This is a genomic window from Serratia sp. DD3, assembly GCF_000496755.2.
In genome coordinates this window covers 1-57,671 of the sequence record NZ_AYKS02000015.1, presented here as the reverse complement: position 1 = coordinate 57,671, position 57,671 = coordinate 1, and the positions used below count along the sequence as shown (strand labels likewise).

At 48.1% G+C, this 57,671-nt stretch carries 51 protein-coding genes, 1 tRNA gene and 3 pseudogenes (1 of these 55 running past the window's edge); 28 read left to right on the top strand and 27 right to left on the bottom strand.

The window, feature by feature from the left end; all coding sequences use genetic code 11:
• From acnB to pdhR, 5 genes are all read right to left on the bottom strand, one after another.
• Positions 1–1,532, bottom strand: the 5' portion of a protein-coding gene (gene acnB / locus IO95_RS01775; protein WP_023489794.1) for a bifunctional aconitate hydratase 2/2-methylisocitrate dehydratase. The gene continues 1,066 nt to the left of window position 1, outside the view; 1,532 of the gene's 2,598 nt are visible here — the first part of the coding sequence; it begins with the start codon at positions 1,530–1,532; its stop codon lies off the left edge, out of view.
• A 290-nt stretch (positions 1,533–1,822) separates the two neighbouring features.
• Positions 1,823–3,247 carry a dihydrolipoyl dehydrogenase gene (gene lpdA / locus IO95_RS01770; protein WP_023489793.1) on the bottom strand — a complete coding sequence of 475 codons (1,425 nt, stop codon included), beginning with the start codon at positions 3,245–3,247 and terminating at the stop codon, positions 1,823–1,825.
• Between the two features lie 298 nt (positions 3,248–3,545).
• On the bottom strand, positions 3,546–5,141 hold the full coding sequence (gene aceF / locus IO95_RS01765; protein ID WP_023489792.1) for a pyruvate dehydrogenase complex dihydrolipoyllysine-residue acetyltransferase: 1,596 nt from the start codon (positions 5,139–5,141) through the stop codon (positions 3,546–3,548).
• A 13-nt stretch (positions 5,142–5,154) separates the two neighbouring features.
• On the bottom strand, positions 5,155–7,818 hold the full coding sequence (gene aceE, locus IO95_RS01760) for a pyruvate dehydrogenase (acetyl-transferring), homodimeric type (RefSeq protein ID WP_023489791.1): 2,664 nt from the start codon (positions 7,816–7,818) through the stop codon (positions 5,155–5,157).
• 173 nt (positions 7,819–7,991) lie between these two features.
• Positions 7,992–8,756, bottom strand: a complete 765-nt coding sequence (gene pdhR / locus IO95_RS01755; protein WP_037383573.1) for a pyruvate dehydrogenase complex transcriptional repressor PdhR — start codon at positions 8,754–8,756, stop codon at positions 7,992–7,994.
• A gap of 584 nt (positions 8,757–9,340) precedes the next feature.
• Here pdhR and IO95_RS01750 point away from each other — a divergent pair.
• Positions 9,341–10,702: an amino acid permease gene (locus IO95_RS01750; protein WP_023489789.1), complete on the top strand. Its 1,362-nt coding sequence runs from the start codon at positions 9,341–9,343 to the stop codon at positions 10,700–10,702.
• 127 nt (positions 10,703–10,829) lie between these two features.
• Here the strand turns inward: IO95_RS01750 and IO95_RS01745 are convergent, their stop codons facing one another.
• From IO95_RS01745 to fumA, 3 genes are all read right to left on the bottom strand, one after another.
• Positions 10,830–11,789: a diguanylate cyclase domain-containing protein gene (locus IO95_RS01745; RefSeq protein WP_023489788.1), complete on the bottom strand. Its 960-nt coding sequence runs from the start codon at positions 11,787–11,789 to the stop codon at positions 10,830–10,832.
• Positions 11,776–16,356: a CHASE domain-containing protein gene (locus IO95_RS01740; protein ID WP_081878498.1), complete on the bottom strand. Its 4,581-nt coding sequence runs from the start codon at positions 16,354–16,356 to the stop codon at positions 11,776–11,778. Before IO95_RS01740 ends, IO95_RS01745 begins: the two co-directional genes overlap by 14 nt.
• A gap of 211 nt (positions 16,357–16,567) precedes the next feature.
• Positions 16,568–18,214 carry a class I fumarate hydratase FumA gene (gene fumA, locus IO95_RS01735; protein WP_023489060.1) on the bottom strand — a complete coding sequence of 549 codons (1,647 nt, stop codon included), beginning with the start codon at positions 18,212–18,214 and terminating at the stop codon, positions 16,568–16,570.
• A gap of 265 nt (positions 18,215–18,479) precedes the next feature.
• Here fumA and IO95_RS01730 point away from each other — a divergent pair, with 265 nt between their 5' ends.
• The 6 genes from IO95_RS01730 (at position 18,480) to ruvX (ending at position 22,728) form a co-directional block, all read left to right on the top strand.
• Positions 18,480–18,980 (top strand): SprT family zinc-dependent metalloprotease, encoded by a 501-nt coding sequence (locus IO95_RS01730; protein WP_037383534.1) that lies wholly within the window; start codon positions 18,480–18,482, stop codon positions 18,978–18,980.
• Positions 18,981–19,131: 151 nt separating this feature from the next.
• Entirely contained in the window at positions 19,132–19,830 is a 699-nt protein-coding gene (gene endA, locus IO95_RS01725) for a deoxyribonuclease I (RefSeq protein ID WP_023489062.1), read from the top strand.
• 98 nt (positions 19,831–19,928) lie between these two features.
• Positions 19,929–20,660, top strand: a complete 732-nt coding sequence (gene rsmE, locus IO95_RS01720) for a 16S rRNA (uracil(1498)-N(3))-methyltransferase (RefSeq protein ID WP_023489063.1) — start codon at positions 19,929–19,931, stop codon at positions 20,658–20,660.
• 33 nt (positions 20,661–20,693) lie between these two features.
• A complete protein-coding gene (gshB, locus tag IO95_RS01715; RefSeq protein ID WP_023489064.1) occupies positions 20,694–21,644 on the top strand; it encodes a glutathione synthase in 951 nt (316 codons plus the stop codon).
• 101 nt (positions 21,645–21,745) lie between these two features.
• A complete protein-coding gene (locus tag IO95_RS01710; protein WP_023489065.1) occupies positions 21,746–22,309 on the top strand; it encodes a YqgE/AlgH family protein in 564 nt (187 codons plus the stop codon).
• Positions 22,309–22,728, top strand: coding sequence for a Holliday junction resolvase RuvX (ruvX, locus tag IO95_RS01705; RefSeq protein WP_023489066.1), 420 nt, complete (start codon positions 22,309–22,311; stop codon positions 22,726–22,728). Before IO95_RS01710 ends, ruvX begins: the two co-directional genes overlap by 1 nt.
• Here ruvX and IO95_RS01700 read toward each other — a convergent pair.
• Positions 22,694–23,731, bottom strand: a complete 1,038-nt coding sequence (locus IO95_RS01700) for a type IV pilus twitching motility protein PilT (RefSeq protein WP_023489067.1) — start codon at positions 23,729–23,731, stop codon at positions 22,694–22,696. The two genes, ruvX and IO95_RS01700, sit on opposite strands and share 35 nt — an antisense overlap.
• A gap of 20 nt (positions 23,732–23,751) precedes the next feature.
• On the opposite strand from IO95_RS01700, the gene IO95_RS01695 reads away from it, so the two are divergent.
• The 6 genes from IO95_RS01695 (at position 23,752) to hemW (ending at position 28,042) form a co-directional block, all read left to right on the top strand.
• Positions 23,752–24,447 (top strand): YggS family pyridoxal phosphate-dependent enzyme, encoded by a 696-nt coding sequence (locus tag IO95_RS01695; protein ID WP_023489068.1) that lies wholly within the window; start codon positions 23,752–23,754, stop codon positions 24,445–24,447.
• A gap of 28 nt (positions 24,448–24,475) precedes the next feature.
• A complete protein-coding gene (proC, locus tag IO95_RS01690) occupies positions 24,476–25,297 on the top strand; it encodes a pyrroline-5-carboxylate reductase (RefSeq protein WP_023489069.1) in 822 nt (273 codons plus the stop codon).
• A gap of 81 nt (positions 25,298–25,378) precedes the next feature.
• Positions 25,379–25,933, top strand: a complete 555-nt coding sequence (locus IO95_RS01685) for a YggT family protein (RefSeq protein WP_023489070.1) — start codon at positions 25,379–25,381, stop codon at positions 25,931–25,933.
• Entirely contained in the window at positions 25,930–26,229 is a 300-nt protein-coding gene (gene yggU, locus IO95_RS01680; RefSeq protein WP_037383530.1) for a DUF167 family protein YggU, read from the top strand. The genes IO95_RS01685 and yggU overlap by 4 nt, the downstream gene beginning before the upstream one ends.
• 54 nt (positions 26,230–26,283) lie before the next feature.
• On the top strand, positions 26,284–26,880 hold the full coding sequence (gene rdgB, locus IO95_RS01675) for an RdgB/HAM1 family non-canonical purine NTP pyrophosphatase (RefSeq protein ID WP_023489072.1): 597 nt from the start codon (positions 26,284–26,286) through the stop codon (positions 26,878–26,880).
• Positions 26,881–26,905: 25 nt separating this feature from the next.
• Positions 26,906–28,042 (top strand): radical SAM family heme chaperone HemW, encoded by a 1,137-nt coding sequence (gene hemW, locus IO95_RS01670; RefSeq protein WP_037383563.1) that lies wholly within the window; start codon positions 26,906–26,908, stop codon positions 28,040–28,042.
• A gap of 36 nt (positions 28,043–28,078) precedes the next feature.
• Here the strand turns inward: hemW and IO95_RS01665 are convergent, their stop codons facing one another.
• From IO95_RS01665 to trmB, 3 genes are all read right to left on the bottom strand, one after another.
• Positions 28,079–28,795: a DUF2884 domain-containing protein gene (locus IO95_RS01665; protein WP_023489074.1), complete on the bottom strand. Its 717-nt coding sequence runs from the start codon at positions 28,793–28,795 to the stop codon at positions 28,079–28,081.
• A gap of 77 nt (positions 28,796–28,872) precedes the next feature.
• On the bottom strand, positions 28,873–29,199 hold the full coding sequence (locus IO95_RS01660; RefSeq protein WP_023489075.1) for a YggL family protein: 327 nt from the start codon (positions 29,197–29,199) through the stop codon (positions 28,873–28,875).
• Positions 29,199–29,918, bottom strand: coding sequence for a tRNA (guanosine(46)-N7)-methyltransferase TrmB (gene trmB, locus IO95_RS01655; protein WP_023489076.1), 720 nt, complete (start codon positions 29,916–29,918; stop codon positions 29,199–29,201). Before trmB ends, IO95_RS01660 begins: the two co-directional genes overlap by 1 nt.
• Before the next feature lie 175 nt (positions 29,919–30,093).
• On the opposite strand from trmB, the gene mutY reads away from it, so the two are divergent.
• The 4 genes from mutY to IO95_RS01635 all read left to right on the top strand — a co-directional run bounded on the left by mutY (position 30,094) and on the right by IO95_RS01635 (position 32,884).
• Positions 30,094–31,149 carry an A/G-specific adenine glycosylase gene (gene mutY, locus IO95_RS01650; protein ID WP_023489077.1) on the top strand — a complete coding sequence of 352 codons (1,056 nt, stop codon included), beginning with the start codon at positions 30,094–30,096 and terminating at the stop codon, positions 31,147–31,149.
• A 43-nt stretch (positions 31,150–31,192) separates the two neighbouring features.
• Entirely contained in the window at positions 31,193–31,465 is a 273-nt protein-coding gene (locus IO95_RS01645; protein WP_023489078.1) for an oxidative damage protection protein, read from the top strand.
• A 144-nt stretch (positions 31,466–31,609) separates the two neighbouring features.
• The gene (gene mltC, locus IO95_RS01640; protein ID WP_023489079.1) at positions 31,610–32,680 is read left to right on the top strand and encodes a membrane-bound lytic murein transglycosylase MltC; all 1,071 of its coding nucleotides are present in this window, start codon (positions 31,610–31,612) and stop codon (positions 32,678–32,680) included.
• Between the two features lie 128 nt (positions 32,681–32,808).
• Positions 32,809–32,884: transfer RNA gene (locus tag IO95_RS01635), tRNA-Phe, on the top strand.
• 242 nt (positions 32,885–33,126) lie between these two features.
• Here IO95_RS01635 and IO95_RS01630 read toward each other — a convergent pair.
• Positions 33,127–33,669: pseudogene (locus IO95_RS01630) on the bottom strand (site-specific integrase); the annotation flags it as partial.
• A gap of 193 nt (positions 33,670–33,862) precedes the next feature.
• Here IO95_RS01630 and IO95_RS01625 point away from each other — a divergent pair.
• Positions 33,863–34,267 carry an IS110 family transposase gene (locus tag IO95_RS01625; protein WP_023492879.1) on the top strand — a complete coding sequence of 135 codons (405 nt, stop codon included), beginning with the start codon at positions 33,863–33,865 and terminating at the stop codon, positions 34,265–34,267.
• 1,102 nt (positions 34,268–35,369) lie between these two features.
• Positions 35,370–36,146, top strand: coding sequence for a helix-turn-helix domain-containing protein (locus IO95_RS01620; RefSeq protein WP_037383523.1), 777 nt, complete (start codon positions 35,370–35,372; stop codon positions 36,144–36,146).
• Here the strand turns inward: IO95_RS01620 and IO95_RS01615 are convergent.
• The 5 genes from IO95_RS01615 to IO95_RS26285 form a co-directional block, all read right to left on the bottom strand.
• Entirely contained in the window at positions 36,132–37,406 is a 1,275-nt protein-coding gene (locus IO95_RS01615) for a sensor histidine kinase KdpD (protein ID WP_037383520.1), read from the bottom strand. The two genes, IO95_RS01620 and IO95_RS01615, sit on opposite strands and share 15 nt — an antisense overlap.
• A complete protein-coding gene (locus IO95_RS01610; protein WP_037383517.1) occupies positions 37,403–37,864 on the bottom strand; it encodes an oxidoreductase in 462 nt (153 codons plus the stop codon). The genes IO95_RS01615 and IO95_RS01610 overlap by 4 nt, the downstream gene beginning before the upstream one ends.
• A 4-nt stretch (positions 37,865–37,868) precedes the next feature.
• Complete coding sequence (locus IO95_RS01605) at positions 37,869–38,309, bottom strand: GNAT family N-acetyltransferase (protein WP_037383514.1); 441 nt, start codon at positions 38,307–38,309, stop codon at positions 37,869–37,871.
• Between the two features lie 181 nt (positions 38,310–38,490).
• Complete coding sequence (locus IO95_RS01600) at positions 38,491–39,921, bottom strand: TraI domain-containing protein (RefSeq protein WP_023489702.1); 1,431 nt, start codon at positions 39,919–39,921, stop codon at positions 38,491–38,493.
• A gap of 155 nt (positions 39,922–40,076) precedes the next feature.
• Positions 40,077–40,211, bottom strand: a complete 135-nt coding sequence (locus tag IO95_RS26285; RefSeq protein WP_255351345.1) for a hypothetical protein — start codon at positions 40,209–40,211, stop codon at positions 40,077–40,079.
• A 35-nt stretch (positions 40,212–40,246) separates the two neighbouring features.
• Between IO95_RS26285 and IO95_RS24630 the strand changes: the two genes are divergently transcribed.
• Positions 40,247–41,359: a fimbrial protein gene (locus IO95_RS24630; RefSeq protein WP_023489703.1), complete on the top strand. Its 1,113-nt coding sequence runs from the start codon at positions 40,247–40,249 to the stop codon at positions 41,357–41,359.
• A 447-nt stretch (positions 41,360–41,806) separates the two neighbouring features.
• Here IO95_RS24630 and IO95_RS01590 read toward each other — a convergent pair whose 3' ends face one another.
• Positions 41,807–42,715 carry a LysR family transcriptional regulator gene (locus IO95_RS01590; RefSeq protein WP_023489704.1) on the bottom strand — a complete coding sequence of 303 codons (909 nt, stop codon included), beginning with the start codon at positions 42,713–42,715 and terminating at the stop codon, positions 41,807–41,809.
• 125 nt (positions 42,716–42,840) lie between these two features.
• On the opposite strand from IO95_RS01590, the gene IO95_RS01585 reads away from it, so the two are divergent.
• Together IO95_RS01585 and IO95_RS01580 are read left to right on the top strand one after the other, a co-directional pair.
• Positions 42,841–43,311 carry a nuclear transport factor 2 family protein gene (locus tag IO95_RS01585; protein ID WP_023489705.1) on the top strand — a complete coding sequence of 157 codons (471 nt, stop codon included), beginning with the start codon at positions 42,841–42,843 and terminating at the stop codon, positions 43,309–43,311.
• Positions 43,312–43,539: 228 nt separating this feature from the next.
• Complete coding sequence (locus tag IO95_RS01580) at positions 43,540–44,400, top strand: alpha/beta fold hydrolase (RefSeq protein ID WP_023489706.1); 861 nt, start codon at positions 43,540–43,542, stop codon at positions 44,398–44,400.
• On the opposite strand, the gene IO95_RS01575 is transcribed toward IO95_RS01580, so the two are convergent.
• From IO95_RS01575 to IO95_RS23775, 8 genes and pseudogenes are all read right to left on the bottom strand, one after another.
• Positions 44,344–44,823, bottom strand: a complete 480-nt coding sequence (locus tag IO95_RS01575; protein ID WP_023489707.1) for a DUF2913 family protein — start codon at positions 44,821–44,823, stop codon at positions 44,344–44,346. The genes IO95_RS01580 and IO95_RS01575 overlap by 57 nt on opposite strands.
• A gap of 128 nt (positions 44,824–44,951) precedes the next feature.
• Positions 44,952–45,695: an IS21-like element helper ATPase IstB gene (istB, locus tag IO95_RS01570; protein ID WP_023489708.1), complete on the bottom strand. Its 744-nt coding sequence runs from the start codon at positions 45,693–45,695 to the stop codon at positions 44,952–44,954.
• A 14-nt stretch (positions 45,696–45,709) separates the two neighbouring features.
• Complete coding sequence (gene istA / locus IO95_RS01565) at positions 45,710–47,242, bottom strand: IS21 family transposase (RefSeq protein ID WP_023489709.1); 1,533 nt, start codon at positions 47,240–47,242, stop codon at positions 45,710–45,712.
• 163 nt (positions 47,243–47,405) lie between these two features.
• Complete coding sequence (locus IO95_RS01560; RefSeq protein WP_023489710.1) at positions 47,406–47,690, bottom strand: hypothetical protein; 285 nt, start codon at positions 47,688–47,690, stop codon at positions 47,406–47,408.
• Entirely contained in the window at positions 47,680–49,035 is a 1,356-nt protein-coding gene (dnaB-PI, locus tag IO95_RS01555; protein ID WP_023489711.1) for an SPI-7-type island replicative DNA helicase, read from the bottom strand. Before dnaB-PI ends, IO95_RS01560 begins: the two co-directional genes overlap by 11 nt.
• Positions 49,028–49,387, bottom strand: coding sequence for a hypothetical protein (locus tag IO95_RS01550; protein WP_023489712.1), 360 nt, complete (start codon positions 49,385–49,387; stop codon positions 49,028–49,030). Before IO95_RS01550 ends, dnaB-PI begins: the two co-directional genes overlap by 8 nt.
• A complete protein-coding gene (locus IO95_RS01545) occupies positions 49,384–50,250 on the bottom strand; it encodes a ParA family protein (protein ID WP_037383509.1) in 867 nt (288 codons plus the stop codon). Before IO95_RS01545 ends, IO95_RS01550 begins: the two co-directional genes overlap by 4 nt.
• A 320-nt stretch (positions 50,251–50,570) precedes the next feature.
• Positions 50,571–50,796, bottom strand: a pseudogene (locus IO95_RS23775) (transposase); the annotation flags it as partial.
• 367 nt (positions 50,797–51,163) lie between these two features.
• Here IO95_RS23775 and xyeA point away from each other — a divergent pair.
• The 6 genes and pseudogenes from xyeA to IO95_RS24955 form a co-directional block, all read left to right on the top strand.
• Positions 51,164–51,325, top strand: a complete 162-nt coding sequence (gene xyeA / locus IO95_RS23770; RefSeq protein ID WP_023489715.1) for a XyeA family cyclophane-containing RiPP triceptide — start codon at positions 51,164–51,166, stop codon at positions 51,323–51,325.
• Positions 51,326–51,415: 90 nt separating this feature from the next.
• The gene (xyeB, locus tag IO95_RS01535; RefSeq protein ID WP_037383507.1) at positions 51,416–52,600 is read left to right on the top strand and encodes a cyclophane-forming radical SAM/SPASM peptide maturase XyeB; all 1,185 of its coding nucleotides are present in this window, start codon (positions 51,416–51,418) and stop codon (positions 52,598–52,600) included.
• A 171-nt stretch (positions 52,601–52,771) separates the two neighbouring features.
• Positions 52,772–54,085 (top strand): HlyD family secretion protein, encoded by a 1,314-nt coding sequence (locus tag IO95_RS01530; RefSeq protein ID WP_051791068.1) that lies wholly within the window; start codon positions 52,772–52,774, stop codon positions 54,083–54,085.
• Entirely contained in the window at positions 54,057–56,186 is a 2,130-nt protein-coding gene (locus tag IO95_RS01525; RefSeq protein ID WP_037383504.1) for a peptidase domain-containing ABC transporter, read from the top strand. The genes IO95_RS01530 and IO95_RS01525 overlap by 29 nt, the downstream gene beginning before the upstream one ends.
• Positions 56,167–57,093, top strand: a complete 927-nt coding sequence (locus IO95_RS01520; protein WP_037383501.1) for a pepsin/retropepsin-like aspartic protease family protein — start codon at positions 56,167–56,169, stop codon at positions 57,091–57,093. Before IO95_RS01525 ends, IO95_RS01520 begins: the two co-directional genes overlap by 20 nt.
• 433 nt (positions 57,094–57,526) lie before the next feature.
• Positions 57,527–57,671: pseudogene (locus IO95_RS24955) on the top strand (IS4 family transposase); the annotation flags it as partial.

Sequence of the window (57,671 nt, the reverse complement as noted above, 5' to 3'; positions counted from 1 at the left end):
CCCGCAGGGAAAGAGATCCCGATAGGGAAACGGGTATGTGAATCACCACCGGTTCCTACGGTGTCTGGCAACAGCATCCGGTTCAACCACGAGTGAATAATACCGTCACCAGGACGCAAGGCAACGCCACCCCGGTTCATGATAAAATCAGGCAGGGTGTGATGAGTGACCACATCCACTGGCTTAGGGTAAGCCGCAGTATGGCAGAATGACTGCATCACCAGATCAGCAGAGAAACCCAGACAAGCCAGGTCTTTCAGCTCATCGCGCGTCATTGGGCCGGTGGTATCCTGTGAGCCCACTGAAGCCATCTTGGGCTCACAATATTCACCTGGGCGAACACCAGCGACACCACAAGCACGACCAACCATTTTCTGTGCCAGTGAAAAACCTTTATTGCTAGCGGCAACCGGTTTAGCAACATTGAAGACGTCGCTGTGTGGCAACCCAAGGGCTTCACGCGCTTTACTGGTCAAGCCACGGCCAATAATCAGTGGAATACGCCCACCAGCACGCACTTCATCCAGCAACACATCGGTCTTCAATTCAAACTTGGCCAACACTTCGCCTGTTTGGTGGTTCCGTACTTCACCCTGGTATGGGAAGATATCGATAACATCCCCCATATTCAGGTTAGAAACATCGACTTCGACGGGTAATGCACCTGCATCTTCCATGGTATTAAAGAAGATAGGGGCAATTTTCCCACCCAGTACCACACCGCCAGCACGCTTGTTCGGCACATAAGGGATATCGTCCCCCATAAACCACAGCACCGAGTTGGTGGCAGATTTACGAGAAGAACCGGTACCCACCACATCGCCCACATAGGCTAATGGAAAACCTTTTTTGCTCAGTTGTTCAATCTGTTTGATCGGGCCAACGCTGCCAGGCTGATCTGGCGTGATACCTTCACGTTCGTTCTTCAGCATCGCCAAGGCGTGCAGTGGGATATCGGGACGTGACCAGGCATCTGGTGCTGGTGAGAGATCATCGGTATTGGTTTCACCGGTGACCTTAAATACAGTGACGGTAATTTTTTCTGCCAGCTTAGGGCGTGAAAGATACCATTCGGCATCCGCCCAAGATTGCATGACCTGCTTGGCAAAGGCGTTACCGGCCTTGGCTTTTTCTTCCACATCGTAGAAGTTATCAAACATCAGCAGGGTATGAGAAAGTGCCTTGGCGGCAATCGGTGCCAACTTTTCGTTATCCAATGCATCAATCAGCGGATGAATATTATAACCGCCTTGCATAGTACCCAATAACTCGATGGCTTTTTCTGGCGTAATCAGAGGAGAAGTGGTTTCACCTTTCGCGATAGCAGCCAAAAAACCGGCTTTAACATAGGCGGCTTCATCAACGCCTGGTGGTACGCGGTTAATCAGCAGGTCTAACAAAAATTCGTCTTCACCTGTTGGCGGATTTTTTAATAACTCGACCAATGCAGCCATTTGTATCGCATCTAACGGCTTAGGGACAATACCCTCTGCAGCACGCTCGGCTACGTGCTTACGGTATTCTTTTAGCACGACGTTCTCCTCGCTCACATTGTTATTGATTATGATTGTTCCTGACAGGCACTGTTATTGGGTGGCAAGGTACAGCACCTCGTTTGACTCAGCCAGCATAGCAGGCTTTAAAACCGTTGTTAATTCCTTCACATAAAAGCAACATCAAATCTTTGCTGAATCGTTGCCGATGGTGTAATCGTCTGGCAAGCCGTTGACGCTGGCAACGCCTCAGCTTAACTCATAAAAAGCGGCACATAAAAAAACGGCTCCTATATAGGAGCCGCTGATTAACCGCAAGAGCGCAAAAATTACTTCTTCTTGGCTTTCGGGTTAGGCAAGTCAGTGATACTGCCTTCGTAGATTTCTGCTGCCAAGCCGACAGATTCATGCAAAGTCGGGTGCGCATGGATAGTCAATGCCAGATCTTCTGCATCGCAACCCATTTCGATAGCCAAACCAATCTCACCCAGCAATTCACCGCCGTTAGTGCCGACAATCGCGCCCCCGATGATACGGTGGGATTCTTTGTCAAAAATCAGTTTGGTCATACCATCAGCACAATCAGAAGCGATAGCACGGCCAGAAGCTGCCCATGGGAAGGTCGACACTTCGTAGCTAACGCCTTTTTCCTTGGCTTCTTTTTCGGTCATACCCACCCATGCCACTTCGGGTTCGGTATAAGCAATGGATGGGATCACTTTCGGATCGAAGTAGTGCTTCATGCCAGCGATAACTTCGGCAGCGACATGGCCTTCATGGACACCTTTGTGTGCCAGCATCGGCTGACCCACAATGTCACCAATGGCGAAAATATGCGGCACATTGGTACGCAGTTGCTTGTCAACATGGATAAAGCCACGATCGTCAACTTCCACGCCTGCTTTGCCAGCATCAAGCAGCTTACCATTAGGTACACGGCCAATAGCAACCAACACGGCGTCATAACGCTGTGGTTCAGCAGGTGCTTTCTTGCCTTCCATGCTCACATAGATGCCATCTTCTCTGGCTTCTACGGCGGTAACCTTGGTCTCTAACATCAGGTTAAACTGCTTGCTGATCCGCTTGGTAAAGACCTTCACAACGTCTTTGTCAGCAGCAGGGATCACCTGATCAAACATTTCAACCACATCAATATTTGAACCCAGTGCATGGTATACCGTACCCATCTCCAGGCCGATAATACCGCCCCCCATCACCAGCAAACGCTCAGGAACGCTTCTCAGCTCCAAGGCATCGGTTGAATCCCAGATGCGTGGATCTTCATGGGGAATAAATGGCAGTTGGATTGGGCGGGAACCTGCAGCAATAATGGCATTGTCGAAGTTAATGGTGGTTGCACCATTCTCCCCTTCCACCAGCAGAGTGTTGGAGCCAGTAAACTTGCCATGACCATTGACCACTTTCACTTTACGGCCTTTAGCCATACCCGCCAGGCCACCGGTCAGTTGGGTGATCACTTTTTCTTTCCAGATACGCACTTTATCGATGTCGGTTTTCGGCGAGCCGAAAACAATGCCGTGCTCAGCCAGCGCTTTGGCTTCTTCGATCACTTTGGCAACGTGCAGCAATGCTTTAGAAGGGATACAGCCCACGTTCAAACAAACCCCACCCAGTGTCGGGTAACGCTCAACCAGAACGGTTTCAAGACCTAAATCAGCGCAACGGAAAGCAGCAGAATAACCTGCCGGGCCCGCCCCAATTACCACGACCTGAGTTTTAATTTCAGTACTCATCATGACCTCTTAATTGTTTGTCCGCCGGGTCAGACGTTTATTTATCCCCTGCGTCTTTCAAGTTGCTGCATTGTTAGCGTTACTTGTGCTTTAAAGACGTCCTTGACTAACCCGCTTCTACTGCCTGACATCAAATAAATCGAATTATTTTGTGTATAAGCAGTTTACAGAATTGTTAATAAGCTGCAAAGCGTGTTCGAGTGACCCGTGTCGCAACAATTCTGTCGAGTCATGTAAAACTCGTCAGAACCGCAACTGAATTGCAAAAGGGGCAGCATCTCTACCGCCCCTTGATTCATTACATCACCAGACGGCGAATATCAGACAGCATATTATTGATAATAGTGATAAAGCGTGCGCCATCAGCTCCGTCGATCACACGGTGGTCGAAGGAGAGAGACATCGGCATCATCAAGCGTGGCATGAACTCTTTACCATTCCACACCGGCTCCATAGACGACTTGGAAACCCCCAGAATAGCCACTTCCGGCGCATTAACAATCGGCGCAAAGTGGGTCGTCCCAATACCACCCAAACTGGAGATGGTAAAACACCCGCCCTGCATTTCACCGGCCGTCAGCTTACCGTCACGCGCTTTTTTGGAGATAGCCATCAACTCGCGGGAAAGCTCCACAATGCCTTTCTTATTCACGTCCTTGAACACCGGCACTACCAGACCATTTGGCGTATCCACTGCCACACCAATATTGATGTATTTTTTCAGTGTCAACTTTTGGCCATCTTCAGACAGAGAACTGTTGAAACGTGGCATCTGTTCCAAGGCGGCAGCAACTGCTTTCATGATAAACACCACTGGCGTGAACTTCACATCCAGTTTACGCTTTTCTGCTTCACTGTTCTGCTGCTTACGGAACGCTTCCAGGTCAGTGATATCCGTTTTGTCGAAGTGAGTTACATGGGGGATCATCACCCAGTTGCGGCTCAGGTTGGCACCAGAAATTTTCTGGATACGGCCCATTTCAACTTCTTCGATCTCACCAAACTTGCTGAAGTCCACCTTCGGCCATGGCAGCATACCAGGCAGACCACCACCAGCCGCAGCCGGCGCAGCTTCCGCACGTTTAACCGCGTCTTTCACGTAAGCCTGAACGTCTTCGCGCAGAATACGGCCTTTACGCCCGGTACCTTTCACTTTCGCCAGGTTAACACCAAACTCACGCGCCAAGCGGCGGATGACTGGGGTAGCATGAACGTAAGCCTCGTTCTCAGTGAACTCACCACGGTTGGTATCAGCAACTGGTGCCGGTTGTGCAGCCGGAGCCACAGCAGCCGGTGCGCTGGCAACAGGTGCAGGTGCGGCAACCGCTACGGCCGGAGCCGGAGCCGCCGCATCAGCCACGGCAAAGACCATAATCAGGGAACCGGTCTTCACTTTATCGCCAGTATTGATTTTGATCTCTTTAACCGTACCAGCGAATGGCGCGGGAACTTCCATCGAGGCTTTATCGCCCTCGACAGTGATTAGTGACTGCTCGGCGGCAACCACATCCCCTACCTTCACCAGAATTTCGGTGACTTCCACTTCATCAGAGCCAATATCGGGCACCGCAACGTCTTGGTCAGCACTTACCGCAGCAGCAACCACCGCTGGTTTTTCCGCGCTGTTGGCGACTGGTGCAGTTGTTTCAGCCCCAGCGGCCCCGGCAGCGTCAAAGATCATGATCAATTTGCCCGTGGTGGTTTTATCACCCACAGCAATTTTGATCTCTTTCACCACACCAGCTTGTGGCGAGGGAACTTCCATAGAAGCCTTGTCACCTTCCACCGTGATCAGCGATTGTTCTACTTCAACTTTATCGCCAACCTTCACCAGAATTTCGGTGATTTCAACTTCGTCTGCACCGATGTCCGGCACTTTAATTTCGATAGACATTGTTCTTTACCTCTTATGCCAAACGTGGGTTGACTTTATCTGCATCGATATTGAATTTGGCGATAGCTTCCGCAACCACTTTCTTATCGATTTCACCACGTTTAGCCAATTCGCCCAGGGCCGCGACCACGACATAACCAGCGTCGACTTCGAAGTGGTGACGCAGGTTCTCACGGCTATCAGAACGACCGTAACCATCAGTACCCAGTACACAGTAATCCGTTGCCGGGATGAAGTTACGGATCTGCTCTGCAAACAGCTTCATGTAGTCGGTCGCCGCGACTGCTGGTGCATCACTCATCACCTGAGCAACGTAAGGCACATGTGGCGCGTCGGTTGGATGCAGCATATTCCAACGCTCACAATCCTGACCTTCACGCGCCAGTTCGGTGAACGAAGTCACACTGAATACATCTGAACCGATACCATAGTCTTTCGCCAGGATCTGAGCTGCCTCACGAACATGACGCAAGATGGCACCTGAACCCAGCAATTGTACTTTGCCTTTGCTACCTTCCAAGGTTTCCAGTTTATAGATCCCTTTACGAATGCCTTCTTCAGCGCCCTTAGGCATGGCTGGCATATGGTAGTTTTCGTTCAGTGTGGTCAGGTAGTAGTAGACGTTTTCTTGCGCGTCACCATACATCCGCACCAGACCATCATGCATGATTACGGCTACTTCGTACGCATAAGCCGGGTCATAGGAGATACAGTTAGGGATCGTCAGCGATTGAATATGGCTGTGACCATCTTCGTGCTGCAGACCTTCGCCATTGAGCGTAGTACGGCCTGAGGTTCCGCCAATCAGGAAACCACGAGCTTGTTGGTCGCCAGCAGCCCAACACAGATCACCGATACGTTGGAAACCGAACATCGAATAGTAGATATAGAACGGGATCATCGGCAGATCGTTGGTACTGTAGGAGGTGGCAGCAGCCAACCATGAAGAAGCAGCCCCCAGTTCGTTGATCCCTTCCTGCAGAATCTGCCCTTTCTCGTCTTCTTTGTAGTACGCCACCTGCTCACGATCTTGCGGCGTGTACTGCTGACCGTTCGGGCTGTAGATACCAATTTGACGGAACAAGCCTTCCATACCAAAGGTACGCGCTTCATCAGCGATAATTGGCACCAGACGATCTTTGATCGACTTGTTCTTCAACATCACGTTCAAAGCACGAACAAAGGCGATGGTGGTAGAAATTTCTTTATTCTGCTCTTCCAACAATGGGGCAAACTCTTCCAGTGCTGGCATTTCCAGTTTCTCGGTAAACGCTGGCAGGCGAGTAGGAACATAGCCTTCCAGTGCCTGACGACGTTGGTGTAGATATTGGGATTCTGCAGAATCTTTGTCGAAAGTGACGTACGGCAGTTTTTCGATGTCAGCATCGGCAACTGGCACATTGAAACGATCACGGAAATGGCGAACGCCTTCCATGTTCATTTTCTTCACCTGGTGGGCAATATTTTTGCCTTCTGCGGTTTCACCCATGCCGTAACCTTTAATGGTATGGGCCAGGATAACTGTCGCTTTACCTTTGGTCTCTTGCGCTTTTTTCAGTGCCGCATAGACTTTCTTCGGATCGTGACCACCGCGGTTCAGTGCCCAGAGCTCATCGTCGCTCATGTCTTTCACCAAGGCAGCAGTTTCCGGGTAACGACCAAAGAAGTGCTCACGCACATAAGCGCCGTCTTTGGATTTGAAGGTCTGATAGTCGCCGTCCAGGGTTTCACCCATCAATTGGACCAGTTTGCCGCTGGTGTCTTTGCGCAGCAACTCATCCCAGCGATCACCCCAGATGACCTTCAATACTTGCCAGCCAGCACCCGCGAAGATACCTTCCAGCTCATTAATAATCTTGCCATTACCGGTAACTGGGCCATCGAGGCGCTGCAAGTTACAGTTGATGACAAACACCAGGTTATCCAGCTTTTCACGGGTAGCGATAGTGATCGCCCCTTTGGATTCTGGCTCATCCATTTCGCCATCACCCAGGAAAGCGTAAACGGTTTGTCCTGAGGTGTCCTTCAGACCACGATGTTCCAGATACTTGAGGAACTTAGCCTGATAGATAGCGCTGATCGGGCCTAACCCCATAGAGACTGTTGGGAACTGCCAGAATTCCGGCATCAGTTTAGGGTGCGGGTAAGAAGAGAGCCCTTTACCATGAACTTCCTGACGGAAATTGTTCATTTGATCTTCGGTCAAGCGGCCTTCCAGGAAGGCACGAGCATAAACGCCAGGGGAGATATGACCTTGGAAGTAAACCAGATCACCACCATCTTTGGCATTACGGGCACGGAAAAAGTGATTAAAGCAGACTTCATAGAAGGTAGCTGAGGATTGGAAAGAAGCCATATGGCCGCCCAGATCCAGATCTTTCTGCGAAGCACGCAGTACCGTCATGACCGCATTCCAACGGATCGCGGAACGAATACGACGTTCCAGATCCTGGTCCCCGGGGTAAGCAGGTTCATCTTCTACCGCAATGGTATTGATATACTTACTAGCGCCAGCGCCCGCAGCAATGCTAACACCACCTTTGCGGGCCTCCCCCAAGAGTTGATCAATCAGAAACTGAGCTCGCTCAACACCTTCTTCACGGATGACCGATTCGATCGCCTGTAACCAGTCGCGAGTTTCGATCGGATCCACGTCATTGTTTAAACGTTCTGACATGGTGGTATTCCTTATCTGTCTAATGGTTTTGTTTATTCCCATCGTTTCTCAAGCGGCAGTGTTATTGGCTACAACTCGAATCAACTTGGGTATCGGTTTCTACTTTAAATGCTAAATTCAGCACTTCGAGCTTTATCTCCACAGGCTGGTGTCCACTGCAGAGAACCACTCTATTAATCCTTGCGTTGCTGGAGACGCCGCAGCGATCGCTCGCGTCGGGTGCGTTCTCTGTCGAGATCCAGCAAAATTTCCTCAATAAACGCCAAATGACGATGCGAGGCTTCACGGGCCTTTTCAGGTTCGCGAGCCATTATCGCCTCAAAAATTCTGGCGCGATGACTACTCACTGTTGCCAACATCTCATGGCGCGAGTAAAGCAATTCAAAGTTCTGATGGACGTTTTGTTGCAACATTGGCCCCATACAACGCAGCAGATGGAGTAACACCACGTTATGAGCCGCTTCGGTTACCGCAACCTGATACTGCATCACCGCCTCGGCTTCCGCGTTGGGATCGCCGCTGTTCTGAGCTTGCTCAATAACATCATGACAATCGCGGATACGCGCCAGATCCTCATCGGTGCCACGTAGTGCGGCATAATAGGCGGCGATGCCCTCAAGGGCATGACGGGTTTCAAGCAGATCGAATTGTGATTCGGGATGGTCAGCAAGCAGTTCAGCCAACGGATCGCTGAAGCTCTGCCACAAATTGGTTTGTACAAAGGTGCCACCACCCTGACGACGCAGCAGCAGCCCCTTGGCTTCAAGGCGCTGAATAGCTTCTCTCAACGAAGGACGAGAAACATCAAATTGCTTTGCCAGCTCCCGCTCCGGGGGTAGCTTTTCGCCCGGACGCAGTGTCCCCTCAAGGATCAGATACTCGAGCCGTTGCTCGATAACATCTGACAATTTAGGTTGGCGGATTTTGCTGTATGTCATGGATGCTTTCTTCTCAGCGAAGGGCGCGGAGTCAATTGGTAATACCAATTCCAAAAACGTGCCGACAAAGTAACAAATCATTCACCTATTGTCCATATGGAATTTGATCGAAATCATTTAAGCCGCCATTTTTAACTTGTCAGACCACAAAAATGCGCAATCCATTAACGCCGCATTGGTAATACCATTTACACGGCCAGTGACGAGTTTAACTTTTATGAAACTTATGGTTAGCATGAATATCAAGCTGTTATGACAGCATAATGGCAGCAGGGAGAGTTGGCATACTGACTGCCTAGCGTTGAAAGAAAGAAGCATAGAACACTGAACACGCCCCTATTCCCTCTCAATATGAATAAACTTGAGTATAAAACAGGTGCAAACTTTCGTGCTTACCACTATTCTGTGCCGCATGGTAGTAGAGGGATAGATTTCCGATATCAAAAAATGTAAATAAAAAAATACACAAATTGTAATTTAAAATTTACAGCATTGGCATTCTGCAACATCGGTGTTCTGCAACAACATCTGCAACATTCATGTTCTGCAATATTCGTGTTCTGCAACAACAGAGGATTCTTTTAATGAGTGGTCAACAACACGACCAGCTGAAACGCGGCCTGAAAAACCGCCATATTCAGCTTATTGCGTTAGGCGGGGCAATCGGTACCGGTTTGTTTCTGGGTATCGCCCAAACCATAAAAATGGCTGGCCCATCAGTCATTCTGGGTTATGCCATTGGCGGTTTTATTGCGTTCCTGATCATGCGTCAATTAGGTGAAATGGTCGTTGAAGAGCCGGTCGCTGGTTCTTTTAGTCACTTTGCGTATAAATACTGGGGGGGGTTCGCAGGTTTCTCCTCTGGCTGGAATTATTGGGTGTTATATGTGCTGGTTGCCATGGCGGAACTGACGGCTGTGGGTATCTATGTACAATACTGGTGGCCAGAGATCCCAACCTGGGTTTCGGCCGCCGTGTTCTTTCTGGTCATCAATGCCATCAACCTGTCCAATGTGAAGGTCTATGGAGAGATGGAATTCTGGTTTGCCATCATCAAAGTGGTCGCCATTATCGGTATGATCGCCTTTGGCTCTTATTTGTTGCTCAGCGGCCAGGGTGGACCAGAAGCCACAGTGACCAATCTTTGGGCTCAAGGGGGATTTTTCCCGAACGGTGTTATGGGATTAGTGATGGCTATCGCGGTGATCATGTTCTCATTCGGTGGGTTGGAACTGGTGGGGATTACCGCAGCTGAAGCTGATAACCCGGAAAAAAGCATTCCCAAAGCCACTAACCAGGTCATTTACCGTATCCTGATTTTTTATATCGGCTCCCTGACCATTCTGCTGTCACTCTATCCGTGGGGTAAAGTGGTTGAAGGTGGTAGCCCATTTGTCCTGATCTTCCATGCATTAAACAGCAATATGGTGGCAACGGTACTCAATATCGTGGTACTCACTGCCGCACTATCGGTCTATAACAGTTGTGTTTACTGCAACAGCCGCATGTTGTACGGTCTGGCGAAACAAGGTAATGGCCCGAAAGCCCTAATGAAGGTCGATGGCCGTGGCGTGCCAGTGATTGCCATTGGTTTCTCTGCCGTGGCAACCGGGTTCTGTGTATTGATCAACTACCTGATTCCTGGCCGTGCCTTTGAGCTATTGATGGCACTGGTGGTCTCTGCGCTGGTGATCAACTGGGCGATGATCAGCCTGGCACACCTGAAATTCCGTGCCGCTAAAATGCGTGAAGGGGTACAACCGAAGTTCAAGGCGTTCTGGTATCCGTTCAGTAACTATCTGTGCCTGGCATTTCTGGCGGGTATTCTGGTGATTATGTACCTAACACCTGGCATTCGGATTTCCGTTCTGTTAATTCCAGTGTGGGTTGCCATTCTCGGTATCGGCTATGCGATTAAACAAAAAACTCAACAATCAGTAAACTGATTCATCGGCCAGCCCCCCCTGCGGTTTGAGTAAGACACATTAATCAAATCACAGAGGGGCTGGCTATAGCGCTTTAAGCCTTTCTGAATAATGCAATTACCAACAAATCAATTAACCGATTAACCGATTAACCGATAGAGCCTAACAGCGCCCCGCAAACCTGGTTCTTGCCATTTTTCTTCGCCTTATATAATTGTTCTGCTGCCTGGTGCAAAAAATCATCAAGGCTCCCTGAGCTCTGGGCTCCTCGGCAACAGACGCCCAGACTAGCGCTGACAAACGGCGATACAAACGAATCACTATGATGGATCTCAAGAGCAATAATTTGTGCTCTTATCTTCTCGGCTATCGCCATCGCATGATTAAATTCGGTATTAGGCAGTAAACAGGCAAAGTTTTCATCACCATAACGTGCAACAACATCTCTTGGCCGCGTAACAACCAACTGCGTTGACTTCGCAATACGCCGCAGACTAATGTTTCCCTCCTGGTGCCCATACAATTCGTTATATTTTTTAAAAAAATCAACATCAATAAGAATCAAGCTCAGCGGTGCCTGGCTATCAAACTGCCACTCCTGATGTAATCGCTCATCAAAGTAACGGCGATTATGAACCTCGGTGACCTCATCAAAATAAAGTAATTGTCGCAATAAGTTCGCTTGTGCCCGCAATAACAACTGGGTATGAACCCTGGCTTTAACTGTATTTCTATTGATCGGCTTACTGACAAAATCAGCTGCCCCTTCTTGGAAACAACGCGTTTCAGTTTCTTCATTACTATGGGAGGTAACAAAAATAATCGGAATATCTTTGGTTTCAGGCATCGCCTTCAATTGTGCACACACCTCATAGCCACTGATATCAGGCATTTCAATATCCAGCAAAATCAAATCTGGCTGCTGCTTTAAACAGACCTCCAGAGCCTGCTTACCATTCGTCGCCATATAAACTTGATGATCGGCGGAAAACACTTGATATAGCATCTGAATATTGATCGGGTGATCATCCACAATCAGCAGCTTCGCCGTTCCCTGTTGTGGAAAAAACAGTGTTGAATCCAACTCAGGTAGATTACTTATTGGCATTATGGCTCTCTCCCTGAATAGAAAGCGCACTTAACAATGCCTGGCTTACTTCAATCGCCAGAGTAAAATCTAACTGATTGATTGCATCACTTAATGGGCGCAACTGTTCACCAAAATGATGACCAAAGTTCGTTTGCAATTTACGCATCACCTCTAATGCCGCCATATCTGAATTTTGCAGCAAGGCTATCAAAGCATTCAACTCAGAAAGAATAGGATGCGTGTCTGTCTCTTCTTTTGACGCTGCCTGATGTACATCATCAGGTGATAACTGACTTAGCTGTACCAATGCCATCTGTATTGATTGTGCTTCATTTTTTACCTCATCAAACAACCTAGCCATCCCTTCTGATGGCAGTGTTGGTGAGTTCTTCAACAATTGCTCGCCATCACTGGCCATCTGCGATAAGTAAGGTGCCCCCAATTGCGCCGCCAACCCTTTAAGGGTGTGCAACAACCGCGATAAAGCGGGCCAATCCTGCTGAACCACAAATTTATCCAACTGCTGCGGGAAATCAGCCAATTCGGAGGAAAACAACAACAACATATTCTGATAAAGTTCAATGTCGCCACCTAATCGATCAATGGCAGAGGTAAAATCAATACCTGCGGCAGCCGCTACATTTTTCCATTCCTGTCCTAATGGTGAACTAGGGTAATTTTCACTGGCAACCAGCACCAATTCAGGGCGTTTACTGTACTTGCGAATCACCCGGATCAAATTATTCAGCTCAAAGGGCTTGCCGATATGATCGTTCATCCCTGCGGCTAAACAAGCATCACGGTCAGAAGTCATCGCATTGGCCGTCATGGCGATAATCGGTAAATCAGCCAACCCTAAAGTGCCACGAATATAGCGCGCAGCCGTTAAACCATCCATGACCGGCATTTGTAAATCCATCAGCACCACATCAAATAAAGCCGAGTTATCCTGAAGTATATCAATGGCTTCTAGCCCTTGATTAGCAATCTGAACAATAGCTCCTTCATCCTCCAATAACTCTCGTGCGATTTGCTGATTATTTAAATTATCTTCAACCACCAACAACCTGATGCCCTCTAATCGATGAGAGGATGTCTGCTGCACCATCTTTGAATTGTCTGACTGATTATTATGACTTAACACGTCAGTAACTGAATCCAGCAACATCGAGGCAGTAATCGGTTTAATCAGATAACCGTCAATCAATGTTTGATCTTCTTCACTGCGTGCTAACAACATTTCGCGACCATGAGCAGTAATCATCACAATCATTGGCGAGTTACCTTTCGACATCAGTTCACGCACGGCTTTACTGGTCTGCCAACCATCTAAGCCAGGCATTTTCCAGTCAATAAATAATGCACCGTAAGTCATTCCTTGCTCACGCTGTGTATTAATCAATTGCAAAGCGTCATTGCCGCTGGTTGCCACATCAACTGTCCAGTTGAGTGACTCCCCCATCCGTTTAATCAGATTACAAGAGGTCAAATTATCATCAATAACCAACACGCGTAGCTGATGCAGGACATTGACTTTATTTGCCAAGGACTCTGAAATTTGCGGCCCTGAAAGCGGCTGAGAAGGTATTGGCAGAGTCACCGTGAAATGGAACAGGCTACCAAACCCGAGCTGGCTTTCCAGCTGTAATGTTCCCCCCATCAAGCTGACAAAACGCTGGCTGATGACCAACCCTAGCCCAGTACCACCAAATCGGCGGGTGATGGAAGCTTCTGCTTGAGTAAATGCGCTGAATATTCTCTCTTGGTGCTCAGGAGCAATTCCAATTCCGGTATCACGGACCCCAAACTGCAACGTCACATAATGACTCTCTTTCTTCACCACCTTGATAAACAGAACCACTTCACCTTTCTCAGTAAATTTCAGCGCATTACTGCCAAGATTGGTTAATACTTGCTGCAACCGCATGCTATCCCCTTCAACAAAAGTGGGTAGTTGCGGATCAATATCAAATAAAACTTCGACACTTTTAACTTTCAAATTACCGGATAAAATAACCGACAGATCCCTCAGCATTTCATGAATATTAAATGGAATACATTCCAATACCATCTTGCCTGATTCAACTTTTGAAAAGTCTAGAATGTCATTAAGCAGATGCAGTAGTGAGCGTGCCGCTGCTTCAATTTTGACCGCATAATCTGCCTGTTTGGTATTTAACCCGGTTTTTCTCAGTAGTGTCATCATGCCAAGAATAGCGTTCATTGGGGTGCGCAGTTCATGGCTCATGGTCGCTAAGAATGCAGATTTGGCGCTATTGGCCTCTTCTGCTGCCTGCCTGGCTGCACGCAGTATATTTTCATTCTCACGTTGCTGAGTAATATCGCGATTGATACCCATCATCAACACAGGGTGCCCATTCTCATCCCGCTCCACGGTACCGGTGGATTGAATAAAGCGTACTTGATTATCAATAACCACCCTAAAGTCTTGGCGGTAAACATCTTCACCTTCTAATGCTTGGTTTAAAGCAGATGCGACATCCTGACGATCTTCAGGGTGCAATAAATCAAACCAATAATCCTGTGAAATAGGGCCATGGCGTAATTCAAGCGGTAATGCATAGATATCATTCATCCGCTCATCAAAAGAGAGCGTACCTTCAGGAATATTCCAGGACCAAACACCCAACTCAGCAACATCTGCCGCCCTGACTAATTGATTACGCGCGATAATCAAACTGGCTTGTTGATTTTTGCTGGCGGTAATATCCGTCTGAATAGAGACATAGCGGTCAATTTCACCCGCGCTATTTTTAAAAGGCGCAATAGTGGTATCGACCCAATAGAGTTCGCCGCTCTTCGATTTATTGCAAATAACCCCCCGCCAGGGAATTCCACTCGAGATATCACTCCACATGGATAACCAGAATTCGAGCGAATGCGCATGAGACTCCAGCATCCGGTAATTGTTGCCAATCAACTCTTCGCGCTTATAGCCACTGATGCTACAGAAGGCATCATTAACATCAATAATCTGCCCATTACAGTCTGCAGAAGAGACGATACCATATAAATTAAGTGTACTGAGCAAGGCATTGTTTTCTCGCAAAGCAGCTTCCAAACGGAAGTAAGTGGCTTTACGTTCACTGATATCCGATTCAATTGCCATAAAACCGATGGCTTCATTCTTATCGTTGTAACGCGGCTGGATCTCCAGCTCAATCCAGTACTCCTTACCCGATTTGGAACAATTGATGATTTCTCCTTTAAACGACTCTCCGGCATATAAAGCGTTTCCCATTTGCGCCAAAACTTTTTTATCACTGTTCGCACACTGTAATAATGCTCCTGGTGATTTACCGAGCACTTCACTTTTACTGTACCCCGTAATGCGCTCAAACCCCTCATTAACCCAAACAATCAAGCGGTTTATATCAGTAATAACCACTGCGTTAGAGGTGTTTTTAGCCACCAAGGCCAGCCGTTCAAGATCAGCCGTCATATTATAAGCCAAGCGTTCGGCACGATAGCGACCATTAATTTGCTGGCGGAGAAACAGTGCCAACACGCCACTTAACAAACAGCCGAGTAAAAATAACAACCAAGAGGCATAACGTTCGGTCGTATCTTCATAGTTTGCAAACCGACTGACTCTTAGTGTCATATCGCGGCCAGGAAGATGCAATATGCTGGTGTCAACAAACTCGCCGTCAGCCTCAAACTGATCTTTTTTTGCTTCTTTAGTGATAAAATCAGACTCTTTATTGGCGGATGCATCAAAAATCAAATTCTGTGTGGATATATTATTTATACTATCAAACAGTTCTATATTGACTCTTCTATTAACAAACTCAGGAATATCATTTAATAGATCTGATATCACGATTGGTGAATAGACTAACCCTACCAGTGATTCCTGCCGCTGTTCAGGAGTAGTCGGCATACTCCCTGTGGCGTAAACCGGAACATATAATAGTACCCCTGGGATTTTACGGCTCTCTTGAACCAGACTAACGGCACCCGTTAATGTCGCATTCCCCGTATTAATAGCCGATAATGCAGCCGCCCGTCTCACCGCTTCCGAGCCAATATCTAACCCCTCAGCACCTTTATTACCTTTGGCTGGCTCGAGAAATTTGATGATATACAGATCATTGTAATTTTTATCATTCAGCTGACGAAGAGTAAATTCAGGTGCCCCATCCGCCCTAACGGCTTTTATAAATTCATCGAGATTATTACGCTCAACCCGTTGAATAAAACCAAACCCTCTTACACCAGGAAAGTCCACTGGCAAGTCACGTGAAGCCACATAAGCGCGGAACTGCGCTCGAGTTAAATGATTATTAGTCGCATAAACTCCGCGCGCACCATTCAAACCATTTACCGTTTGTAGGAAACGACGAACCAGTTCCCCGGAGACCCTTTCTACATCATTTTTAAACTCAATTTTGGCATGATCTTCTATTTCACGGTAGATCTGCCAAGTGCCAACTGCAGACAAAGCCACCCCAACGATAAATAACATCAATGGCAGTAGATTAATTTTTATTAACCGATTTTTGGCGAAAGAGAACTTACCTCTGGCTGTGCGGGTAGCCTCTTCTGGCTGTGGCCTCGTCATGCGACATCACTTTTCAGTCATCAATAATGAATTAAGCATAGTTGTAATACCCTATGATTCAAGGCGTTTAATCATCGAGTGGGTTAACAAACTCTGGACTCCAGAAATATCGGCTACGGCGGAATTAGGCTACTGTGGCACAGAAAGAAAGAGGCCCAGCAATGGGCCTCTCGATGGTAGTCAGGCTACAACTTGAATCAACCGGGCTGGGTTACTTCACACAAGCTGTACATTGTGATGACAGAACCTGCTGGAAGAAATCGTTGCCTTTATCATCCACCAAAATAAAGGCTGGGAAATCTTCCACTTCAATTTTCCAGAGCGCTTCCATACCCAACTCAGGATATTCCACACACTCCAGGCTCTTGATACTCTGCTGTGCCAAAACGGCTGCCGGGCCACCGATACTCCCCAAGTAGAACCCACCATGCTTGTGACAAGCATCAGTCACCTGCTGGCTGCGATTCCCCTTGGCCAGCATAATCATACTGCCCCCATGAGACTGCAACTGATCGACATAAGAATCCATACGCCCAGCGGTTGTTGGCCCCAAAGAACCCGAAGGATAACCTGCTGGTGTTTTGGCCGGGCCTGCATAATAGATCGGGTGGTCTTTTATGTATTGTGGCAAGTCTTCACCACGATCTAGCCGCTCTTTCAACTTGGCGTGAACAATATCTCGCCCAACAATAATAGTTCCACTCAAAGAAAGACGAGTTGAGACCGGGTATTGTGACAACTGCTTGAGGATCTCAGCCATTGGGCGGTTAAGATCCACTTTGATGGCCTCACCTTCCCCCGCCTGACGCAGTTCTTGCGGAATAAACCGGCCTGGATTATGTTCCAGTTTTTCCAGCCAGATACCTTCACGGTTGATCTTGGCTTTGATATTACGATCGGCTGAACAGGAAACCCCCATCCCGACAGGGCAAGAAGCCCCATGACGTGGTAAACGCACCACACGAACATCATGGGCGAAATATTTACCCCCAAACTGCGCCCCGATGCCCAGTTTCTGAGCTTCTTTCAGCAGTTCTTCTTCCAGAACCACATCGCGGAACGCCTGACCGTGCTCATTACCTTCTGTTGGCAAGCCATCATAATATTTCGTTGAAGCCAGCTTGACGGTTTTCAGTGTCGCTTCGGCAGAAGTACCACCGATAACAAAAGCCACATGGTACGGTGGGCACGCCGATGTCCCCAGAGTACGCATTTTATCCACCAGATAATCTTTCAACTTGCCTGGTGACAACAACGCTTTAGTTTCTTGGTACAAATACGTTTTATTGGCTGAACCGCCACCTTTGGCAATACACAGGAATTTATACTCTTCCCCATCCACACTATAGAGATCAATCTGCGCCGGCAGATTGCAACCGGTATTGACCTCTTTATACATATCCAGTGCGGCATTTTGCGAATAACGCAGATTATCGGTAATAAACGTGTTGTATACCCCACGTGACAAGGCTTCTTCGTCGCCACCACCGGTCCAAACACGCTGCCCCTTCTTACCTACAATAATTGCGGTGCCGGTATCCTGGCAGGTAGGCAAAATGCCCTTGGCTGCAATTTCGGAATTGCGCAAAAATTGCAAGGCAACATACTTATCATTCTCGCTGGCTTCTGGGTCATGCAGAATATCAGCAACTTGTTGTTGATGACCGGTACGCAGCATAAATGAGGCATCGTGAAAAGCCTGCTGAGCAACCAGCGTCAAAGCTTGCGGATCAACCTTAAGCACCTCCTGACCAGCAAACTGATCGATGGAAACATAATCGCGGCTTAATAGGTAATATTCCGTATCGTCTGCCTTTAGTGGGAACGGGTCTTGGTAATAAAACGGTTTATTCGACATTGATCTCTCACTTGCAACATCAGCTGCGTTAAATTCACACGTGCTCTGCATGCTCAGAGCGCGCTGCGTCAAAAACTCTCTATACCTTACGTATTTTCAGGCCATCAGTCGTTGCGCTAAATCGCAAAATAGCCGCGATTAACTCAGTAGCTTAGCAATAACGGTGTGTTTTATCCTACCTGATGAAATCTCCATTACTACGGTATATCATCTCCGTTCATATCCCCTTTTGCCAGCCATTGCCTCATTACTTAAGCTAACATCAATGAACCGAATAAGAGTCCCCATTGCACTACAACAAGCGGTGATGCGCTGCCTACGGGATAAATTACAATTGGCGCAGCAGCATTTAGCCGTTGAATTTCCTGAACCGAAAGTCATTTACCAGCAACGGGGCACCAGCGCGGGTACCGCCTGGTTACAAAGCTGGGAAATCCGCCTCAACCCGGTGTTATTGCTGGAAAACCAACAGCCGTTTATTGATGAGGTCGTCCCCCATGAGTTGGCCCATTTGCTGGTGTTCCGCCATTTTGGCCGCGTTGCACCCCATGGTCGAGAATGGCGCTGGATGATGGAGCAAGTGCTACTGGTTTCCGCCCGCCGCACCCACCGATTTGAAGTCAGCTCGGTACAGAGCAAAACCTTTCCTTATCGCTGCGCTTGCCAGCAGCATCAGTTGACGCTGCGCCGCCATAACCGAGTGATGCGTAGCGAGAGCGAGTACCGTTGCCGCCAATGTGGTGAAAAACTGTTATTTTCAGGCTGACAACCAGTAAGCGTGTACAAATTCACCCGCAAACGCATATAAGTTTCTACTCACATCCCGCCGTTTGATTCACGACGGGTATATCACCATTTGCTACTGCCGATAACTTCGACTACCCTGCCTACTTTGCCATTTCAAACAGTTTTGGAATATGCCTCGCAAAATTTTATTTATAGTGGCCTTAGCCCTCTCCAGCAGCGCCTTGGCACAAGGTATTAATAACTTCACCCAAGCCAAAGCCGCCGCAGCTAAAATCAATCAAGATGCCCCAGGTAGCTTCTACTGTGGCTGTCAGATCCATTGGCAGGGAAAACAGGGTATTCCTGACCTCACCAGTTGCGGTTATCAGGTGCGTAAAAATACTCAGCGTGCTGAGCGCATTGAATGGGAACATGTGGTCCCGGCCTGGCAGTTTGGCCACCAATTGCAATGCTGGCAAAACGGTGGCCGCAAGAACTGCGATAAAGACCCCGTTTATCGCCAAATGGAAACTGACCTGCATAACCTGCAACCCGCCATCGGCGAAGTGAATGGTGACCGCAATAATTTTATGTTCAGCCAATGGAATGGTGGGGAAGGTCAATACGGCCAATGCCCAATGAAAGTCGATTTCAAAAATAAACAGGCAGAGCCGCCAGCCCGTGCGCGCGGTGCCATTGCCCGTACTTACTTCTATATGCGTGACCGTTATCACCTGCAACTTTCACGGCAGCAAACCCAACTGTTTGACGCTTGGGACCGTCAGTACCCCGTCAGCCTCTGGGAATGCCAAAGAGAAGCGCGTATCGCCCTCGTACAAGGCAATAATAACCCGTATATTCAACAGGCTTGTCAGCAACGAAAAGACTGACCTACTATTGCTGACCTACTATAGTACTTTAATGCGTAAATACGTTCGCGCTGCCTGAAAACAGCGCACTTTCATCAAGCCAGGATCTGAGAACCATTATGCGTATACCTCGCATTTACCATCCTGCCCCATTGAGCGCTAATAGCGAAATCGCTCTGAGCGAGGATGCGACTAATCATGTTGGCCGAGTACTTCGCATGAGCACTGGGCAAAAATTGCAGTTGTTCGACGGCAGCAACCAGATATTTGATGCCGAAATCACCCGGGCCGATAAAAAGAATCTGCTGGTTCAGGTTCACGGCGCGCAGTGGGAAGACCGTGAATCACCGCTCAATCTGCACCTTGGCCAGGTTATCTCCCGTGGGGATAAAATGGAGTTCACCATCCAAAAGTCTATTGAGCTAGGCGTTAACCTCATCACCCCGCTGTTTTCCGAGCGTTGTGGTGTTACGCTTGCTGGTGAACGCTTGGCCAAAAAACGCCAACAGTGGCAAAAAATTGCCATCGCCGCCTGCGAGCAATGTGGTCGCAACCGCATTCCAGAAATCCGTGACGCCATGTCACTATCAGACTGGTGCGCAGAACAAGATGATAGCCTCAAACTGAATCTGCACCCTCGCGCGAGCCAAAGCATCAATACACTACCATTACCGGTGAAGCATGTGCGGTTACTGATTGGGCCAGAAGGGGGATTATCCAGCGATGAAATTGCCATGACTGCAGGTTATGGATTTACTGATATTCTGTTAGGGCCGCGGGTTTTACGTACCGAAACCACCGCCCTCACCGCAATTACCGCCTTGCAGGTACGTTTCGGCGACCTGGGCTAATAGCCTGTGATAACAGGTTTGTAAGGAGAAGAGATGATCAAGCTCGGCATCGTGATGGACCCTATTGCATCCATCAATATCAAAAAAGACACCAGTTTTGCCATGCTACTTGAAGCACAACGCCGTGGTTGGCAAATTCACTATATGGAGATGGGTGACCTCTATCTGCATGCCGGTGAGGGCAGAGCCCGCACTCGACAACTGACGGTAAAACAAGACCAGGAGAACTGGTTCAATTTTGGCACTGAGCAAGACCTGCCACTGCATGAGCTGGATGTGATCCTGATGCGTAAGGATCCGCCATTTGACACCGAATTCATTTATGCCACCTATATTCTAGAACGTGCAGAAGTGAAAGGAACCCTGGTGGTCAACAAACCGCAGAGCCTGCGTGACTGTAACGAAAAACTGTTTACCGCCTGGTTCCCAGAACTGACACCAGACACCCTGGTCAGCCGCAGTGCAGCCCGTATTCGTGAGTTCCACCAGCAGCATGGCGATATTATCCTCAAGCCGCTTGATGGTATGGGGGGAGCTTCCATCTTCCGTATTAAGCAGGATGATCCGAACCTGTCGGTAATTATCGAAACCCTGACCGAACACGGTAGCCGTTTCTGTATGGCACAGAACTTCCTGCCAGCGATTAAGGACGGGGATAAACGTATTCTGGTGGTAGATGGTGAACCCGTGCCTTATTGCCTGGCACGTATCCCGGCACAGGGGGAAACCCGTGGTAACCTGGCAGCAGGTGGCCGGGGTGAGGCTCGCCCGCTAAGTGCCAGTGATTGGGAAATTGCCCGTGCAGTGGCCCCAACCCTCAAAGAGAAAGGATTGATTTTTGTTGGATTGGATGTGATCGGCGACCGCCTCACTGAGATCAACGTCACCAGCCCAACTTGCGCTCGCGAGATCGAAGCCGCCTTCCCGGTTTCCATCACCGGCATGTTGATGGATGCCATTGAAAAGCGCCTGGCGAAAAGCTAACTACCCCATCCCCTTTCTCTGAAAGGGGATGCTATAACAACTCGAATTATTTAGAGTATATTGACTATCCCTAATTAAAAACCACTGACTTATATAACCATATGAATTTACAGCACCATTTCCTGATCGCCATGCCTGCCATGGAAGATCCGCGCTTTAAGCATGCAGTGATATACGTTTGCGAACATAACGATGAAGGAGCCATGGGGTTGGTTATCAATAAACCGATGGAGCATTTCACCGTTGAAACGGTGTTGGAAAAACTTAACATCCAGCCTTCACCGCGCGACCCATCAATTAAGCTGAAGAAGCCAGTATTCTCTGGCGGGCCATTGGCCGATGATCGCGGTTTTATTCTGCATACGCCACATGAAGGCTTTGATTCCAGCATCCTGATCTCGCCTACGACCATGATCACCACCTCGAAAGATGTACTGGAAACGCTCGGTACCCCGAACCAACCGGCAGAGGTACTGGTTGCACTCGGCTATGCTGGCTGGGACAAGGGCCAGTTAGAGCAAGAAGTGCTGGCTAATGCCTGGCTAACCACCGAGGCCGATAACGAGATCCTGTTCCATACGCCAATCGCTAACCGCTGGCGCGAAGCTGCAAACCGCTTAGGGATTGATATTCGTAGCATTGCCAACCAAGCAGGACATGCCTGATGACCAACCGTACTATCATTGCCTTTGATTTCGGTACTAAAAGCATCGGTGCGGCTATCGGCCAGGAAATCACCGGCACCGCACGGGCATTACCTGCCTTCAAGGCACAGGATGGCGTACCGGAATGGCAAAAAGTTGAACGTCTATTGCAAGAGTGGCAACCCGATTTAGTGGTAGTCGGTTTGCCTCTGAATATGGATGGCACTGAGCAACCGTTAACTGAACGTGCCCGTAAATTTGCCAACCGCCTGCATGGTCGCTTTGGTGTGCAGGTAATTCTGCATGATGAACGTTTAAGCACCGTTGAAGCACGTTCACACCTGTTTGACCGGGGTGGTTTCCGGGCGCTCGACAAAGGTAGTGTGGATTCAGCCTCTGCGGTGGTTATTCTGGAAAGCTGGTTTGAGCAGCATCCTTAGGCCCTCCCCCGCTGAGTATCCCCGCTTGAATACGCTGCTGTAACCCTTGTTCAAAGGTTTGCATACCCGCTTGCCCCCCGCTATGTAACACACTGGCCAACTGATGGGTTTTCCCCTCACGGATCATGCTACTGACTGCCGCCGTGGCGGTAAGAATTTCGTAAATAGCCACTCGCCCACCACCAGGCCTGCTCAACAGCTTCTGTGCAATCACTGCTTGCAGGCTGTTAGCTAACTGCGCACGCACATAGGGTTTTTCCTCTGCGGGGAATACATCCACCAACCGCTCTACCGCTTGTGCTGCACTACGCGTATGCAGGGTCGCCAGTACCAGATGGCCGGTTTCCGCTGCCGTTAAGGCCAGCCGAATAGTGGTGGTGTCACGCAGCTCCCCCAGCAGGATCACATCAGGGTCTTCACGTAATGCGGCACGCAATGCAGCGTCGAAGCTGTGAGTATCACGCCCCAGTTCCCGTTGCTGAATTAAGCAACAACGACTGTGATGAACAAACTCGATAGGATCTTCCAAAGTGAGAATATGGCGGTGCTGATGCTGATTAATAAAATCGATCATGGCCGCCAAGGTGGTGGATTTGCCGCTGCCTGTGGCGCCAGTCACCAATATCAGACCATCAGAGCGCTGTAACAAAGCGGGGATAATCTCAGGTGTGGCCAATTCCGCCAGGTTTGGGCAATGGCTGGCTATCCTGCGTAACGCGACGGAAAGCCCACTGTTTTGTAAAAAGAAATTAGCCCGTAACCGCACGCCATCCGCCAGGGTCAATGCCAAGTCAAGCTGCCCAACCTGCTGCAATTGCTGCCACAGACTTGGCGTTAATAACCGCTTACACCCGGCCTCCATCTGCTGCGGCGAGATAATTTCTTCCCCCGCGACCGCCTGCAACTCACCATCAATACGTAACATGGGCAGATGACCGCTACAAAGGTGCAGATCTGAAGCATTATGCTTTACACTAAGAGCCACAAATTTATCGATATCCATATCAATCTCCTGGGTTAACTATGAGTACTATCCAACAGAACCTGCAAGATGTCAGGGGGCGTATTGCTACCGCAGCGCTAAGTTGCGCGCGCTCGCCAGAAGAGGTGGTATTGCTTGCAGTCAGCAAAACCAAACCTGTGGAAGCGATCGCAGAAGCCATCGCGGCAGGTCAGCGCGCATTCGGTGAGAATTACGTGCAGGAAGGTGTGGAGAAGATCCAGTATTTTGCTCAGCAACCCAACGGAATTGGCTTGGAATGGCACTTTATCGGCCCGTTGCAATCCAATAAAAGCAGACTGGTTGCCGAGCACTTTAACTGGTTCCATACCCTTGATCGCCTGCGAATCGCCGAGCGACTCAGCGATCAACGCCCTACGGGTATGCCAGCGCTTAATGTACTGATCCAGATAAATATCAGTGACGAACAGAGTAAATCAGGCATTGCCTTGACTGAACTGGCCCCCTTGGCTGAAGCTATCGCTACGCTACCCAATATCACCTTGCGTGGATTGATGGCGATCCCGGCACCGGAAAGCGATTATCAGCGCCAGTTAGCGGTATTTGGCCAGATGAACAGCGCCTACCAGGCGCTTAAACAGCGTTATCCGCAAGTGGACACGCTGTCGATGGGGATGACTGACGATATGTCCGCCGCCATTGCCGCGGGCAGTACCTTGGTACGTATCGGTACCGCTATTTTTGGCGCTCGGGCCTAACAAATCCATACAACCAATGAGGAAGTCCATGCAACACCGTAAAATAACCTTTATTGGTGCCGGCAATATGGCACGTGCGATTATCGCTGGTCTGGTTGCCAGTGGTTATCCGGCTTCCGCCATCAGCGTTTGCGCACCATCACCGGGCAAGCGTGATGCGCTGGCCGCCGAGTATGGCGTGATCAGCAGCGCCGACAATATCGCCTGCGCACAAGCCGCCGATGTGGTGGTGCTGGCGGTAAAACCACAGATGATGGCGCAAGTCTGTCAACCGTTACAACAGCAGGTTAATTTCTCTGGCAAACTGGTGTTATCCATTGCAGCGGGTATCCTGGTCAGCCGATTCTATCAAATGCTCGGCACCACCTTGAATATTGTGCGTATTATGCCCAATACACCCGCACTGGTGGGGGAAGGCATCAGTGGGCTGTATGCACCGGCTCAGGTAAGCCAACAAGACCGCGATTACACCAGCAGCCTGATGAGTTCAGTGGGTAAAATCTGTTGGGTCGATGACGAGAACGATATCAATGGCGTAATAGCCGCTGCGGGGAGTGCCCCGGCCTACTTCTTCCTGTTTATGGATGCGATGCAGCAAGAGGCTGAACGTATGGGCTTCAGCAGCCAAGCGGCCCGTAACCTGGTGCAACAGGCCGCTGTGGGGGCGGCCGCATTGGCTAGCGCCCACCCGGAAATATCTTTAGCAACCCTACGAGATCAAGTAACCTCTAAAGGTGGCACCACCGCCGAAGCATTGCGGGTATTCAATGAGCACCACCTGCCAGAGACCGTCGCTAAAGCGATGCAGGCTGCCGTTTCCCGTGCGCAGGAAATGGAAAAATCATTTTAACTGTACCTGAAAGTATTCAGGTTGCTAAGCAACTTGAACTCTCAAGGGCATCACCAAGAGTTAAGGAAAAGGGTAACCTACATGCTAACGCTGACTTTCCTGGTCAAAACTGTTATCGATATTTATGTGATGGTGCTGTTGCTGCGCATCTGGATGCAACTGACACGCACCGACTTTTATAACCCCTTCTCACAGTTCGTGGTAAAGGTCACCCAGCCGATTATTGGGCCATTGCGCCGTATTCTTCCTTCTATGGGGCCGGTAGACAGCGCATCTTTATTGCTGGCCTTCCTGCTGATGACCATCAAGTACCCGCTGTTGTTGCTGATCCAAAGTGGCGGCATGTCACTCAGTCTGTATAACTTGCTGTTTGGCCTGATCGCCTTGATCAAATCTGCCGGGCACCTGATTTTCTGGGTGGTGATCATTCGGTCATTAATGAGCTGGGTCAGCCAAGGGCGCAGCCCGGTTGATTATGTTATGCATCAGCTTACCGAACCGCTGATGGCCCCGATCCGTCGGTTGATTCCAGCAATGGGTGGGATTGATTTCTCTGCGATGGTGGTGATCCTGATCCTCTATCTTCTCAACTCTCTGGGCGCGGACGTGTTTGGTCAGATCTGGGTCCTACTGTGAGTGCAGTCACCCCAATGCCCGGCGCGCTGACTATCAGGCTTTATATCCAGCCTAAAGCCAGCCGTGACCAGATTATTGGCCTGCATGGCGACGAGATAAAAGTCGCCATTACCGCACCTCCGGTAGACGGTCAGGCCAATACCCACTTGGTCAAGTTTATCGCCAAGCAGTTCCGGGTGGCGAAGAGCAATGTGGTGATAGAAAAAGGCGAATTGGGGCGACACAAGCAGCTACGCATTGTTAACCCACAGCAGATCCCTGCTGTGATTGCAGCACTATATCCGGCCGAATTTTGACCCGGCCGCTTGATTGACGACGGGTATCATCAAATAATTTCCAAGGTAATCACTATGCAAAAAGTCGTTCTTGCCACTGGCAACCCGGGCAAAGTACGTGAACTGGCCGATCTGCTAGCCGATTTTGGTCTGGACGTGGTAGCACAAACCGAGCTTGGCGTGGACTCCGCTGAAGAAACTGGCCTGACATTTATTGAAAATGCCATCTTGAAAGCTCGTCATGCGGCACAGATTACTGGCCTGCCAGCCATTGCTGACGATTCCGGTCTGGCGGTAGATGCTCTGGGGGGGGCTCCGGGGATTTATTCTGCCCGCTATGCTGGTTTGGAAGCCAGCGATCAGCAGAATCTGGACAAATTACTGGTCACGCTGCAAGACGTACCGCCAGGCAAACGTGGTGCCCAATTCCACTGCGTACTGGTCTATATGCGCCATGCAGAAGATCCCACCCCATTAGTGTTCCATGGTTGCTGGGCTGGGGAGATCGCTTTTCAATCCTCCGGGGCGGGCGGTTTTGGTTACGACCCAATCTTCTACCTACCAGAATTGGGCAGCACTGCAGCGGAATTAACCCGGGATGAAAAAAGCGCCGTTTCGCACCGTGGTAAAGCATTAAAGCTGATGCTGGAAGCCATGCGTAATGCCAGTTAAAACTATGCAATTGTCAGTTAAAACCATGCAACTGCCACCACTGAGCCTCTATATTCACATCCCCTGGTGTGTACAGAAGTGCCCATACTGCGATTTCAATTCCCATGCGTTAAAGGGCGAAGTACCGCACCAGGAGTATGTTGACCATTTGTTGGCTGACCTGGAGGCTGATTTGCCACTCACCAGTGGCCGTGAAATCAGTAGCCTGTTTATCGGTGGCGGAACCCCGAGCCTGCTAAGCGCAGAAGCCATGCAAGCCCTGCTGGACGGTGTGCGAGCACGGGTCAAAGTTGCTGATAATGCCGAAATCACCATGGAGGCTAACCCAGGCACGGTGGAGGTTGACCGTTTCAGTGGCTATCTGCGCGCTGGCGTGAACCGCATCTCCATCGGCGTACAGAGCTTTAGCAGCGAAAAACTAACCCGCCTGGGCCGCATACATGGCCCAGATGAGGCTAAACGCGCCGCACACCTGGCAGCAGGGCTTGGGTTACGCAGTTTTAACCTTGACCTGATGCATGGCTTGCCGGACCAATCACTGGCAGAAGCCCTGGACGACCTACGCCAGGCCATTGCGCTGGATCCCCCCCATCTGTCGTGGTATCAGCTGACTATTGAGCCCAATACCCTGTTCAGCTCACGCCCACCCAAACTACCCGATGATGACGCACTCTGGGATATCTTCGAGCAGGGGCATCAGTTATTGAGTGACGCGGGTTATCAGCAATATGAGACCTCTGCCTATGCCAAGCCGGGCTATCAGTGTCAACATAACCTCAACTACTGGCGGTTTGGTGACTATCTTGGCATTGGTTGCGGTGCGCACGGCAAGTTGAGTTTTGATGATGGGCGCATACTGCGTACCAGCAAAACCAAACACCCACGTGGCTATATGCAAGGGAAGTATCGCGATAAGTCGCACCAGGTTGCAGCCGATGATCGGCCGTTTGAATTTTTTATGAACCGTTTCCGTTTGTTGGAAGCGGCACCTCGTGCAGAGTTTACCCGCTATACCGGGCTGGATGAAAGCGTGATCCGCGCCCCACTGGAACTGGCACTGGCCAACGGTTATCTACTGGAGTCTGAGCAATACTGGCAGGTGACAGAAAAAGGCAAACTGTTCCTTAATTCACTGCTGGAACTCTTTTTAGCCGATGAATAATAGATGGGGCAACCTCTGCCCCATATCTATCAAACCTTACTTCAGCGCTTTAATCAGGCCTTTACGCTGGTTTTCTAATGCACTCACCCGGTTGCAAACGTCGCGGCCAAAGTTCTGGAACCCCTGCTCCTGGCTGCTCCATTCATTTTTAATGGCTTGTTGCAAGCCACCCAAATTACCCATGAGCGCCTGCAGTGGGTTGCCTGCAGCATTAGCTACCTGCTTGATCCCCATTTCGTTCAGGCTATCTTGCAATACACCGCCCAAACTCTGCTGCACAATATTGCGTGAATCCTGTTCAACCTGATTGATCGCCTTGTGGTGAAATGCCAAACCATCACTGCGACGCTCAATAACACGATTCATCTGCTGCTTAAGCTGGGTATTCAGTGTGGTCAGGCGATTACGCACATTACTGCTGCTACCCAACTGTTTGACAATTACGTTATCCAGCGCCACCCGGGCTTTTTCCAGGTGCTGCTGTGCCCCTTGTTCGATCAAGGGTAAATCTTTGCGCAATGCCTGCTGATAACTAAACGCCTTTTGACGCTGGTTATCATTCAGGCTCATCACCTTACCGTTGTGCGTGACATCACCATCAGGGGAAATATTAAGGTCCCCACTTGCTCCCACCACTTGCACCTGATGTGGCGTGATAATGACATCATCTTGCGGCCTGACATTGCACTGGTACTGCGCAGAAACCGGCAACGCAGACAGCAACAGTAAAGCTACTGCGGTTTTCTTTAACATGGTTTTCATTAACCTGATTTTCTTTAAAAGAGCTTCCTGTGATACCCGTTACCCGTTCTGCGGTCTATCTGGCAAGGTTAGTCCCACCAAATGTCAAACAACGCGCTAACCCTTACCTCATTCAACTGGCGTGCTTCCAACCAGTTTTTGATCAGGTCGCGCTGGGCATCGGTACAATGGCCAATCTGCTGCAAACAGACCAAGCCTTCCCACTGTAGGTAGCCGCTGCCATCAAACGCTAACCCGTTAGGTTCGATAACCTCATCAATAAACGCATCCAATGTGCTGTCAATATCTTCGACAGCAGTACCTTCAGCAAAACACCAGGCAACGGAAAAGCCCAATTCCTGAAACTCGTCAATATGCATTTTTTTACGTAAGCGACGACTGCGGTTCTTAGCCATTATTTAACCCTCTCAAACATCAAATCCCAAACGCCATGTCCCAGGCGCTGGCCTCGTAATTCAAATTTTGTTAGCGGACGTGATTCTGGCCGAGGCACATAATCCTGAGTGACAGACAGATTACGGTACCCGGCGGTGTTATTCATCACTTCCAGCATATGCTCTGCATAAGGTTGCCAGTCGGTGGCCATATGAAATACCCCACCGATTTTTAATTTACCTAACACCAGTTCAACAAACGGCGGCTGTACAATGCGACGTTTGTTATGCCGTGCTTTGTGCCACGGATCGGGAAAAAACAACTGCACCATATCCAGTGAAGCGTCTTGAATCATATTTTGCAAGACTTCTACCGCATCATGGCACATTACCCGCAAATTACTCAATTGCGCTTCATGGGCATCCGCCAGACAGGCCCCGACACCCGGAGAGTGAACTTCAATCCCCAGAAAATTCTGCTGCGGGTTTTGGGTCGCCATCGTGACCAGAGACGCCCCCATGCCAAAGCCTATCTCCAGTACCGTCGGGGCTTCTCGGCCAAATAGCGTCACCATATCGACAGGTTCAACTTGATATTCTAACCCCATGACCGGCCAATAGTTATCCAACGCGTACTGCTGACCTTTGGTCAAACGCCCTTGGCGGCGGACAAAACTGCGAATACGGCGCATCGCGCGGCCGTTCTCATCAAATTCCGGAGAGATGACGTCATTAATCATAGTGCTTTCTATCTGTTGAACTGCCAATTAGGGAAACGCGCATTATGCAAAGATACCTTGGTTTAGCAAGCATTCATCACGCTACTTGCCTGAAAGTTCCGGTTTACAGCACCTTGACTCTATGCTGCAATCGCCCATCAATAAGATCATTAACCGCCGGATAACGCCCCCATTTATGATGCAAGCGCAACAGTTTTCGCACCTGGTGCTTGAGTGGTACCAACGCTATGGTCGCAAGACGCTGCCATGGCAACTCGATAAAACACCTTATCAAGTATGGCTCTCTGAGGTGATGTTGCAACAAACTCAGGTTGCCACAGTGATCCCCTATTTTCAGCGATTTATGGCACGCTTTCCAAACTTGCGCGCCCTTGCTGAAGCACCATTGGATGAAGTGCTGCATCTCTGGACCGGTTTAGGTTACTACGCACGCGGCAGAAACCTGCATAAAGCGGCTCAAACTATTGTGGCACAACACGGCGGCGAGTTCCCCACAACCCTGGAAGAAATTGTCGCTCTGCCTGGTATTGGCCGTTCAACCGCCGGGGCGATCCTCTCTTTATCGATGGGGAAGCACTACCCCATCCTTGACGGCAACGTCAAACGGGTACTGGCACGTTGTTACGCAGTCGATGGCTGGCCAGGTAAGAAAGACGTGGAGAACCGCCTCTGGCAACTGAGTGAAGAACTGACGCCTGCAGACGGTGTTGGTCAATACAACCAGGCAATGATGGACCTGGGGGCGATGATTTGCACCCGCAGTAAACCCAAATGTGATCTTTGCCCCCTCAATCTGGGTTGTAGCGCCAACGGCAACAGCAGTTGGGCCAACTATCCGGGCAAAAAACCGAAACAGACCCTGCCAGAAAAAACCAGCTACTTCCTGCTGTTGCAACAAAGCGATAAAGTCTGGCTGGAACAGCGACCAGGCACAGGTTTATGGGGCGGGTTATTCTGCTTTCCACAGTTCAGCACCCAAGAAGAGCTGGCGTATTGGTTACAACAGCGCGGCCTGAGCACTAACCACCTACAGCAGTTGACGGCATTTCGCCACACTTTCAGCCACTTTCATCTGGACATTGTGCCCATGTGGCTAAACATCGATAAAGTCGCTTGTGCCATGGATGAGAATGCTGGTCTCTGGTATAACTTAGCGCAGCCGCCATCGGTCGGGCTGGCAACGCCTGTTGAAAGGCTGTTGCAGCAGTTGGCGAAACAGTCCCTGCCCTAAGCCGGTATCACTATTTCGGTATAACTATTAATGAGGAATTAGCATGAGCAGAACCATTTTTTGTACTTTCCTGCAACGTGACGCCGACGGGCAGGATTTCCAGCTCTATCCTGGTGATATTGGCAAGCGCATCTATAACGAAATCTCCAAAGAGGCCTGGGCAGAATGGATGAAGAAGCAAACCATGCTGATCAATGAAAAGAAACTCAATATGATGAACATTGATGACCGCAAACTGCTGGAACAAGAGATGATCAACTATCTTTTCGAAGGGCACGATGTGCATATTGAAGGTTACACACCACCCAGTCAGTAAATTTACGCAGCTAGCGTTATGTACCTAAGTTCATTCCAGTTGCAGGACAACCGCAGGGTGTTTTAAACAACGCTTACGCTGGCTCCGCAGGAGCCAGGCCCTGATGGACCAAGTCACGCAGCAAGTATTGTATACGGCTTTGACATGAAGAAAATTTTAACGTTACTCGTGATAGCACCTTTGCTGATCTCTTGTTCCAGCAACAAAGATGAAGCAGTTAACGAAGCCTATATCAAAGACACCAACGCCTTTGACATTCTGATGGGGCAATTTGCCCACAACATCGAGAATATCTGGGGAATGAACGAAGTTCTGATCGCTGGCCCCAAAGATTACGTCAAATATACTGACCAGTATCAAACCCGAAGCCATATTAACTTTGTTTCAGGCACCATCACTGTCGAGACCATTGCCACTACCGATCCCGCCGCTCATCTACGTCAGGCGATTATCACCACCTTGCTGATTGGGGATGACCCTGGTTCTATTGATCTTTATTCTGATGCCAATGACATCCAGATCAGTAAAGAGCCGTTCCTCTATGGGCAGGTGCTGGATAATGAAGGCCAGAGTATCCGCTGGGAATGGCGCGCTGCTAAGTTTGCCGACTACCTGCTGCAACATAAATTACAACGCCGCACCTCTGGCCTGCATGTGATCTACTCGGTCAACATTCAGTTGGTGCCTAACCACCTGGATAAACGTGCGCATAAATACCTGCCCATGGTGCGCAAAGCTTCACAAAAATACGGTGTCGATGAATCGCTGATCCTGGCAATTATGCAGACTGAATCCAGCTTCAACCCCTATGCAGTAAGCGGTTCAGATGCACTCGGGCTGATGCAGGTCATGCAACATACTGCCGGTAAAGATGTTTTCCTGATGAAGGGGAAATCGGGCATTCCAAGCCGCAGCTATCTGTTTGATCCAGAAAATAACATTGATGCCGGCACCGCCTATCTGGCGATTTTGCAGAACAACTATCTGGGTGGTATTCAAAACCCGACTTCACGCCGTTACGCGGTGATCACCGCATACAATGGTGGCGCAGGCAGCGTGCTTCGGGTATTCCACAGTGACAAAGCGCGTGCCGCGAGCATTATCAACAGCATGCCCCCGGGCGATGTTTTCCAGACCCTCACCACCAAGCACCCGGCCAGTGAATCACGCCGTTACCTGGTGAAGGTCAACAACGCCCAGAAAAAATATCGGTGAAAATAACTCATCACCCTGTCATGACCTGATGAAAAATGACTATTTTGACTGAAAAGAGAACAAGTAAAACTGTTTGTAGCAGAAACTGATTGACGCCACACCAGCAATACGGTTTAATGCGGCCCGTTGCCCGGATAGCTCAGTCGGTAGAGCAGGGGATTGAAAATCCCCGTGTCCTTGGTTCGATTCCGAGTCCGGGCACCACTTATTCAGAAGCGCTTGTCATTCTTTCAGGATGAAAAAATGACGGGTTCTAAAGCGAGCACAAACTAGCAATAACCCAACGCAGAATGGTAGTTTTATGTAGTGATACCATTACTCGGTTGTTGTAAAAGGCTCTTGAAAAGCCCACCTGTTACCGCAGGTGGGCTTTTTCGCTTACGTGTTTTACATTTTCTACATTCAAATATCAAACTGCGTCAAGGGAAGTTCCTCCCCTCCCCCATCTAAACCCACAATTCCTGTTCTAGCAACTCGCGTAAGCTATCGATATCCTGATCAATGTACTCCAACGTAGAACGCAAACTGGAATGCCCCAACCGGCGTTTGACGGCCTGCAGATTACGATCTGGTGATTTCATCAAGTTAGTGGCCACAGTGTGCCGAAAACGGTGCGGGCTGACCGCAAAGCGGCATTCACGGGAAAGACGATGGAAAAAAGAGCGCAGCGGGTACACACCCATTGGCTCAGGCGACGCATTCCCCTGTTGTACTTTACGTCGTAGATCAAAACGGTTCACATTAAACAGTTGTTCAGTGGGCGATGCGTCAACCTCCTGAGTACGCATCACCAACATCTCCAACCGTGGCCGCAAGCGTGAGGTAATAGGGACACGAAATTCCCGGTGATTTTTAGAGCCCGCAGTAATCACATCAATCCAGTGTTCTTCCAGATTCACATCGCACAGCCGCACATGCAGCAGTTGATTCTGGCGCATCCCGGTATAACTTAATGTGTCTAATACCGTCAGCCAAAACCAGGCCGGATATCAAAGCACTGCGGAATACCCGCCAACTCATGGTTGAGCAGAGAACCGCGCTGGCTAACCAGTTTCGTTCTCTGCTCGCTGAATATGGTCTCATTATTCCTGTTGGGATCCAGCGCCTTCAGCAGCAACTACCAGAACTTATCGAAGATGCGTCTTCACGCTTCGCCGTTTGCTTTATTCACTGCGGGAAGATATGCAGACCCTGAATAAACGGATCAACTGTCTGGATGGCGAAATTGCTGCATTGTCTTCACAACAGGCTGCATATCGCCATTTATTAACGATCCCGAGTGTCGGTCCTCTTATTGCTGCGGCATTTATCAGTGAAGTGGATGTAGTACAGTTCTCCAGTGGTAGAGAATTATCCGCTTGGCGCGGTCTTGTTCCACGGCAGCATAGTTCGGGAGGAAAACAAAGATTGTCCTCTGTGACAAAAAATGACAATCGCAGCCTGAGAATATTAGTCATCCATGGCGCACGATCGGTGATGCGCTGCGTGAAAAAGCGCAATGATAGCCTGCGTCTGTGGCTGAAAAGGCTCGAGGCCCGGCGAGGGTTCGGTATGCGTCACCTTATTATTCCAGGTTGTCGCTTGTAATTGCTGCTCTTTCAAAACATGCCTGCGCCATTCGAGCACCCCTCTGTTATCAACCTCATTCGGATTTTTAGTGGTAAACCTTAAAAAAGTCCTCACCACCTTTCGATAACTCCACTCGGTGTCATTACGGACCGCATGACTGAAAAAATAATGGTCTAATAGCGCATCAAATGTTACTAACTGTTCACAAGTCACCAGATGTTCTCCAGGATTGCTCCATAAAGTAATCAAAGAACTACCTGCCGGAAATGCGAAAACATTTCAGCAATATTCATTTGCCAGATTGGTACTAGCCACCTGTATCGAATATAAACTGCATCAAGTAGTTGAAAAACCTGACCGTTTCCTTCTGGTATGTGCATAGCGTGGGTATCCTGATAGTTAACAGGTGTTCCACTCTAGGAAGAAAAATAACGGCCACAACAAAAAACTCTATATGAGTTTTAAAAATTTATTTAATAAAAAACGCTCCATGACTATCGGAGCGTTATCGCGAGTATAAATTTCGATAGGATTAACCACCTTTAAGTGGAATGCTGCCGGCCAAAAAAAGGGAGGCGAAACTGGGGCTCCCTGGTGTATAGCCGCATTCCTGCACCCCAGCCCGCCAATTAATTGATTTAAAACGCAATCTTCCCGAAAAATGCTTCTCAGTAATCCTTGTCAAAAGCATAACGAAGTTTCCGATCACCAACATGCAGAAGTAATTGAGTGTTAATAAATCATAAACAGAAGCCGAAGTGAATGTTTTTTGAGTGTATTTTTTTATAATAATGAGTGTTTAATGAGTTTTTATAATAAAATCATACTGATATATGATACATTCCCTTAAACAACCTCTATAATCCGTATTTAAGGTGCTTGGCTTTGTATTGATGCTAAATAACTGCGCCTAATACCGCTCCAGTTGTCGATTTCGGGTGATGTTTGTCCAGTGATCAGCAGCAGCCGGTGAAGCCGTATGGTGGCTGGTTCTCTTGACCGGAAAAGAGCAAACCTAAGCGTAGCAAGGCCTGATGCAAGATGTAGCACAATTAGGCGCAGCTATTTAGTTATATGTTCACCTTGACTAATAGAGATAACTAAAAAGGATCGAAAGGTTATGTCCGACAAATTGAACTACGTAGATATAGTCACTCAATTATTAAATAAAAAAGGAGTCGGAGAGCGGAAACATGCTTCAACTTTAGCATCTATACTCGGTCTACAATATAATAGTGCCAAACAAAAACTTGATGGTAAAAGAGGTATTACTTTACACGAAGTAAAAAACATATTTAAATATTTTCAAGAATCATTTGATGGAAACAAAAATCATAATTGTATTTTTATTATGAATAGTATTCATAAACGATGCAATATTGAAATTAGCGATATCACTATTGGTCCTGAGGAAGAGTCAGCCACTCATGCCATAAAATCAGACGGAATGTATATCATTGATTCAACGCAAATACAGAAAGAAGGCGTTGAACACTTTAAAGTTGAAACTATAGATTTTTTACCTGCGCCCAAGATTGCTATTTTAGACAATAATAATGATATTCTAGATTTAATGGAGAAAATTGTAAAAAGGTACGGCATAGATTCTGACACATTTAATAAAAAAGGTGATCTATTACAATCTATGGAAAGTATAAAATATGAGGGCTATATCTTAGATTGGCTACTTGACTTCAATGAAACTCCAGAGAAAGCGATTGTTAAAATAAGAGAACAAAACAGCATATGCCCAATAATTATCTTAACCGGACAGGTAGATCACTTTGAAAAAAGCATAGGTGAAATGATACTTAAATATGATGTTCAACTGATTGAAAAACCCGCAAAACCTTTTATCATATCATCATTACTATTATCAAGCTTATTTTTCAACTAACAATATGGGTATTGAAATTAAAAAGGATGAGCCGTGATTTAACAATGATTTAACTCTAATGTGCCCATGCAATAGGTCTACATAGTTTTTTATAATAGTTAAGCCCAAGCCTAGCCCTTGCTTGGTGTCTTTTTCTACACCTTGGTTGAATGCCTTATATAAGTCGTCAAGCCTTGAAATATTAAATCCAATGCCATTATCCTTTATCAAGATAAAAAGATGACTTCTCATAATTTTCGATTTTATTATTACCGTGCCATTCTCTGTGTTTTTATCAGCATTATCAAGCAAGTTAACAACAATTCTGTATATCTTATACTTGTCAGTCACTATATATTTCTTACACACCGAATTTTGCATTTTAATTTTATTCTTTGAGCGCTTTGATAGCTCCATAACAGCATCATGCAAAACGCTGTTTATATCAAACATAGATTCATTTATCAAAGCATTTCCTATCTCTATTTTAGAATAATCCATCACTTCTTTAGTTTGTTCAATAATCTTGTCCACATGAAATGATATCAATTTCACTTCATTCCTCAACTCACTCTGAGTTAGCTCGTGCTCTATTATATCTGCTGCTATAACAATCGCTTGCGTTGAACTGGCCAACTCATGATAAATAGAAGAAATAAATAAATTTTTCTTTTTAATCACTTCTCTTAAATTCATTGAGTTTCTAGTGATTAAAATCAGAATAGCAGATAACAATATTAATGAAATAATGGCAAAAAACTCAGCCTTACCTGAATTGTCTTTTATTATCTCTTTTACTTCATTAAAGTTAGCTATCTGTATTTTATAAATTACTTCTTGAAGGTCAATAATACTATCTTCCATCTCACTCATATAATCAAGAATATAATCCTTTCTCACCTCTCCATTTATAAATTGCTTACTATATATATCTAATTTTTCAGTTTGCTTCTTAAGCTTTAATATAATACCTAGAAATTCGTCATCATGGTAGAATGCTCCGCTATACGTAGACCTTCCTTCTAAAATATTAATTTTAGATTTAAATAAATTTAATTTCGTCTCAAATTCATCAAACATCTCATTATCACTTAAAAGTAATGATGTCTTTATCCTCTCGAACGAAAGATATAATATTTCAGCGGCTGAATAGTTATCCAGGTTTGGCTCTATTTCGTTATATCTATACTTTACCTTTTCAAAACTAATAGCAATTAGCACCATTGAAAGCGCAAGTATGACAAATAAAGAAATTAAAATACCCAGTAATTTTTTGCTCATTTAATTTCCAATCTTTTCAGTTGCCATACTGTTTTGGCATTTATATCCAACTGGTCTAACTCTGGGTGTGAGTCTCTAGGATAAACTATCGCAAAAGGGCCGAGTTTATCTATGCTCATGTAATCTCCATTTCTTTTATAAGCAATAATTACATTGTATTTTAATAATTCATCCACGGGCATTGAATATGAGTAGTCATCCCAAGCGAATGCCCTGACTGTTTTCCCAGTCAAATTATACTTTTTTGCGAAGTCCGAAAACTTTACACCTAAGAATGTAGACTTGGGTGTGTATATGGTAGCCGTTGAAAATGAGTGACTGGGCAATGCCTGTAGGTCATCAAGAGTAATTTTTGCTTTCACTCCATCATTAGCCTTAAGGTCAAAGTAATTAATCTGCCCATAAGAGCTACATGTAAACAAAGTTAGAAAAAAGAAAACACTCAATAATCTTTTCATTCACCTACCCCTTGCGCTTTAAAAATTCAATTTGTCCAAACTCATCACTACCAATATTCACCCAGCCATGATATCGATAAAAACCCTCAGCTTTTGAACCAGGATCTGTTGTTAAATGAATCTCCTCTGCACCATTAGAAAAACACCACTCAGTAACGCGACTAATTAACGCGCTACCTATTCCAATTGATTGATATTCTGGTTTAACAAACAGTCCTCCCACAATCGCTTCTGGTATAAAAACAGCAAAGCAAAAACCAGCATATTCATTATCCATTCTGCAAATCCATCCTCCGCCTTGATTTATATCATCCAATGCTTGTTTCCTAAGTAGATATTGAATATGATGGGGATGCAATAAATTCTCCTCTACAGAAAATCTGATCTCATAAAAATAAGGCAAATGACAAGCACGCAATTTCTCATATACAATTCCATCATTCATCTCTTAGTCTCTTCTTATACTTACCATTATAATTAGTATGTTATCTTTCAGAGTATTATGGCGTTTATCCAGACTCTTGGCAATGAGAAGGTAAACGGCTAAATATGTATCCGCACGCTGACTGTATTGACGGGAAAAGCGCTTAACTGGCATGTTTCCATGCCAGTCGTTACCAAACTGGCTAAGGTATTATCGTCAAGATGCTGTCTGCAGGGATAGGAGCAGCACCATAAATTTTTGCTGCGGGGATAAGGTAGCCGTTGAACAATTTACCGGATTTGTTTTCCTGGCAGCAGTATACGTTCGTTCCATCCGTTTGCCGTTTATGGAGCTTCAGTTTCTCAAATTGTTTTTGTATAACGCGCCAATCGTGCGATTGTTCCGCCAATGTTGATTTCCTTTCAGCAATAAACTGATAGAAAATCGTCGGTGACCTCATAAACACATAGCCCGCAATGATATGGACAGGGGACTTCGCTTCATTTACCGCAATGGATTGTTCTAAAAGACACTTCTTCAACCATTGATAGAAAACCTCCCCTACACTAGCCAAGCTTGGGTGCAAAGGTTCTGCTCTCGATGCTACCGCCGTCGCTTGCGTTAATGTTTCTCCCTGATTCTCGAGCAAACTAGTCGACTCCGAAAAACCCATAACGGTTAATAAGTCCCCCGTAACATCCTCTACAACGGGTTTTGCACGATCAACGTTGAGAACGTTCTGGCTAACAGCACTGTCCAGTGAGGTAGCAAGGGCAACAGGCGCGTTACCTTCAGCAGAGGGTATGGAAAGAATAGGTGCAGGGTTGGCAGCACTGGCCGTCAGCGGCAATGTTGCCTCCAGAACGGCAGGGAGTATCGTTGCTATTGCAGGATCCGCCACAGCAGCTGCAGTTTTTCCTATCGATGTGCGGATCGCTTCCAAGACAATGGCATTAACGATCCCTGATTCGTTACGAAACCCCGTTAAATACAGCGACAACGTTCTTAGCACTTCTGGCCAGGCACTCAACCACTGTAGCGCCTTGTCAGGAATGATTTTCCAGGCCAACATTGCACCCAAGCTTTGAACCTGAAGCACATCGGTCACCGGTGCAAAGCGAAAACGATAGGGCTCACCAGGTATGGCGTTAAGCGGCATCCAGCGCTGCCCACTTTCCAGTTCGACCTCAATCTGACATAGCCCGTCGAGCGCTTGCAGCATCACGGCGTACACAATGACTGCATTCCAAGCGGCGCTCTGTGAAGCCTGTTCTTCCGGTTGGGCCCCCACCGGCAGTAAATAGTTTTTTGATAGCCGGGCTGCATAGGCCACTGTCTCCAACAAATGATCCACCATGCCCCCTAGGTAGGCATGATGTTCGTTCTCAGTAGCAGGAAACTGCTGCATCAGGGTGACGCAGCGCTCAAGCGGTTGCAGGTAATACTGTTGATACAGGTCTTTTGGTAGCGAGGAGTAATCCCACAGCATTTGAAGCCATTGTTGGCGTCTTGCCTCTGATAGCAGGCTACTTGCCGATTGGGGCAACGCATACCCTGAAGGAACGGAGAGTGTAGAATCGGCAGGTGAAGAAACGACTGGACGGAAAAAAGACCTCAGTTTCAGACGTAACATAGCGGGAACCCTTGTCAGGTGAGTAATCGCGCTACCTTATCTGTCTTGGTCCAGAGTGCAACCGACAACTCTTTATCTGAAAAATGGAGACTGTAATTTAAATTGTGGTGCGACACGAGCGGTAAGTGTCAAGGTAGTTGTCGCCCCAGATTAGTTTATGCGGCCTGTTTTTCCCGCTCTGGATTGAGCGTGGTACTCCCTTGCCATTTCCAGTTCCGCGTCGACCCTGACCAACGTGTCGGGTTCGCTGCTCTTGCCGCTTGATAGACCTTATCCCGTTGAGATAACAACGCCTTGTCCTCACCCGGTTCGTAAGAGAAGAGAAATGAGTCGATTATTGAATAGAATGAATATGGTTACACTGCTGTTGGGATTGGCAGCTAATGCAAGTGCAGCAGGAGTCTGTTCGTTTGCGGTTGGAAATAGTAAGTCGGTATCGGTAGTTCCTTTACAAGCTCAGAATATGACCGTGGGGCCGTATACACCGAACGGAACGATACTGTTATCCCATTATGTTGGCGGCAGCAATATCACGGGAACGGCACCTACCCCGACGTTTAGCTGTACTCCGTCGCCAAAGAGTTACAGTATCGTGCCAAGATACGTCAGAACCAGCACGCCAAAACCGCTTTCTGGCTGGAATGGCTCACCATATCCTGGGCAGGTATTTGAAACTGGCGTTCCCGGAATTGGTGCTGTTATTTCTTATTGGGGAAGAGCATTCCCAACAGAGAGAGTAACCATCAATGTTGGAAGTAATGTGCCCTATTCGGGATATGTTGGCACTGAGTTTGACCTGTTATTGATCAAGATTGGGCCGGTATCTCCCGGTACCATTAACGCTGCAGATTTGCCCTCTATGGCGATGCAGGTGACTCCAACCGGGGGGATTGCACTAAGTTTAAATAGCATCAGTTTTTCAGGTAGCATTAATATAGTTTCGCAAACTTGCCAAACGCCAGATGTATATGTGCCGATGGGAACAGTCAATATCGATCAGACCTTTAAGGGAACTGGGTCGGTATCTACCTGGCGGGATGCTTCTATCCGTTTGACCCATTGTCCTCGGTTCTATGGTTCAAAGTTTCAGGTAAAAAGTTATACCAGCGTGGGGAACGCAACAAGTAGCTCCACGGCCAACTCACTGGAACTAAAATTGGCACCGAACACTTCTATTGTTGACGGAACCAAGGGGATTCTCGGTATTAGGACGGGAACGGAAAGTGCAACGGGAGTCGGTATCCAAATGGCTTATGGTAAGGTTAGCGATACATCACCCGCTCTGGTCAATTTTGCGAACAGCAGAAGTTTTAACATGGTCAATAATGATTCAACGACGCAAACGTTGCCGCTGGTAGCCAGGTATATTCAGACCAATGATCGGGTAACGCCGGGGAAAGCTGATGCAGCTGTCACCTTTATGATTAACTATTTCTAGATGGTGCGGTTTGGCTAATCCCGGGGCTGGCTATACTCGACATACTTGAAGTTGCATCTGAGTTGACTTTCCCCGTTCACCATCAGTCACTTACCAGAGTAAGCTTCTGGGATTTCCCTGTATTGCCGCGTTATTCGGCCCAAATTTGGGCCTCGCCCCTCCGGGGCCTGCGCTGTTCAAAAACGCATTGCGTTTTTGTCATGCAACACGAATTATTGAGAGTAGAGATACGGAGGATTTTTTGGTGAGGTTGATTACCTGTGGTTTCAGCGACCTGGATTTTTCCCACTGGGTTGCCCGTTGAGTAGAACATACCAACAACCACATGCCACCAGTATGGGGATGTTTAGCGCGCAATCAAAGTGAGTGCTGTACCGGCCGATGTTATGACGTAGAGTTTAATTTTTCACATTGGAAAAAATGGTTGGGATTAATTTCAAGTGACCATTATTGCGATAGGGCACTTATTTGAGCGCGTATGCTATCCGCTGCAAAATCCAAAAATCGTCTCACTTTCATGGGCATATAGTCTCTGGATATGTGCATCAAGCTAATAGGAACAACCTGGGGTTCAAACGTGTCCAAGACAACTTTAAGTTCACCCGCGCTGATGGCATCGGCAACTTGATAATACAACAGTCTGGCAAAACCGACGCCTGAAATAGCAGCATGAACGGCTGCATCTGCCGTTGTGACCGTTAGCCGGGCGCAAATCGGCGTATCTATTATTGCCCCTGATGCGGAATATAATCGCCAAACTCGAAACGGAGAGGGACCATCAATGGCTATTGAAGGAAATCTGAATAACTCTTCAGGAGACTGCGGCGTTCCGAGCTTTTCCAACAATAAGGGACTGGCGCAGATAACCGTTCGTAGCGAACCCACCTTAGTGGCTACCATTGAACTGTCAGGCAATACACCAATACGTACTGCGATATCGACTTGCTTCTCAAGTAAATCAACATTGCTGTCTGACAACTGCAGGCGAATATTAATCTCTGGAAAACGCGCTAAAAATTCCGTGACTATAGGAAGCACGTGTATGCGGCCAAACTGAATGGGGGCAGTAATAACCAGTTCCCCACGAGCAGAAACAAATTCACCCGCCGCTTCCTTTTCCGCGTTACCGACCATTTCCAACACTTGCCGCGCAGCCGCCAGATAGGTGACTCCCGCGTCCGTGAGGGTTAGCTTCCTGGTCGTACGGATCAGCAGTTTCGCCCCTAAATGCGCCTCTAAGTCAGAAACTTTACGGCTCAGGGTGGTAACCGGGGTACTAAGCGCACGGCTAGCGGCTGAAAAACTACCTAAATCGGCCACCATCAGGAAAGTCGACATTGCCTCAAAGCGGTCCATTTATCTTCCCATTTTTCGGTAAGGTGTTTAGCGAACTTACCAGATTATGTCGGTAGTGGAAAGGTCATATAATAGCCAGATAAAGTAAACCTGTAGCTGTTGTTCGTATTCAAGAGGAGTTGTAAATGCAAGAAGCGAGACCACCACTTCCACCGTTTGATATGGGATCTGCGATAAAAAAAGTACGTTTGGCTGAAGATGCCTGGAATAGCCGCGATCCGCAAAGGGTAGCGCTTGCCTACACTGTAGACAGCTTTTGGCGTAATCGTGCCGAGTTTGTTCAGGGGCGTGAAGCTATCGTCCAGTTTCTGACACGTAAGTGGCAGCGCGAGAACGATTATCGGCTTATCAAGGAACTGTGGAGCTACCACTCGAATCGCATTGCGGTGCGTTTTGCTTATGAATGGCATGACGCACAGGGCAATTGGTTTCGCTCGTTTGGCAATGAAAACTGGGAGTTCGATCCACAGGGTTTAATGCAATTGCGCTTTGCGTGCATCAACGACTTACCGATTAAAGCGTCTGAACGCCTCTTTCATTGGCCACAGGGTCGCCGTCCGGATGATCACCTTAGCCTCAGTGATTTAGGGCTTTAATGATTTTCGTGGTCGCGCGCTGTTCGCAAAATGCGGCTCAAGCCTGCTATCTTTAGAAAGATTGACGCTGTTTTATCGTGGGCAATGTATCTCTCCATTTTTTGCAAAGGGTATTACCACTTACATCGGATTATTCTAATAAGAAAAGGGTAATACAATGCCCGCATCAGACAAATGCCTAGCAGATTGTCTCCGAACAATGATTATCACTTACCAGGGATTACGTTAATGCTGCCAACAACTTATAATACCGTAGATGTCGATGGGTATTCTGTTTTTTACCGCGAAGCAGGCGACCCATCAAAACCAACGCTGCTGCTTTTGCACGGTTTTCCGACCGCTAGCCATATGTTCCGTGATTTGCTGCCTCTGCTGGCAGATCGATTCCACCTCGTTGCCCCAGATTTTCCTGGTTTCGGCTTGTCCGCTCAGCCTCCACGCAGTGAATTTACCTATAGTTTCGATGCGCTTGCTCAAGTCATTGGGCGTTTTACTGAGGTGATTGGGATAAAGCAGTTTGCACTGTATATTTTTGATTACGGTGCGCCAGTTGGCCTGAGGATAGCAATGGCAAATCCGGAGCGAATTACGGCCATTATTTCGCAGAACGGTAACGCTTATAAAGAGGGGCTCAGTGACAGCGGTGTAATGCTGCCAATGGTACAATACTGGAATGAACCGACGCAAAGCCACCGCGATGCTTTGCGCGTGCTTTTAACACCAGAAGCAATACGTTGGCAATACGAGCACGGCATGCCGGAACCACATGAGGTGTCACCCGATGGCAGCACGCTCGATGCTTGGTATATGCAACGTCCTGGCGTTGACGAGATCCAGCTCGATCTGTTTTTGGATTATGCCAGTAACATCGCGTTGTATCCTGCATTTCAGGCCTATTTCCGCGCTTATCAGCCAAAATTACTGGCTATTTGGGGAGACAAAGACCCATTCTTTACACCAGCAGGTGCAGAGGCTTATCAACGTGATATACCCCATGCGCGCGTCCAATTGTTAGATGCTGGGCACTTCGCTTTAGAAACGCATGCCGTAGAGATCGCTGGGGCAATCCGCGGTTTTCTTGACGAATAAATCAGTTTTTGGCCCGGGCTGTATTGCCGTTTTGGCCCGGGCTGTATCCCATTCGGTCTGGGTCACCAGCTCATTACGCCAGCCTTGTGCCTTGAGGCTCTCGATGGCGTAGGTGAGCCTGAACAGGTCGTTTTGGTGCTTTAGCTCGCCATTGCAAGAGCGCCAGATGAACTCGAAGCGGGTTCTGAGTTTGGCCTCACCCCCACGCTTGCGCCCCTTGTCCAGCAACTGCTGAATATCCAGCGCCACGCTGCGGGGAAACCGTTTCTGCTTTTGGGCTGTCGCCAGCCAACGAACGAGGAACAGATGTTCTGCCATCGGGGAAGTGACGGCACCTTGCTGAACGGCTGAGTGTAACGCCACAAGTGCACAAAACGCGAGGTGAGCGAGGTCTTGTACGGTCTGGTCGGGAGGATTTACCATTGATGCCATCATGTTGAGTGAAATGGCTGCCAAGGGTAATGGAGCTAGATGCGTATTACGGTGATTCTGACCATTGATTTCGGTGATTCCGATCGCGTTTTTCCCGCGCGCTTTTTCTCTCTTTGTTTTTACTCTATGTGATCAGTTTGCGCCAGTTTTCGCATCGACTCTCCCTTGAGGTCGACCCGATGCCCATTGTGCATAAGCCTGTCCATCAGCGCATCCGCTACCGTCGGATTGCTGATCATTTTGTACCACTCGCTGACCGGTAATTGGCTGACGATCACCGTGCTACCATTGCCGTACCGATCTTCCATCACTTCCAGCAGATCCGAGGATTGGCGCGCTGATAACTTCTCCAGTCCCCAGTCGTCCAGGATCAACAAGGGCGTCTTTGACAGTTTCAACAGCTGTTTCTGGTAGCTGCCGTCCGCATGACCGGTCCCAAGTTCCTCCAACAGCCGGCTCAGTCGCCAGTAACCCACCGCGATATGCTGCCGGCAGGCTTGTTCGCCAAGCGCGCACGCCACGTACGTTTTTCCGCACCCGGTTGGTCCGGTTATCAACACGTTCTGGTAACGCTGGTGATAACCGCCGCCCAGTAGCTCCGCCATTTGCTGACGGTTAAGGCCCCGTGTTGCACGGTAGTCCAGCCCTGATGGCACTGCCGACAAGCGCAGCTTCGCCTGCCTTCGCAAGCGATCGACCTTGCCTGATTCACGCTGTAACAACTCGTGGTCCAGCAGTAACCCCAGACGTTCATCGAAGCTCAGGTCAAGGTACGTGCCCGGTTGCGACCATTGTTGTTCCAGCGCCTGGCTCAGGTGGCTTAACCTCAGGGCGCGGAGTTGCTCCAGTAACCCGCTTTGCATCGTCATTCTCCTCGTTAGTGGTAATAACCGGCACCACGCACGTTACCGTGCTGGATCGGGGTTTCATCCTCGGCTGGCGCGGCCGGTATTTCATCACGCCGGTTATCCAACTGGTTCACGATCACCTGCCGGTGCGGTTTTTCGAGCAGTAACGCCTGACGGCAGGCATTTTCCAGCCGTCCATCTCCGTACTTTCTCGCCAGTGACAGCAAGCCCAGGCAACTGCGGTAAGCCTGCTCAGGGTGTTTTCGCTGTTGCAGATGCCACGCCACCACGGCGCGGGTGGCGCTGCCGATGTTGGCACCCCAGTCCAGTAGCCGTTCCGGACTCCAGCGTTGCTGTTGATGGGACTCGGGCATATGTTCCGTCAGGGTACTGAAGCCGCTTTCCGTGAAGTTGCGGGGATGCTGGGCCACCAGTTGCCCCCGGTGATAGAGCCTTATCACCTTGGCGCCGGCCTCCAGATCGATATGGGCGCCGACCAGGACATGGGGAACAGAGTAGGCATGTCGCCGCCAGAGGATGTGATAATCCGGCCCCACCTTCGCCCGGCCGGTTTCCGTGTAGTCATAGCGTTGACGCGGCAGAGCCATCAGCGCCGGTTGGTCCAACTGCTCGAACCGGCTTCGGCGGTTGCCTGGGTAAAGCCGGAACGCCCGCTCGTTCAGTTCTTTAAGCAGACCGGCAAGCGCCTGATTGAGTGACGTAAAGGTGTGGAACACCTGGCGGCGCAGGCGCATCAACACCCAGCGTTCAACGATTTGCACCGCGTTTTCCACCTTGGCCTTATCCTTCGGTTTCCAGGGCCGGGCCGGCATGACAGCGGTGTTGTAGTGCCGGGCCAGCTTCAGGTAACTGTCGTTGACCACCGGCTCATAGCGATCGGCCTGTTTTACGGCGGCTTTCAGGTTATCCGGTACCAGCAGGCGTGGGACGCCGCCGAAGAACTCGAAGGCCCGCACATGCGCCATCAGCCAGCTTTCCTTGCTCTGGCTTTCGCAGGCTTCGATGTAGGTATAACTGGATGCACCGAGGGTGGCGACGAAGATTTGGGCGTGGCGTATCACGCCAGTATCTGGATTGACCACCGGTACGGTCGGGCCGCAGAAGTCCAGGAACAGCTTCTCGCCAGCGACGTGCAACTGGCGCATGCTGCGCTTTTGTTTTTTCAGCCATTCCTGGTAAAGCACGCAGAACTGCGTGTAGCCATAGGCGGTGCCGGGCTCCTGCTGCTGATACTCCTGCCAGAGCAGGAGCTGGGTCATGCCTTTGCGTTTAAGTTCCTGATGACAGTTAGCAAAGTCAGGGGGCCGTTTAAGTGCAGCGGGCTGACGCCCGGCATACAGCTGGCTTTCCAACTGGCTGTCGGTCACTGCGTCGGATAAGGGCCATACCAGGTCGCTGCCTTTAAACCGGGTGACAATTTCGGAGATAGTGCCACAGCCAACGTTCAGACACGCGGCGATGCTGCGATTAGGCAGATGGCAATCAAACTTGAGGCGTAAAATGTCTTTAATTTTGCTCACGGATGTTCTCTGCTTCGGCATGGGCCGGTCCTCACGGGAAGTGGAACGGTGAGGATAGTCGACCTATTGATTTATCAACAGAAAACGCGGGATTTCGGATTCAGGATCATAGATTACGGGATCAAGATCATCGATTTCGGCGAAAGGCCAAATTTGATCGGATAAGACCGTAATCAGTGATCGGTTAAGACCGAAATGGGTGATCGGTTAAAACCGTAATCGATGGTCGGATTGGGCCGAAACATGCAACTTTGGGTACCGAGTCCAACCCACGCGCCATAATGGAAGCTTTGATCTCGTCATACTTCGGGTTGGGCGTGGTACGTGGGTTATCCGGGTTGGGCCGCAGTTGATCCAGCGTCAGCACCATCGGCATTTCACTGACTGGCAACATCACTACATTGGAAGCGGGAGAACGCCCCCTCTGCAACAACTGCTCGCCTAAGTCCTGCACCTTTTTAGAAGTCATAGCGACCTCCCGAAAAATCCTCAAATCGGGTGATTTCAGCCTGATACTTCACTTTCACTGTACCAATAGGGCCATTACGCTGCTTGCCAATAATCAGTTCAGCAATGCCTTTATCCGGTGAGTGCTCGTCATAAACTTCATCACGGTAGATAAACATGATCACATCGGCATCCTGCTCTAATGCACCAGAATCTCGCAGATCACCGTTATTGGGCCGTTTGTCTGCCCGGTTTTCGAGGGCGCGGTTAAGTTGCGAGAGGGCCACCACCGGGCAGCCGATCTCCTTCGCCAACGCCTTCAGCGAACGTGATATCTCGGCTATCTCCTGTGTGCGGTTCTCCTGCCCAGGGCAACGCATCAGTTGCAGATAGTCCAGCAGGATCAGCGAGGGATGACCGAACTTACGAACATTCTTGCGGACGCGGGAACGCAGCATTGACGGGGTCATAAAGCTGTCGTCATCGATGATCAGGCGATCTTTCCATTCTGTCAGGAGAATATGGGTCGCTCTGGCCACTCTGGCCCAATCCTCATCATCCATATTGCCGCTGCGTAAATTCTGTAGAGGCACCCGTCCCAGCATGGAAACAAACCGCGATAAAAGCTGGTCAACCGGCATTTCCAGGCTGTAGATCTGCACCGGTTGTTCTTTTCGGCTATCCAGCGCCCCCTCACACAAACTAAGGGCCAACGCGGTTTTTCCCATGGAAGGACGGCCTGCCAGCAGGATCAGGTCACTCTCCTGCAATCCGCTGGTCATGCCATTGAGTTGTGTAAACGGGGTAGGCGTACCGGTGATCAAGTCCTCACTGGCACAGCGCTGCTCCAGCCGGTTAAGGTAGATCTCCAGCGAAGAGACCAGGTCGAACTGTTTGCCAGCAGCCTGCAATCCGGCAATGTCAAAAAGACGTCGTTCCGCCTCCTCCATTAATGAAGGCACATCAGTGCGGGCATCTTCCGCCTGCTTGGCCAGATCATGTCCCAGCGCCAATAACTGACGTTTCTGCTTCGCTGTAGAGACATATTCGGCATAGGCAACGATATTGGCCGCACTCGGGGTGTTCTTCGACAGCTCCGCCAGATAGGCAAAACCTCCGGCAATATCAAGTTGGCCAAGACGTTCAAGCTCTTCCGAAACGGTGATCAGATCGATAGGCATATTGCGGCCAAGCAACCCCTGCATAACCGCAAATATCTTCTGGTGAGGGGGAGAGAAAAAGCTGTCAGCGACCAGGATCGGTGCGATCTCGTCCCAACGGTCGTTTTCTAACATCAATCCGCCCAGGACTGACTGCTCTGCTTCCAGGGAATGCGGCATCACTCGCCGTGGTTCATCGCTATGCATGGCGGGCCTCCTCACTCTGAATCTCCAACAAGGCGCACTCCAGAACTGCACGGAGTCGGGAGGAAGCAACCAGAATCAAGGGTTGCCGATCGTAACCCACGCCAGACTCCAGCAACGGAAGCCCAACCGGCGCTTGCGGGCCAATAGCCATTTCACGAAGTTCCGATTCGCTCCACACGTTGTAAAATTCGATAAAACCGCTAGTCACTTCCCATTCATCAGCCAGACGCTCATAAATCCGGCTTTTTGCCGTTTCATAATCAGGCGCATCGACGAACACGTGGATTTCATCGCGCTCTTTATAGGCCGCTGTGGAACAGGCGACAGCCCGCCAAAGTTGATTGCGATTCATGCGCGGATCCCCCGGGCAAGAACATCATCAAACAGGGTTTTCCACTCAGGGAAGAGCTCACAAGCCAGGCCACATATAGATTGTGCTGCAGGTGGGGTTTTGCGATCCGTTTGGTATTCCAAGCGATGCGCAGGCTGAGACAGGCTATGCCCCAGCTTATAGACGTCCAAATCATAGATCTGCGTTGTCAGCATACTGACCGGTTTATCCGCCGAGCTGTAGCTCCCCGCTTCAACGATCTTCGTAATCGCCGTCAGCGCTTCCCTGGCTAGATTGGTGTAGTCCATGCAGTTCACCAGGATCCTCACTGGCGGCAGCGTAATACCAAAATTTTTGTAGGGCAGTAAGCCTTCCATCAGCGGGATAGTCCCACGCAAAAATTCACGGACATCGGGAACGACCGGCTTGATCATGGCAAGAGCAGTGTGATTGGTTGCCAACATCACCAATTCCAGCATGATGGAACGGGCTCCCTGTGAATCAATGATGATCACGTCATAACCGGTGAACAGTGGATGCTGCAGTAGATTGCGCAGGCGAAAACGGCCATCCGGCGCATGCATCATGGCCGTTTTGAGTTGCTCATGGGGATCGTTAGAAACAATCAGGTCGAGGTTGGCAATGCTGGTGCGAGAGATAAGCTGTTGAGGCTGATTGAGATCAGCCGTCTGCATTAACAACTCATACAAACCGAAGGGGGCTTCATACTGCAGATGATAATAACTGGAGGCCGTTGGCTGGGCGTAGTCGCCGTCGATCAGCAGGGTTTTGAGACCGGCATCGGCACAGAAACCGCCGAGATTGGCTGCGTGGGTCGATTTCCCTTCGCCGCCTTTGGTAGAAATGATAGAAATTACATGCATATACATCACCCGAATTAGTTAATTCGAGTCATGGTTAGCAACGTCTAAAATTAATCGCTATCTTCGCGGGTTATCAACACAGGGATTGAAAATCCCCGTGTCCTTGGTTCGATTCCGAGTCCGGGCACCACTTTCATTTCTCCCCATGTATCCTGAATTCAACTAAGCTTCTTTAAAATCCTTGTAATACTCGATCTAATCGCATAGTTAGCTCCATAGAAGTCAACCAGCATCCACCTCTGATCTTGACCCGCCATCTCCAGACAGCTTTTGTAGCTTAAGTTAACGATGCCCGCTTGCGTCGGTATTCTCTCGGTGGTAGCCAGCTCAGATGCCGGAACCACTTCCTCGCCGGCTGCAACAGCGGTAAGGCTGCCTTCAAGATATTGTTTCTTCCACTTGAACAACAGGCTGGGCTGAATACCATGCAGACGAACCACATGAGACATGGGTCGTACCTGGCTCCATAGCCTGTTGAATAATCGCGATCTTTTCCTGCGGAGTCTTACGTTTACGGCATTCCTGTCCCAACAGTATTCCAGTCATTTCAAAATTAGAACCAGTATTAGACATATGTTTAAACCTATCTTTTATTTTAAGATACATCTACTGTCTGGTGTTTCTTGGGGCCGCAGCAGTCAGAGATAACCGTTGATTTCCATAAATCCAAATGCTCATTTTGTGACCAGTTCGGCAATAATAATTATTATCGTTTGATGTTAAAAATGTTAAGTGCTAGTACTGGCTCAGGAAGGTGTTGTAAATAAATAGCATTATTTGTTTACGGTTTAGTAACAAATTGGATTTTTATTCCTTTTCTTACACAATCCAAAAATTGACTTAATAGCATCTTCCTGAGTGGACTCACCAAGAGGCAATTTCTTGGTATTTACAATCAACGGAGGTATAAGCTATGACTCGTTTAAAGAAAGAAATCATTGAAACCAAAACCATGATTGACGTTAATTCGGTCAAAAACAACCAGCCTCAGCATTTGACCGAGGATGTTCTCGACCAGATCTCTGGAGGAGCGGGTTGGATAAGGGCCTTTGCAAACTGGTCAAGAAGTTTTTAATGACCCTAGGGGCCGTTGATAACGGCCCCTACTTAAACTCACCCTATCAGTCCAGAAATTTAAAACAGCACCTGGAAGGAGTGTAGAGTTATGGTCAATCTATTAAATAAAAAGCACATTAAACATCTTGAAATAATATTAAAAATAAGCGAGCGCTGTAATATTAATTGTGACTATTGTTACGTATTTAACAAAGGAAACTCAGCCTCTAACGATAGTCCAGCAAGACTCTCAGATAAGAATGTTAATCACTTGGTCGATTTTTTTCAACGAGCCTGCCTAGAGTATGAGATTGGTACTCTGCAAATTGATTTCCATGGAGGAGAACCTCTACTGATGAAAAAAGAGAACTTCGACAGAATGTGTGATCGTTTGGTTACAGGCAATTACTGCGGTTCGAATATCAGGCTCGCACTACAGACTAATGGCATGCTTGTTGATGATGAATGGCTAGCATTGTTTGAAAAACATTCAGTTAACGTCAGTATTTCTATTGATGGTCCAAAGCATATTAATGATCGTCATAGACTAGACACTAAAGGACGCAGTACTTACGAAGGCACTGTACGAGGTCTCCGCAAACTTCAACACGCGTATCAGCAAGGCCGACTTCCGTCGGACCCAGGGATCTTGTGTGTCGCAAATGCTCAGGCAAATGGCGCTGAAATCTATCGACATTTCGTTGATGACTTGAATGTTCGTAGCTTTGATTTCCTCATACCTGACGACTGCTACAAGGATACTCATGTTGATCCCGTCGGCCTCGGTCGTTTTCTAAACGAGGCACTCGATGAGTGGGTTAAAGACGATAACGCCAAGATATTTGTACGTCTTTTTCAAACGCACATTGCCAGTCTTCTTGGTAAGGAGAATGTTGGAGTCTTGGGCCACACACCCAGCATCACTAGCGTGTATGCTCTCACCGTTAGTTCAGACGGTTTTGTCCGAGTGGATGATACCTTGCGATCAACATCAGATAGAATGTTCAATACCATTGGTCATCTTTCTGAAATCAACCTGTCTGATGTATTCGATAGTCCGCAGTTCCAAGAATACGCCTCAATTGGACAATCTCTACCAACTGAATGCAAAGGCTGTATTTGGGAGAATATCTGTGCCGGTGGGCGCATAATGAATCGTTTTTCGACCGAAGAACGCTTCAAGCGAAAATCTGTCTATTGTTATTCAATGAGAAGTTTCCTTAGCCGCGCATCTGCTCATTTACTCAATATGGGGATCAAGGAGGAGCGCATTATGGAAGCTATTAATCGATAACTTTATGGATACGTAAATATACTACTTTGAATTTATTTGGGTTGAGCTCTCGGTTCTTTGCACGCATGAAATTAAGTAGAATGATGCAAGGCGGATGAATTCATAGTCACACCCTGCTGCTTGCGATGGGGTTGTTTATTCATTCGACACATAATGAGGAGCGCCTTAAAATTGACTGATAAACACGCTATTTTCAGGCGAGAGGCCATAGAACATAGAGCCCATAGTTGGCTAGGCAACCCACAAGTTATTACGCCTGTTGGAGCCTCTATTTGGGCGGTGGTAGCGTTAGTTATTATAGTCAGCCTCATCGCATTCATGGTGATAGGCACTTACACACAGAGAGTTCGTCTAACAGGCTCGGTAATTAGCCAACCAGCGGTTGCTCGTATCACCGCCATCGGTAATGGAACCATTGTCCGTAGCTTTGCTGAGGAAGGCAGAACTATTCATGCGGGCGATGTGATTTTTATCGTTAACATGGAAACGCAAACAGAATATGGGGCTACAAGCCATGAAATTACTTCAGCGCTAATATCTCAGAAGGCAACCATTGAACGAGAGATCATCCTGAAATCTGAGGCATTAGACACGGAGCGAAACTTTCTCCTTCAACTTCTGGATAATAAAGAAGCTGAGCTTCAAAAAATGAATGACTTGATTTCTCAATCATCCCAGCAAACATTATGGTTATTAGAAAAAGTAGAGTATTTCAAGAAATTAGTACGCCAAGGGATAGCTCTTGAAACGGAATATATGGCACGCCGCGCTGAATATTATAGCGCTTCAGTGCAACTGGAGGCTTACAAACGCGAAAAAGTGAAATTACAAGGAGAATCCATCGATATCAAATCAAGGTTAGCTGCAATATATAGCGAAGTAAAAGTATCGCTTGAGATACTACGCCGACAATCCGCACGGCTGGATCAAGATTTGGTTTCTACCGAAGAACGGCGTGAGCTTCATATAACTTCTCCGATTGATGGCACTTTAACGGGTATTACGGGATTAGTCGGCAACAAAATTCGTGAGGCGCAGGAGTTAGCGAGTGTTGTTCCTGCATTGGGACATGCCGAAGTTGAGATTTTTGCCACAGCCGAAGCCATTGGAGAGTTACGTAAAGACCAAGCGGTAAGATTACGCTTTGACGCCTACCCTTACCAATGGTTTGGGCAATATGATGGTATTGTCACGTCTATCTCCGCTACCTCAGTCGAGAAGGGCCCTGAAACAAAAGGGGGACAGACTAACCAGCAACAGTTACGATATTTCCAAGTGCGTATAAGTCCTAAGAGTAGTCATGTCATCATGGCTGGAAAAACATATCTTCTGAAACCCGGAATAGGCGTTGAAACAGACATCTTTATAAGAAAACGTCCCCTCTACGAATGGATACTTTTACCCCTGAAGAATATTCGCACTGCAACTCAAGGTGGACCGGGGGAGGAAACGTTATATGATCGTAATGATGAAAGGGTACTTTGAAGCCATCAGACAGCGTCTTCCGGTGGTGATGCAAACTGAGGCAACGGAATGCGGGCTGGCGTGTATGGCGATGATTGCAGGTTACTATGGCCTTAACATGGATCTCCAATCACTGCGTAAACACTATCAGGTGTCTCTAAAAGGAATGAGTATACGAGATATTATAGCGTTGGCTGATCGTCTATCCTTAGGTTCACGTCCGGTTCGTGCTGATTTGGACTCTGTAAGTCAGCTAAAGACACCTTGTATTTTACACTGGTCATTCAATCATTTTGTGGTATTGAAGAAATTTTCACGCCACGGTGTTGTCATCCATGACCCAGCAAAAGGCGAGAGACGCATTACTGTTGCTGAGTTGTCTAAACAATTTACCGGTGTTGCACTTGAAATATGGCCTAATAAGAGCTTTCAGCGGCGTACCGAAAAAAAAACCATTCGACTGCTGGATCTGTTCAGGAATGTCTCCGGCTTGTCACGGGCTTTAGCTCAGGTATTAGCTCTCTCATTTTGCATTGAACTTCTTGCTATGGCGGTTCCAATGGCCGCTCAATTCACTATAGACATGGCGTTAAGATCTAGCGATATCGATTTGGTATCGTTGATAGTATCTGGAATTATTGTCCTATTAATTTTCAGAGGACTGCTCAGTCTTGTTCGATCCTGGACTGTCATGTCAGTGAAGTACACACTGGGTATTCAGTGGAATTCAGGACTTTTTAGTCACATGATCCGGTTACCTGTTTCATACTTCGAAAAGCGCCATATTGGAGATGTAAGGTCACGCTTTAACTCGTTATCGGTAGTACAAGATGCTTTTACAGCGGATATGGTCGCATCACTTTTGGACATTGTTTTAGTAATTGGACTCTTCTTTTTGATGTGGACCTACAATGGCTACCTCGCGACAGTGGTTGTATCAATATCCTTTATTTATGCAGCCATAAAATTCTTTCTCTTTCGCGCCTACCGGTCTGCCAACATGGAGGCGATTGCTCACGAAGCTAAACAACAATCGCATTTCCTTGAAACAGTAAGAGGTATTACTTGCGTTAAAATATTCGATTTGGCAGAACGTCGACGGTCTGATTGGCTCAATCTGGTTATTGATGAAGCCAATGCAAAAATCTATCTTTTTAAAATAGACTTGGCAACACAGACTACAGGCTTGCTCTTAATCGGACTTTCTTCCGCAATAACATTATGGCTGGGAGCAAAGTTGATTGACGGAGGAGCCCTGACTACAGGTATGCTATTTGCCTTCTTGATATATTCAGATATGTACGTCACCCGAACCATACGAGTTGTTGACTCTATTATCAAACTCCGTTTGATCGATATGCACAGTGAACGCCTTTCAGAAGTGGCTCTGGCCACACCTGAGCCTGATGAGGGTGATGAGACTCTAGTGGTTTCCAACACCATCGCCGGGAGTATTGAAGTCAACAGCCTGAGTTATCGCTATGGTGATGGCGAACCCGCAGTATTCGAGAATGTGTTTCTGTCTATCAAGGCCGGTGAAAGCCTCGCTATTATTGGCCCCTCGGGTTGTGGTAAGTCGACACTCCTTAAGACGATGGGAGGGTTAATACCACAAGAAAGCGGCTCCATTTCATTGGATGGCTTAGATATACGGAGACTAGGGCTAGGGGCTTACCGCAAACACATCGCTTGTGTTTTACAAGAAGACAGGCTGTTTGCAGGGTCTCTATTGGATAACATCAGCTCTTTTGATGTTTATCCTGATCATGAATGGGTGTTTGAGTGTGCTCACCTTGCTTCAATTCATACTGAAATTGAAGAAATGCCAATGAAATATGAAACGATGGTGGGTGATATGGGGAGTGCTCTGTCGGGTGGACAACGACAGCGCGTTTCCTTGGCACGAGCGTTGTACAAACGTCCACGTATACTCTTTCTTGATGAAGCCACCAGTGATCTGGATGTTGATAACGAAGCTCGAATCAATGACTCGATACGCACGTTGAAGATCACCCGAATTTTTGTCGCTCATCGGCCAACAATGATCGCGATGGCAGATAGAGTATTTGACCTTAGCAGCAACTCTGAAGTGGAGAATCCGCATGCGATCTTTACTGAATAAACACATTACAGCGATCACGCTCGCCCTCTTATCCTCGACAATATCATTGGTTGCAACAGAGACAATTGCTTCTGAAGAGATCATGCATATGCCTTTTGCGTTAGATGATGCTTCTTTACCGATGGCCAATGTTGATATCAATGGAAAACGTCAAACATTTATGATCGATACGGGCTCACGCACTGCCCTCCATTTATCTAAAGACGTTATGGCAAAACTCCCAGGGCTGACAGTAGCTCCTGAAAAAGAGCGCAGTACCGATCTGACAGGTAAGGTATTCCTCAATGACAAGTTCCATATTCCGCAGTTGTCGATCAATGGAATGATTTTTAAGGACGTTAAAGGAGTTTCGTTTACTCCACGGGGTATGACGCTCACCCGCGATAGTAGCCTCCCCAACTCAATGATGATCGGCCTGGATTTATTCAAGGGGAAGGCCGTGCTGATTGATTACAAAAACCAACGTCTGTCGGTTGCAGATCGCGCTCAGTCATTCGGCATCAGCATGGCTGATGGTTGGATTTCATTACCGCTGCGACTCACACAGGAAGGGATCGTAGTCAACGTCTCTCAGGGCTCACAGAGTTACAACATGGTTCTTGATACTGGGGCCTCTGTATCGGTTTTTTGGAAAGCGCGTCTAAAACTCCCTTTTGCTAGCATATCTTGCCAGACTGTGATAGCAGAGATGGACAACGAAGGGTGCACGGCATCGGAGTTTCAACTTGCTGAGATTGGTACAGAAAATATCAAGCTAAATGCGCTACTACTCGACGGTACATTCGAACAGATGGACACCGATGGGTTAATAGGTAATAACTTCTTCAAGAAATTCGCAGTCCTCATCGATTTCCCAGCTCAAAGATTACTTATTAAGGGGTCTACTCATGAAACGGGAAAAAATTGAATGTTAAACCTCATCGGGTATCGTCATGAGTCGCCTTAGCAGATAAGCAGTTACTACGTTATAGCCCTCAGTATGGGTCCTTATTTCGGAACCACCCCGAAACACATTCAATACCTCGACAGGAGAAAACAGTATCGAACCTATTCCCTTTTTGATGCCAAACCACACGGGGGCCCTATTGGTGGCTCCTTGAATTACCGAACACAATAATATCGTTAAATAACAAAGGTTTTATTGGTTTATTTCGATTCCGAGTCCGGGCACCACTTATTCAGAAGCGCTTGTCATTCTTTCAGGATGAAAAAATGACGGGTTCTAAAGCGAGCACAAACTAGCAATAACCTTAGCCATCCCCTCATATGAGCAAGGCATGGCAAGGCTTCTGAGGTATGATCTCCGTTCTTGACCAGCTAATAGCGAGCAGACAGCCTCCATGCTTAACCACGAAATAATTCTTAACCACATTGATGACATATTCGGACAGGACATGCATGCCAAGCGTGTCTTGTCGCTCGCCAATGCAACCCACGGGGTTATTGAGTCGGGGTCATTGGCCATCCATGCCATTGGCAATGGCC

Excerpts from the sequence above, each read along its gene's own strand:
- IO95_RS01615 (WP_037383520.1), bottom strand. The coding sequence starts at position 37,406 with ATGAGCAAAAAATTACTGGGTATTTTAATTTCTTTATTTGTCATACTT.
- endA (WP_023489062.1), top strand. The coding sequence starts at position 19,132 with ATGCCTCGCAAAATTTTATTTATAGTGGCCTTAGCCCTCTCCAGCAGC.
- IO95_RS01685 (WP_023489070.1), top strand. The coding sequence starts at position 25,379 with ATGCTAACGCTGACTTTCCTGGTCAAAACTGTTATCGATATTTATGTG.
- IO95_RS01560 (WP_023489710.1), bottom strand. The coding sequence starts at position 47,690 with ATGACTTCTAAAAAGGTGCAGGACTTAGGCGAGCAGTTGTTGCAGAGG.
- IO95_RS01545 (WP_037383509.1), bottom strand. The coding sequence starts at position 50,250 with ATGCATGTAATTTCTATCATTTCTACCAAAGGCGGCGAAGGGAAATCG.
- IO95_RS01710 (WP_023489065.1), top strand. The coding sequence starts at position 21,746 with ATGAATTTACAGCACCATTTCCTGATCGCCATGCCTGCCATGGAAGAT.
- trmB (WP_023489076.1), bottom strand. The coding sequence starts at position 29,918 with ATGATTAATGACGTCATCTCTCCGGAATTTGATGAGAACGGCCGCGCG.
- IO95_RS24630 (WP_023489703.1), top strand. The coding sequence starts at position 40,247 with ATGAGTCGATTATTGAATAGAATGAATATGGTTACACTGCTGTTGGGA.
- IO95_RS01580 (WP_023489706.1), top strand. The coding sequence starts at position 43,540 with ATGCTGCCAACAACTTATAATACCGTAGATGTCGATGGGTATTCTGTT.
- IO95_RS01585 (WP_023489705.1), top strand. The coding sequence starts at position 42,841 with ATGCAAGAAGCGAGACCACCACTTCCACCGTTTGATATGGGATCTGCG.
- IO95_RS01525 (WP_037383504.1), top strand. The coding sequence starts at position 54,057 with ATGATCGTAATGATGAAAGGGTACTTTGAAGCCATCAGACAGCGTCTT.
- IO95_RS01750 (WP_023489789.1), top strand. The coding sequence starts at position 9,341 with ATGAGTGGTCAACAACACGACCAGCTGAAACGCGGCCTGAAAAACCGC.
- IO95_RS01665 (WP_023489074.1), bottom strand. The coding sequence starts at position 28,795 with ATGTTAAAGAAAACCGCAGTAGCTTTACTGTTGCTGTCTGCGTTGCCG.
- IO95_RS01590 (WP_023489704.1), bottom strand. The coding sequence starts at position 42,715 with ATGGACCGCTTTGAGGCAATGTCGACTTTCCTGATGGTGGCCGATTTA.
- IO95_RS01730 (WP_037383534.1), top strand. The coding sequence starts at position 18,480 with ATGAACCGAATAAGAGTCCCCATTGCACTACAACAAGCGGTGATGCGC.
- IO95_RS01610 (WP_037383517.1), bottom strand. The coding sequence starts at position 37,864 with ATGAAAAGATTATTGAGTGTTTTCTTTTTTCTAACTTTGTTTACATGT.
- IO95_RS01620 (WP_037383523.1), top strand. The coding sequence starts at position 35,370 with ATGTCCGACAAATTGAACTACGTAGATATAGTCACTCAATTATTAAAT.
- dnaB-PI (WP_023489711.1), bottom strand. The coding sequence starts at position 49,035 with ATGCATAGCGATGAACCACGGCGAGTGATGCCGCATTCCCTGGAAGCA.
- pdhR (WP_037383573.1), bottom strand. The coding sequence starts at position 8,756 with ATGACATACAGCAAAATCCGCCAACCTAAATTGTCAGATGTTATCGAG.
- rdgB (WP_023489072.1), top strand. The coding sequence starts at position 26,284 with ATGCAAAAAGTCGTTCTTGCCACTGGCAACCCGGGCAAAGTACGTGAA.
- IO95_RS01695 (WP_023489068.1), top strand. The coding sequence starts at position 23,752 with ATGAGTACTATCCAACAGAACCTGCAAGATGTCAGGGGGCGTATTGCT.
- fumA (WP_023489060.1), bottom strand. The coding sequence starts at position 18,214 with ATGTCGAATAAACCGTTTTATTACCAAGACCCGTTCCCACTAAAGGCA.
- lpdA (WP_023489793.1), bottom strand. The coding sequence starts at position 3,247 with ATGAGTACTGAAATTAAAACTCAGGTCGTGGTAATTGGGGCGGGCCCG.
- ruvX (WP_023489066.1), top strand. The coding sequence starts at position 22,309 with ATGACCAACCGTACTATCATTGCCTTTGATTTCGGTACTAAAAGCATC.
- mutY (WP_023489077.1), top strand. The coding sequence starts at position 30,094 with ATGATGCAAGCGCAACAGTTTTCGCACCTGGTGCTTGAGTGGTACCAA.
- gshB (WP_023489064.1), top strand. The coding sequence starts at position 20,694 with ATGATCAAGCTCGGCATCGTGATGGACCCTATTGCATCCATCAATATC.
- aceE (WP_023489791.1), bottom strand. The coding sequence starts at position 7,818 with ATGTCAGAACGTTTAAACAATGACGTGGATCCGATCGAAACTCGCGAC.
- IO95_RS01575 (WP_023489707.1), bottom strand. The coding sequence starts at position 44,823 with ATGGTAAATCCTCCCGACCAGACCGTACAAGACCTCGCTCACCTCGCG.
- xyeB (WP_037383507.1), top strand. The coding sequence starts at position 51,416 with ATGGTCAATCTATTAAATAAAAAGCACATTAAACATCTTGAAATAATA.
- xyeA (WP_023489715.1), top strand. The coding sequence starts at position 51,164 with ATGACTCGTTTAAAGAAAGAAATCATTGAAACCAAAACCATGATTGAC.
- IO95_RS01550 (WP_023489712.1), bottom strand. The coding sequence starts at position 49,387 with ATGAATCGCAATCAACTTTGGCGGGCTGTCGCCTGTTCCACAGCGGCC.
- IO95_RS01625 (WP_023492879.1), top strand. The coding sequence starts at position 33,863 with ATGCAGACCCTGAATAAACGGATCAACTGTCTGGATGGCGAAATTGCT.
- IO95_RS01520 (WP_037383501.1), top strand. The coding sequence starts at position 56,167 with ATGCGATCTTTACTGAATAAACACATTACAGCGATCACGCTCGCCCTC.
- IO95_RS01660 (WP_023489075.1), bottom strand. The coding sequence starts at position 29,199 with ATGGCTAAGAACCGCAGTCGTCGCTTACGTAAAAAAATGCATATTGAC.
- istA (WP_023489709.1), bottom strand. The coding sequence starts at position 47,242 with ATGCCGAAGCAGAGAACATCCGTGAGCAAAATTAAAGACATTTTACGC.
- proC (WP_023489069.1), top strand. The coding sequence starts at position 24,476 with ATGCAACACCGTAAAATAACCTTTATTGGTGCCGGCAATATGGCACGT.
- IO95_RS01745 (WP_023489788.1), bottom strand. The coding sequence starts at position 11,789 with ATGCCAATAAGTAATCTACCTGAGTTGGATTCAACACTGTTTTTTCCA.
- IO95_RS01740 (WP_081878498.1), bottom strand. The coding sequence starts at position 16,356 with ATGACGAGGCCACAGCCAGAAGAGGCTACCCGCACAGCCAGAGGTAAG.
- IO95_RS01700 (WP_023489067.1), bottom strand. The coding sequence starts at position 23,731 with ATGGATATCGATAAATTTGTGGCTCTTAGTGTAAAGCATAATGCTTCA.
- istB (WP_023489708.1), bottom strand. The coding sequence starts at position 45,695 with ATGCAAAGCGGGTTACTGGAGCAACTCCGCGCCCTGAGGTTAAGCCAC.
- hemW (WP_037383563.1), top strand. The coding sequence starts at position 26,906 with ATGCAACTGCCACCACTGAGCCTCTATATTCACATCCCCTGGTGTGTA.
- IO95_RS01600 (WP_023489702.1), bottom strand. The coding sequence starts at position 39,921 with ATGTTACGTCTGAAACTGAGGTCTTTTTTCCGTCCAGTCGTTTCTTCA.
- IO95_RS01605 (WP_037383514.1), bottom strand. The coding sequence starts at position 38,309 with ATGAATGATGGAATTGTATATGAGAAATTGCGTGCTTGTCATTTGCCT.
- aceF (WP_023489792.1), bottom strand. The coding sequence starts at position 5,141 with ATGTCTATCGAAATTAAAGTGCCGGACATCGGTGCAGACGAAGTTGAA.
- mltC (WP_023489079.1), top strand. The coding sequence starts at position 31,610 with ATGAAGAAAATTTTAACGTTACTCGTGATAGCACCTTTGCTGATCTCT.
- IO95_RS01645 (WP_023489078.1), top strand. The coding sequence starts at position 31,193 with ATGAGCAGAACCATTTTTTGTACTTTCCTGCAACGTGACGCCGACGGG.
- rsmE (WP_023489063.1), top strand. The coding sequence starts at position 19,929 with ATGCGTATACCTCGCATTTACCATCCTGCCCCATTGAGCGCTAATAGC.